We start from the raw sequence: 55,991 nt of genomic DNA, 5'->3' as shown, positions 1-55,991 counted from the left end.
CGAACTGTCCGAAACACCGCGCCGGGCACCACCGCCCGGGCGAAGCCTAATCGAGAGGTACAGCACGTGAACAAGAAAATGGCCGCCGTCGCCGCCGTGGGTCTCGCAGGTCTGGTCACCGGCACGCTCAGCGCCACGCAGGCCGCCGCCGACCCCGCCGGGACGCCCGCCTACCGTCAGCTCGCCGGCGTGGGTTCCGACACCACGCAGGACGTCATGAACGGGATGGCCCAGGCCATCACGATCAACGGCACCAAGGTCATCGGCTCCTACGACGCCACCGGCTCGGCCCAGGTCACCACCAAGGACCCGGCCACCACCCCCGGTTGCACCATCGCCCGTCCGAACGGCTCCGGCGCCGGCCGCACCGCCCTTCAGAACTCCCTCCAGGCGGGCAACGGCTGCCTGGACTTCTCGCGTTCCTCCAGCCTCAACCTGGCCGCCGCCAGCCCGGGTCTGACCTACGTCCCGTTCGCCGTGGACGCCGTCAGCTACTCGATCACGCCCACCAGCACGGTGCCGCGCAAGCTCACGATGGCCGACCTCAAGGCCATCTACCACTGCGACCCCAACTACGTGGGCGCCGGCCCCAACTACAGCCTGACGGTGTACCTGCCGCAGGCCGGCTCGGGAACCCGCAGCTTCTGGGAGTCCCAGATGGGCATCACCGACGCCGACGTGGTCGCCGGTGTCTACCCCTGCATCAAGGACAAGAAGAACGGCAACCCGGTCCAGGAGCACGACGGCCGTGTCCTCGACGACAAGTCGATCGTCCCGTTCTCCATCGCGCAGTACAACTCGCAGGCCTCGCTGACCATCGCCGACCTCCGTGGCCGCGCGATCCTCGGCACCGTCGACGGTCTCGCGCCGACGGTCCTGAACAGCAACTTCGGTGTGAAGCGCGACGTCTACAACGTGATCCCGACGAGCAAGATCGGCACCGCGCCGTGGAGCAACGTCTTCGTCGGCGGCAACTCCCTGATCTGCCAGCAGACCTCGGTGATCAACACCTACGGCTTCGCCACCAACCCGAACTGCGGCGACACCAGCAAGCAGACCTCCTGACGCCCTTCCCGGATCTCCGCAAGACATCCTCCAGAAGGAGAGCACGACAGTGCTGAAGAAGACTCTCCCGCGGGCCCTGGCCGGCGGCCTCGCGGGCCTGGTCGCCGTCCTCGCGGGCGGTATCGCCGCGGCTCCGGCCGCGCAGGCCGCCGAGATCGGCACGGCCGCGGTCACCCCGGCGACCGGCGCCGACACCTCGCCGATGTCACTGACCACCACGGGCCCCTGCCCGGACAACGCCACCAACATCATCGCCACGGTCACCGGCTCCGGCTTCCCCGCCGAAGGCCAGATCGTCGTGGGCAACTCGCCGATCACCAGCTACGGCAGCACGGCCGACGGCGGAATGATCGTCCCGCTGAGCGACACCATGCGGAGCTTCGCCCAGACGGCCGGCTTCACCACCCTGACCGGCAAGTACACCTTCACCATCACCTGCCGTACCCCGTTCAACGGCACCAGCCTCGGTGACTTCCCGTCGTCGATCTGGTTCACCTCCAACACGGAGTACCAGAACACCGACCCGGCCGTGAAGACGGACACCACCACGTCCCTCGCGGTGTCCCCGGCCTCCCCGGTCACCGCGGGCACCCCGGTGACGCTGACCGCGACCGTCGCCCCCGCGGGCGCGGCCGGTGAGGTCCAGTTCCGTGACAACGGCAACCCGCTCGGCGCCCCCGTGGCCGTCTCCGGCGGCCAGGCTCAGCTCGTCACCAGCGCGCTCGGCGCCGGCAACCACGCGCTGACCGCCGTGTTCACTCCGTCGAGCGCCGCCTACAACGGCTCGACGTCCAGCGCGGTCGCCTTCTCCGTCGAGGCCGCCCCGGCGACCCCGACCACCACCGCGCTGGCCGTCTCCCCGGCCGGTGGCGCCGACAAGTTCAGCCCCGTGAGCATGACGGCGTCGGTGTCGCCCGCCTCGGCGGCCGGTTCCGTGAAGTTCCAGGACACCGTCGGCGGCACCACCACCACGCTGGGCACCGTGCAGGTCGCGGGCGGCCAGGCGGCCTTCAGCACCAGCAGCCTGGCCGAGGGCGACCACTCCTTCACGGCCGTGTTCGTCCCGGCGGACCCGGGCACCTACACCGGCTCGACCTCCGGCAACGTCCCGTACGTGATCGGCGCCTTCAAGGGTGTGACGGCCTCGCAGGACATCACCACCACCGTCGAGTCCGGAGCCCTGGTCATCAGCGTGGACAACCCGCACGTCACGCTGCCCTCGCCGCAGCTGAACACCGACGGCGACCTGCTCACCACCTCGGGCGCGATCAACCCGGTCACGCTCACCGACACCCGCGCGGGCAACCCCGGCTGGTCCGTCAGCGGCCAGGTGACCGACTTCGCCGACGGCGGCTCGCACCAGATAAACGGCCAGAACCTGGGCTGGACCCCGAAGGTCACCGACAAGGGCCAGTCCCAGACGGTCACCGCCGGTGCGGTGGTCGCCGCGGCCCACGGTGTCGCCCCCGGCGACTCCGGCTCGGCCGGTCTGAAGTCCTCCCGCTCGCTGGCGGGCGGCACCGGACTGGGCACCGCCCACCTCGGCGCCGACCTGGCCCTGAACGTGCCGACCTCGACCGTGGCCGGCACCTACACCGCCACTCTCACCCTGACGGCCATCTGACCCGGGCGGATGGCTGACGGGGCGGACCTCCACATCCCCCTCGGAACCGCCCCGGGCCGGGACGGGCAGCCCTCCTGCCCGTCCCGGCCACACCCGCTCGATCAGCACCCCGCCCACCCGTGCACCGGTATCGCGCCCGAACGGACGACCCCGACATGATCACGACCTCGGCCCGCCGCATCGCCGCCGTCCTGGCCGCCTGCCTCCTCGCCGTCCTCCCGGCCACGCACGCGTCGGCCGGCGCACCCGGCGACGGGGGACAGGGCAGCCCCGGGCGCACGACGTTCGGCGTCCAGCCCTCGGCCGCGAAGAAGCCCGACGCCCGGCCGAACTTCTCCTACGGCGCCACCCCGGGCGCCCTCGTCAAGGACCACATCGCCGTCTTCAACTACGGCACGAAGCCGCTGACGTTGCGGGTGTACGCCCAGGACGCCTTCACCACCGCCGACGGCGGTTTCGACCTGTTCGCGGCCAAGCACAAGCCCACCGACGCCGGTTCCTGGATCGAGCTCCGCAAGGACCAGGTCAAGATCCCCGCCCGCTCCCGCGTCATCGTGCCCTTCACCCTGACCGTCCCCGCGAAGGCCACCCCCGGTGACCACACCGCCGGCATCGTCGCCTCGCTCTCGGCCGCCGGCGCCGACGACAAGGGCAGCAAGGTCGCCCTCGACCAGCGGGTCGGCGCCCGTGTCTACCTCCGGGTGGCCGGCGCCCTCACGCCCCGCCTCGCCGTGGAGGACCTGCGCACCGTCTACGACGGCACCGCCAACCCCTTCGGCACCGGCTCCGCGACGGTGACGTACACCGTCCGCAACACCGGCAACGTCCGGCTGGCGGCCCATCAGACGGTGACCGTCCGCGACGGACTGGGCGGCACCGCCGAGGTGTCCGGGCCGCGCGACCTCCCCGAACTGCTGCCGGGCGACTCCGTGGCCGTCACGGCGAAGGCCACCGGAGTGCTGCCCGCCTTCCGGGACACGACCAGCGTCACGATCGACCCCGAGCCGGTGCGCGGCGACATCCAGCACCGCATCCTGCCCCGCGTCACCGCCACCGAGGCGTTCACCGCCGTGCCCTGGGCGTTTCTGGCCCTGCTGCTGGTGCTCGCCACGGCCGTCACCCTCGTTCTGATACGCCGTCACAGGCGCCGTAGGTCCCGGAGCGCGCCCGCGCGTTCCGTGTCCCGCCCCAAGCAGGCCGTCGGACTGGCGGCGGCGACCGTGCTGGCCGCCGGAGCCTTCGTCGGGGGCACCCCGGTGGACGCACGCGCGGCGGACGCGGGCAGGCTCGCGGTCACCCCGGGGAAGGGCAGCGACACCCAGGCCATCACCCTCACCGCCGAAGCGCCCTGCCCCGCCAGGACCACCAACGTCATCGCCCGGGTGGCCGGGGCGGGCTTCCCGCGCGACGGACAGATCGTCGTCGGCAACGCGCCGCTCACCACCTACGGGACGGTGCCGGGAGCCGGGCTCAGCATCCCGCTGATGTACACCATGCGGGACTACGCCGGCACCGCCGGGTTCACCACCTTGCGCGGCACGTACACCTTCACCGTCAGCTGCCTCAAGGGCCCCTTCGACCCGACCAGTCTGCGGAACTTCACGGGCTCCCTGCGGTTCACGCAGAACAGCGCGTACCGGGACGGGACGAAGGTCGCGCTGCCCGAGAAGGCGCCGGTGCCGCCGAGTCCGGCCGCGCCGAACGCGTCGACCGCGCCGGAGGCGTCCGGGCAGTCGCAGGGGCTGCCCGTGCCGGCGGCGACCGGGCAGGGCGGCGCCGCCGTCCCGCCGGGCACCGCCCAGACCGTCCCCGTCGCCGCCGCCGAGGACTCCGACCCCGCCCTCACCGCCTGGTCCGTCACCGGATTCGGCGTCTGCCTCCTGGCCCTCGCGACGGCCGTCGCCCTCCGGGTGCGCGGCCGCCGCGCCCGGAGCGAGTGACCGCACCACACCACCAACCGACCGAACCGACTCCCAGGGAGACAAACCCCCGTGTCCATCACACCCCGCACACTCCGGATGTCCAGGGCGGCCGCCCTCCGCGTAGGCACGGTCGCAGCCGCCTGCGGCACGGCCGGACTGCTCGTCACCGCCGCCACCGTCGTACAGGCGTCCGCCGCCGAGGCCCCCGCCGCCATGTCCGTGACCCCCGTGTCCGGCACGGACACCGAAGGCATGACCCTGACCACCTCGGCGGGCTGCCCGGCCGAGGCGACGAACCTGATCGGCTATGTGAAGGGCTCGGGCTTCCCGGCCGAAGGCCAGAACGTCGTGGGCAACGCCCCGCTCGGCACCTACGGCACGACGCCGGACGGCGGCATCGTCGTACCGCTGTCCGACACCATGCGCAACTACGCCGGTGTCGCCGGGTTCACCACCCTCCAGGGCCGCTACGAGTTCACCCTCACCTGCCGTACCGCCTTCAACGGCACCAGCCTGCGCGACTTCACCGCGTCGATCTGGTTCACCTCCAACACCGCCTACCAGAACACCGACCCGGCCGGACCGGGCAACACCCCGACGCCGACGGACACCACCACGGCGACGCCGACCGACACGGGCACGCCGACGGACACGGGCACGCCGACCGACCCGCCCACCGACACCGAGTCGCCCACCGACACGGCCCTGCCCACCGACACCGCGCTGCCCACCGACACCGCCGCCCCGACGGACACCTCTGCGGCCGACGGCGGCACCACCGGCGGCGGCTCGCAGAACATCTCCACCGACGTCAACGGCGGCGCGTCCGGCGGTGGTTCGGGCGGCGGCTCGATGGCGGCCACCGGCGCCAACGCGGGCGCGCTCGGCGCCCTGTCCGCCGCGCTGGTGCTCGCGGGCATCGTCGTCGTCCGCCGCGCCCGCTCCCGTGAGGACTTTCCCGCCGGCGACACCCCGAACGCCTGAGCCGTGCCCGCACCCCACAGGAAGAGACCAAACACCATGCAGGTCAAGGCCGTACGCCGCCCGCTGGCGGCCACCCTCGTCACCGCGCTGGCCGCCGGGGCACTCGTACTCGGCACCGGCGGCGCCGAGGCCGACGTCCTCGGGGCGATGGAGGTCACCCCGGCCACCGGCACGGACACCAGCGGCATCTCGCTGACCACGTCCGCGCCCTGTCCGGACCCCGCGACCAACCTCATCGTCGAGGTCAGGGGCTCTGGCTTCCCCGCCGACGGCCAGATGGTGGTGGGCAACGCGCCGATCAGCACCTACGCCACCGCTCCGAACGGCGGCATCGTCGTACCGCTGTCCGACACCATGCGCAACTACGCAGGCGTCGCCGGGTTCACCACCCTTCAGGGCCGCTACGACTTCACGCTGACCTGCCGGCTCGCGTTCGGCCCGGCGAACTACGGCCAGTTCACCGCGCCGATCTGGTTCACCTCCGACACCACCTACCAGAACACCGCTCCGATCACCGCCACCACCACCAAGATCGCGGCGAGCCCGGCCGGCCCGGTCGTCCAGGGCACGTCGGTGAAGCTGACGGCGACCGTCGCCCCGGCCGCCGCGACCGGCACGGTGCGTTTCCTCGACGGCACGACCCAGCTCGGCGGCCCGGTCACCGTCACCGGCGGCGGCGTGGCCACCCTGACCACCAGCGCCCTGGCAGTCGGCACCCACGCGCTCAAGGCCCAGTTCACCCCGGCCGATCCGGCGACGTACGGCGGCTCGACCTCCACGGCGCTGTCCTACACGGTCAAGATCAAGCCCCCGGCGGTCGTCTCGGCGGCGAAGGTGACCGGCACCGTCCGGGTCGGCTCGACGGTGACCTGCGCGGTGTCGTTCAGCGGCGCGAGCTCGGTGACGTACTCCTGGCTGCGGGACGGCGTCGTGCTCAGCGGTGCCACCGGGCGGACCCGGGCCCTCGGTGCCGCCGACCGCGCGCACAAGATCGCCTGCCGCGCGAAGGGCACCAACAGCACCGGCAGCACGACCTCGACCAGCCCGTCCGTGACCGTGGCCCTCGGCCCCGCGCTGAAGAACGGCACGAAGCCGTCGTTCACCGGCACCCGCAAGGTCGGCTACCGGCAGACCGCCAAGCCGGGCACCTGGAGCCCGGCCGCCCAGTCGTACAGCTACGTCTGGAAGCGCGACGGCCGGGCGATCAGCGGCGCCACCCGCTCGACGTACACGCCCACCCGCGCCGACCGCGGCCACCTGCTCAGCCTGACCGTCACGGCCAAGCGGGCCGGGTTCGCCAACGGCACCGCCACCTCCGCCTCGGTGAGGATCGGATGACGGCACCGGTCATCGCCCCGGCCGGGCCCGCGGCAGCCGACCCCGCGTCGGCTCCCGGGCCCGGCCGGGCGCGGCCCGCACGCCCCGCCGCCGGTCCCGGACTGCGGGTCTTCAGCGCCGCGTTGAGCATCCTGGCCGCGGTGCTCCTCGGCTTCGTCGCCGACGCCGGCCTGGTCAGCGACCTGCGCCAGGCCCGGGACCGGCAGGTCGACTACGCGGCCTTCCGCGCCGCCCTCGCCAACGGGACCGCCCCGGTCGGGCAGTCCGCCGGGGGCGGCCGGGCGGCCGAGGCCGGTGAGCCCGTGGCCGTTCTGGCGATCCCCGAGCTCGGGCTGCGCGAGGTGGTCCGCGAGGGCACCACCGCCGCCGAGCTGTCCCACGGGCCCGGCCACCGCCGGGACACGCCGTTGCCGGGGCAGTCGGGAGTCAGCGTCATCATGGGCCGTCAGGCCACTTACGGCGGGCCCTTCCGGCGGCTGGGCGAGCTGAGCACGGGCGACACCTTCACGGTGACGACGGGTCAGGGCAAGCACACCTACCGGGTCATCGGCCCGCGCCGGTCGGGCGACCCCCAGCCGGACGTGCCCGCGGCGGACAAGGGACGGCTGACGCTGATCACCGCCGACGGCACCCCCTTCATGCCCCGGGGCATCCTGCGCGTGGACGCCGACCTGGTGTCGGCCGCCCAGCCGACGCCCGCGCCCGCCGTCGCCGCCGGAGCGCTGCCGGAGGAGGAGAAGCCGATGGCCACCCAGCAGTCGGCCTGGCTGCCGCTGGTGCTGTGGGGCCAGGCGCTCACCCTGGCCGCCGCCGCCCTCGCCTGGGCGCACGCCCGCTGGGGCCGACGGCACACCTGGGTCGTCGGCGTCCCGCTGCTCGGCGTGCTCGGCCTCACGGTCGCCGACCAGACGCTCCTGCTCCTGCCCAACCTGCTGTGATTCACCGATGTTCGCCCCCGCCGACGAAGGACGAGCCGTGACCGACCAGACCACCCAGACCGCGACCACGCTTCCGCTCCCGCCGGTGGAGGCGGCCGGGGTGACCGGCGCGACGCTCCAGGCCCGCCGGATCTCGGCCTGGTTCGGCGACCACAAGGTCCTCGACCGGGTCTCCCTGACCATGCCGGCCGGCCAGGTCACGGCCCTCATCGGCCCGTCCGGCTGCGGCAAGTCGACGTTCCTGCGCATCCTCAACCGCATGCACGAACTCATTCCGACCGCCTCCCTGGCCGGTGAGGTCCTCGTCGACGGCCAGGACGTCTACGCCGCCGGGCAGCGACTGACCGAGGCGCGCCGGACGATCGGCATGGTCTTCCAGAAGCCGAACCCCTTCCCCGCGATGTCGATCTACGACAACGTCACCTCCGGCCTGAAGCTCACCGGCACCCGGACGAACGGGGCGGCGAAGGACGACCTGGTGGAGGAGTGCCTGACCAAGGCGGGCCTGTGGAAGGAGGTCCGCGACCGGCTGCGCCAGCCCGGCGGCGCGCTCTCCGGCGGCCAGCAGCAACGCCTGTGCATCGCACGGTCGTTGGCGGTGCGCCCCAAGGTCCTGCTGATGGACGAGCCCTGCTCGGCTCTCGACCCGACCTCCACCCGCCGGATCGAGGAGACGATCCGCGAACTGGCCCACGAGGTCACCATCGTGATCGTCACGCACAACATGCAGCAGGCCGCCCGTGTCTCCGACCAGTGCGCCTTCTTCCTGGCCGAGCAGAACACCCCCGGCGCGATCGTCGAGCACGGCCCGACCCCGGCGATGTTCTCGGCCCCGTCGGACCCACGCACCGCCGACTACGTGGAGGGCCGCTTCGGATAGGCCGTGCCCTACGGCGACTGCGGCTCGCAGACGATCTCGTCGCGCGGCTTGTAGTGCGTGCGGAACGGCTCCCGTCGCACCACCTCGCCGTCGCGGACGAACACCCGCTGCACGGTGACGTCGAAGCCCTCCAGCGGGGTCTGCGGGACGCATCGCTGGTCGGCGCTGACCTTCCGCTCGGGCTGCTTCACGTGCGTGCGCGGGCCCTTGATCGCGCCGATGTCGTCGTACTTCCGGGTGCCCAGGAAGGTGATGGTGACCGACGAGGCGGTGGACTGGGCCTGGATGTACATGGCGTTGCCGGAGTCGTTCCTGAACCGCAGGTCCAGGCTGCCCCACGCGACCGTCGCCTCGCGGCCCTCCGGGTAACGCTCGATGTAGAAGGAGTGGGCGCCGTACTCCACGGGCTTGACGCCGGCGAAGAACATCGCGTTGAAGATGGTGGTGGCGACGGCGGAGACCCCGCCGCCGGGTGCCTTCGTGAACTCGTCGTTGAGGATCATGACGCCGTCGACGAAGCCGTTGGCCTCGGTGCGCTCGCCGACGGTCCGGTTGAAGCTCCAGGTCTTGTTCGGCATGACCAGGGAGCCGTTGATCAGTTCCACCGCGCGGCCGATGTTCCGCGTGCGGTAGGGAGCCGGTTCGAAGTTCACGGTGAAGGAGGACATCTGCTCCTTCAGCCCCAGTCGCTGGATGTTCTCGCGGGTCACCCGCGGCTCGGCCACGAGCGTGGCGACCTCGCCGCTGCGCCCGGCGCCCCGCTCGGTGAGCAGCGGCAGTACGGCCTTGCCGAGCGCCTTGTCGGTGACGACATGGCCGGCCCGGCCGTCCTGGGCCACCCCGACCCGGTTGCCGACGAGCCGCAGCTCGGCGTCGTGGGCCCGGGCGGGCAGGGCGGACAGGGACCGGGTGACAGCGGGGTCGGCGCGCAGGCCCTCGGCGTCCAGCCGGGGGGTGAGGCGGCCGGCGCCGTCGGGGCGCATCGTCAGGTGCTCGCCCAGGACGGACGGCTCGATTGTGAAGCGCAGATCCGCGGCGGTGAGCGTGACCGGCGCCGACATGGCCGGTTCCGCGAACTCGCGCACCGCCCGCCGCATCTCCCGCTCGGTGACCTCGGGCCTGGTCTCACGGGTGGGCAGGGCGGTGACGGAGTCCGCGTCGCCGCGCAGGAAGGCGGTGCGCAGGGGGTCGACCGCGGCCTCGGTGTCGAGGGCCCGGCCGTTCAGCGGGGCGGTCGGCCGCACCTGTCCGTCCTCGAAGGTGACGGCGCCCTCGCGGACCTTCTGGTCGACGGACTTCGCCACCTTCCGCAGGGCGGTGCGGGCCTTGTCCTCGTCGACGTCCACGACGGGCTCGACCGAGCCGCCCGAGCTGAAGAGACCGCCGATCACGGTGAAGGGGTCGGCCGAGTCGGTGCGGGACGCCCGGTCCACGGTCTGCTCGTAGTCGAAGGTGATGCCGACCTGACCCGGATCGATCCTGCCCTTGCGGTCACCGACCGTCACCGGCAGGTCACGCGCGGCGGCCGGGCCCAGCCGGTCCTCCAGCTTCCGGACGGCCTCCGTGCGGCTCAGACCGCCGATGTCCACGCCGCGCACGGTCGTACCGGCCTCTATGTCCCCGCCCGCGAGCAGCAGCCCGGCGAGATACAGGCCGCCGACGCCCACGGTGAGGGCGCCGCCGGCCAGGGCGAGCGGCGGAAGCGAGGCGATACGGCGTGCTGCGGCGTTGGTCGGGGCGGAGGGGGCGCGGAGGCGCATGGGTCTCCCGGGCGGACGATCGACGGGGACGACGCGTGGGTGACGCGACGCTGTGCGCGAGGCAAGCACACCAAGCTAGCCATAATCAGGCCAAAGCATCTATGTCGTGGACCACGTATGTCCCGGTTCACACGTCGTGTCCCGTTCCGCCTCTCACGCCCCTGACGTCACCTCCGCCTTCCTGTGCCGCTCGCGCGCCTCCAGCGCCCTGTTGCGGCGGACCGAGGCGAGGAAGGACGCGGTGATCAGGGCGACACCGATCAGGCCGGTGACGAGCTCGCTGATCTGGTGCCGGATGGTGATCAGCAGGATCGCGGCGAGGGCGCCGATGGCGTAGTGGGCGCCGTGCTCCAGGTAGACGTAGTCGTCGAGGGTGCCCTGGCGGACCAGGTGGACGGTGAGCGAGCGGACGTACAGCGCGCCGATGCCGAGGCCCAGCGCCATCCAGAAGATGTGGTTGGTCACGGCGAAGGCACCGATCACACCGTCGAAGGAGAAGGACGCGTCCAGCACCTCCAGGTACAGGAACAGGAAGAACGCGGCCTTCCCCGCCAGGGCCGCGACCGGCCGGCCCTCGGCCCTGGCCCTCTCCGCCTCCTCGTGCTCGTGTTCCTCCTCCGCCTCGATCCGGTCCTCGAAGTAGCCGGAGAGGCCGCCGACCACGAGATACGTGATCAGACCGGCCACGCCGGACAGCAGCACGGTGGTCGTAGTGTCGGCGTGGCCCGTGCTGACGTGGGCGTGGCCGGCGAAGGCCAGTGCCGTGGCCAGGAGGGCGACGAGCGCCAGGCAGACCGAGAGCATGTCGATCCTGCCGAGCCGCGCGAGCGGGCGCTCCAGCCAGGTCAGCCACTTGATGTCGCGGTCCTCCAGGATGAAGTCGAGGAAGATCATCAGCAGGAACATGCCGCCGAAGGCCGCGATGGCCGGATGGGCGTCGGTGACCAGGTTCTCGTAGCGCTCCGGCTCGTCCAGGGCGAGCCGCACCGCCTCGACGGGGCCGACCTCGGCGCTGATCGCGACGATCACCACCGGGAACACCAGCCGCATGCCGAAGACGGCGATCAGGATGCCGACGGTCAGGAAGACGCGCTGCCAGAAGGCGTTCATCCGCTTGAGGATCCCGGCGTTGACGACCGCGTTGTCGAAGGACAGGGATATCTCCAGGACCGTCAGGATCAGCACGATCCCGAACGCCTCCCAGCCCCACTGCCACGCGGCGAAGGCGAGGCCGAGCGCCGTGACTCCCAGCGATGGGCCGAAGGTCCTCAGCAGCATCGTCAGCCCTCCGCCTTCACGGCGAGGACCGGGCAGCCCACGCCCAGCAGGATCTGCTGGGCCGCCGAACCCATGATCAGCTTGCCGACCGCGCTGCGCCGCCGGAGACCGATCACCACCAGGGAGACGTTCTTGGTCTCCGCCAGGTCGATGATCTCCTCGGCGGCGTCGCGGGCGCCGAGGACCTGACGGACGTCGAAGTCGACGCCGAGTGCCGCGAGGTCCTCGCGGACATGCGTCAGGTCCGGTTCCTGAGCGAAGCGCGGGTCCGCCAGCGCGTCGCCCCGCGAGGCGTTCACCACGAGCAGTTTCTCCTCGCGCCGGCGGGCCTCGTCGATCGCCGCGCGCAGGGCCGCCTCCCCCTCCGGGGTGGGGACGTAGCCGACCAGGATGGTCATCTCGATCTCCCTTTCAGAACGTCTCAGGCGGCGCTTCGCGCGCGCAGCGGACTCACGACGAACCTGCGGATCAGCGGCCACACCAGGACCAGGGCGATCACCGTGTAGACCGTGTACGACACCGGCCCGCCCAGCAGCCCCGACAGCTCGCCGCCGGACAGCTGGAGGGAGCGCCGGCCCTGGAGCTCCGCGCGCGGGCCCAGGATCACGCCGACGATCAGCGGCAGCACCGGCAGCCCGAAGCGTCGCATCGCGAAGCCCAGCAGGCCCAGGGTGAGCAGGATGAACAGGTCCAGGGGCTGGGCGTTGACGGCGTAGGCGCCCATCGAGGCGAAGAACAGGATGCCCGCGTAGAGGTAGGGCCGCGGGATCCGGAGCAGCTTCGCCCACGCCGGCGCCAGCGGCAGGTTCAGCAGCAGGAGCAGCAGGTTCCCCACGAACAGGCTGGCGATCAGGACCCACACCAGGCTCGACTCCCGCTCGAACAGCAGCGGCCCCGGCTGGATGCCGTACGACTGGAAGGCCGCCAGCATCACCGCGGCCGTGGCGTTCGTCGGCAGGCCGATCGCCAGCATCGGGACCAGGGTGCCGGCCGCCGACGCGTTGTTCGCGGCCTCCGGACCCGCCACCCCCTCGATCGCGCCCTTGCCGAACTCCTCGGGGTGCTTGGTCAGCCGTTTCTCCGTGGCGTACGACAGGAAGGTCGGGATCTCCGCGCCCCCGGCCGGCAGCGCGCCGAACGGGAAGCCGTACGCCGTCCCGCGCAGCCAGGGCTTCCAGGACCGCTTCCAGTCCTGCCGGCCCATCCACGGGCGGCCCACCGGGACCACCTCGGCGGGCCGGCGGCGCAGATGCGCGGCCACCCACAGCGCCTCGCCGACCGCGAAGATGCCGACCGCGACCACGACGACGTCGATCCCGTCGGCCAACTGCGGGATGCCCAGGGTCAGTCGCTGCTGACCGGAGACCGTGTCGATGCCGACCAGGCCGATCGTCAGGCCGAGGAGCAGGGATATGAAGCCGCGGATGCGCGAGGAGCCCAGGACCGACGTCACGGCGATGAACGACAGCAGCATCAGCGCGAAGTAGTCGGGGGCGCCCAGGCTGACCGCGAAGTCCACCACGAACGGGGTGATCAGGACCAGCAGCAGGGTGCCGATGGTGCCCGCCACGAAGGAGCCGATCGCGGCCGTGGCCAGGGCCTGGGCGGCGCGGCCCGCCTTGGCCATCTTGTTGCCCTCGATGGCGGTGACCACGGACGAGGACTCGCCGGGGGTGTTGAGCAGGATCGACGTCGTCGAGCCGCCGTACATGCCGCCGTAGAAGATGCCGGCGAACATGATGAACGCCTGCACCGGCTCCATGCCGTAGGTGACCGGCAGCAGCAGGGCCACCGTCATCGCCGGGCCGATGCCCGGCAGGACGCCCACCGCGGTGCCGATGACCACGCCGACCAGGGCGAGCAGCAGGTTCAGCGGGTCCAGCACGTCCGCGAAGCCCTGCATGAGGTGGTTCAGGTTGTCCATGGCGCGGGCCTCACAGGATTCCTTGCAGGACACCGGCGGGGAGATTGACGCCGAGGCCGATCGCGAAGGCGTAGAAGGTGCTCAGGGAGAGCGTCGCCGCGATCAGCAGATTGCGGACGTAGTGGCGGTTGCCGAGCGCGAACGCCGTGCCCCAGAACAGCAGGCCGCCGCTGATCACCCAGCCGAGCCGCTCGATGAGCAGCGCGTTCGCCACGAACACCGCGGCCAGCAGGGCCACCGTGCGCCAGTCGGTGCCGTCCGACAGATCGACGTCCTCGCCGGCCTCCGGCACCCCGCGGCCGCCCCGGGCCACGTCGACGGCGTACAGCACCGCGAGCAGCACCAGCAGCGCGCCCAGGATCAGCGGGACCGCGCGGGGGCCGACCGGGTCGGTGCCGCTGGTGATGTGCTCGATGCCCAGCGCGTCCACGATCACGGCGGCGCCCAGCAGGGCGAGGAACGCGCACACGCCGTACTGCGCGCGGTCCCCGCCCTCCCGCGACTCCCGCTCGGTCAGGTCCTCCACCTGGGAGCTCATGCCAGCCCGAGCTCTGCCAGCAGGTCGGCGACCGCCTTGTCCTGCTCGGTGAGATAGCTGCCGAACTCGTCTCCGGCGGCGAAGGCGTCGACCCAGCCGTTCTTCTCCAGCTGCGCCTTCCACTCCTCGGAGTCGTGCATCGTGGTCAGCGAGTCGACCCAGGTCTGCTTCTGCTCGTCGGTGATGCCCGGAGGGGCCACGATGCCGCGCCAGTTGGTGAAGACCAGGTCGATACCGGAGTCCTTGAGGGTGGGGGCGTCCTTGAGCGCGTCGATCGGCTTCTCGCTGGTCACCGCCAGCACCCGCACCTGACCGGCCTCGATCTGGTCGAGGAACTCACCGAAACCGCTGGCCCCGAAGGCGAGTTTGTTGCCGAGGATGGCCGGGAGCAGCTCGCCGCCGCCGTCGTAGGAGACGTAGTTGACGTCCTTCGGCTTGATGCCGACGGCCTTCGCCAGCTGCATCGGCAGCAGATGGTCGGGGCCGCCCGGCGACGAACCGCCGCCCACCGCGAGCTTCTTGGGGTCCTTCTTCCACGCCGTGACGAGGTCGTCCATCGTCTTGTACGGGGAGTCCTTCGGCACCACGATCGCGCCGGCCTCCTCGATCAGCTTGGCGATCGGCGTGGTGTCGGTCAGCGTCGCCTTGGACTTGGAGGTGTACGACGCCCCGACCACACCCAGGCCCATCTGCATGGCCATCTTGCCGTTGCCCTTCTCGTTCACCAGGCGCTGGAGGCCCACGGTGCCGCTGGCGCCGGGCAGGTTGAACACCTGGACACCGGAGGCGACCTCGGTGTCCTGCATGACCTGGGAGACGGTGCGGGCGGTGAGGTCGTAACCGCTGCCCGGGGTGTTGGGGACCATCAGGCGCAGCCCGCTCACGGGCTTGCCGGAGCCTCCCGAGCCGTCCTCCTCCTGGTCGGCGGTGGCGCCACAGGCGCTGACCGCGACCATCGAAACGGCGGCAAGAGCTCCGACAAGTGCGGCTCGTCGACTTCTCATGGCTCATCTCTTTCGCTCGGCCCGATCCGGCGCCATGATTGTGCGGTTCCTGAGACACCCCGTCTCGGTTGTGTGACCATTGAAGGTTGAGTTCATAGTGGTCATAACGGCACGGTCGCCGTCCCGAAGACAGCGGCGTCAGACGCTCGCGGGCGAGCTGCTGGTATGGCAGCTCGCCATTGTCGTGATCGTGCTCGCCGCCGTGGCCGCGGTGTCGCTGGCGCAGTCACAGGCGACCTTCGACCGGGTCGAGGGGCGCCGGGTGACCGCGCTCGCCGAGGAGACGGCGGGCAACCCCCTGGTGCGCACCCAGTTGGTGCGGCCCGCCCCGGCCGAGATGCTCGCGCCCCTGCTCCAGTCCACCCTGACCCGGTCCGGCGTCACCTCCGCGATGGTCGCCGACACCGACGGCGAGATCGTCGCCGCCACCGACCCGACGCTGGTCGGAACACGGATGCCGGCCGACGGACCGCGGGCCGCCGGGGCCGTCGGCTGGTCCGGGGAACTGCCCGTGGGCGGCGTCACCCAACTCGTCGCGCAGGCGCCGGTGCTCGGGGCGGAGTTGGACAACGCGGGCGACCACCTGGGCACCGTGATGATCGGGCGGGCCTCCCCGTCGGTCTGGCAGCGGCTGGTCGGCGCCTCCTCGTACCTGCTGGTCTACCTGGGCGTCGCCAGCGTTCTCGGCGTGGCCGGCTCCTGGCTCCTCGCCCGGCGGATCAAACGGCAGACCTTCGGCATGGAGCCGCGCGAGATCGCCGGGCTCGCGGAGCACCGGGAGGCGATGCTCTTCGGGATCGCCGAGGGGGTCGTGGCCCTCGACCCGCACCAGCGCCTGACCTTGGTGAACGCCGTCGGCCGCAGACTCCTCGACCTCCCCGAGAACTGCGTCGGCACGAGCCTCACCGACCTCGGGATCGAGGGGCGGCTGTACGACGTGCTGGCCGGGAGCCCCGAGGAGGAGGCCGGCCGGCGCGACGAGGTCGTCGTACGCCGGGGGCGTGTCCTGGTGATGAACCGGATGGACGTCACCAAGGACGGGCGCCGGCTCGGCTCGGTCACGACCCTGCGCGACCGTACCGAACTCGCCCAGTTGGAGCGCGAGTTGGGATCCTTCCGCAGCACCGCCGAGCTGTTGCGCGCCCAGGCCCACGAGTTCTCCAACCAGCTGCACACCATCTCCGGGCTCATCCAGATCGGCGAACACGACGAGGTCGTACGGTACGTGCGCGCCCTGCGCAGACACCGCGAGTCGCTCGATCTGCACCTCACCAGCCGGGTCCGGGACCGGGCCGTCGCCGCGCTGCTCATGGCCAAGTCGGCGCTGGCCGCGGAACGCAAGGTACGGCTGAGGATCTCCGAGCGCACCGCCCTGGACCGCCTGGAGCCGACGGACTCCGCGGATGTGGCGACCGTGCTCGGCAACCTCGTGGACAACGCGGTCGACGCGGCCGCGAGCGGTTCCAGAGCCTCCGGGGACGAGGCGTGGGTGGAGGTGGAGCTGCGCCAGGACGCCTCCAGCGTGGAGATCGTCGTACGGGACTCCGGGCCGGGCGTGGCACCGGAGCTGGCGCAGGAGGTGTTCACGCACGGATTCACCACCAAGGCCGCGCAGGGCGGCGACCGGGGGATCGGCCTGGCGCTGACCCGGCTGGTGTGCAAGCGCCGCGGTGGTGAGGTGTCGGTGGCCAACACACCGGCGGGCGCCATGTTCACCGCCCGGATGTCCGTCGGCCGACCGGCCGACCGAGCTACGGAGGCGGTCCGATGATCGATGTGCTGATCGTGGAGGACGACTTCATGGTGGCGCGGATCCACCGTGGCTTCGTCAACGACGTCGACGGGTTCCGGGTGACCGGCACGGCGGACTGCGGGGAGCGGGCACTGACCGCGGTGGCCGAGCTGCAACCGGACCTGGTGCTGCTCGACCTCTATCTGCCCGACATGTTCGGCCTGGAGATCATCCCCCGGCTGCGCACCGCCGGGCACGACTGCGACGTCATGGTGATCAGCGCCGCACGCGAGTCCGAGGCGGTCCGGGGCGCCGTACGGCAGGGCGTCGTCGACTATCTGCTGAAGCCCTTCGACGCGGAGGATCTCAGGGCGCGCCTGGAGCAGTACGCGGCCCGGCGCGGCAACCTGTACGCCGCCGTGGTCAGCGGCCAGTCCGACGTCGACCGGGCGCTGGCCCGGGGCGCGGCGCCGGCCCAGGCGCCCGTGACGCTGCCCAAGGGCATGAGCGTGGAGACCGCCGAGCTGATCGAGCGGGAGCTGCGGGCGGCCGACGGCAGCCTCTCCGCGGCCGAGTGCGCGGCCCGGCTCGGGGTGTCCCGGGTGAGCGCCCGCCGCTACCTGGAGCACTTCAGCGTCACGGGCCGGGCGGAGGTGACCCTGCGGTACGGACAGGCGGGCCGGCCTGAGCGGCGGTACAGCTGGGCGGACGGCTAGGGCCGGTCGTTCGGATCAGGTCGCCGTCGCGGGGGCCCTGGGCCGGTCGGTCAGGGCCGCTCCCACGCCATGCTGCCTCCCGGGTCGACCGGGCCGGCCAGCTGCACGATGTCGTCGGACGCCATGTCGTGCAGCCTGACGGCCAGGTCCTCCAGGGCACGGCCGGCCGCGAGTTCGTCGCCGATCTCCGGTACGGGCCGGTCGACCGGGTTGCGGTGGGCCTCCCCGCGGCCGGTGACGGCGATCATGTCCTCGGCCGTGTCCTGGGTGGTCAGCACGGCCTCGGCCCGGGTGTCGTCGCCGTCCTCGGTGATGTGGATCCGGACGGTCCACTGCTTGTCGTCCATCGAGATCACTTCCGTCGAGATCACTTCCGTGGGGGGTCGGGTGCCCTACTGACGAGCGTGCGCCTGTTCCCCGGGCGGGTCCAGCGCGAGTCGACGGCGCCGGATCCGCGCCGGACGATGGAAGGAGGACCGGAAGGAGGCCGGACATGACCGAAGTCCTGACACGGCCGGCGGGCCGCAGGAAGTTCGAGCTGGGCAAGTCCCGCAAGGAGAACCACCCTTGGGAGATACGGGTCGTCAAGCACCCGGAGCGCTCGACCTCCTCGCACTTCCGCGCCGCGAAGAAGACCGCGAAGTCGATCCTCGCCGAGCTGGAGGCCGAGGAGGCCGATCCGCCGTACGGGCCCGGCCCCTGGGAGATGCACCACGGCGGCAGCCTGTGGGTGAAGGCGGCGGACGGCTGGCGGATGTACCGGGCCCGGGTCGGCATCGAGTGGAGCGCGCAGTTCTGCGCCGACCCCGCGAAGGTCGACCGGCTGCGGCGGGAGGCCGCCGAGCTGATCGAGGCCTTCCCGCTCACCCTGCCGGCGCTGGACGAGCTGGGCTACAAACGGGCCCGCGACCTCCTGGACACGCCGATCACGGACGCCGACGGCGTCGAGGCCTGGACCGACTCCCTTTTCAACTCCTGTGTCCCGCTCAGCAGCCCCGACCACTCGGGAGTGCTGCCCAAGGCGGCCGGCGAGCACCACTACCCCTGGCCGATCAAGGCAGCGGACTTCTTCCGGTACGACGACTTCGAGCTCTGGGTGACCCTCCCCGACGGCACCAACGCCGGCGTCACCCCCGTCGGCCGGCGCGGCTCCGGCGACGGCCACGTCCGCATCGTCCACGCCCGGCACGGCACGCCGGCCGGGGACGCCCTGGCGGAGGCGCAGCGGCGCCGCATGATGGCCGTCGTGCCGCCGGACAGCCCGATCGCGCTCGCGGCGTTCGAACAGCAGATCCCGCGCGGCGCGAAGAGCGCCTCCGGCCCGCGGCGCACCCGGGGGCGCGGATCGCCGAACGGCGCACGGCGCGGTACCCCGAGCTGACTCGGGGCCGCCCTCCTCCCGGGGAAGTACCCCCGCGCTCATCCGCTCCTGCCGCGGAGGCATGACAAGAGCCTCCGTGGGCACGATGTGCCGAAAGGTTGCGGAGAGAAGGCTGGTCGCAACGGACCGAGCCATCGAAGGAGGAGGGCGTCATGAACACCCAGAGCCACGTCCGTGTGCGTGTCACCCGCCGGCCCGCCGCTCCCCGCGACACCAGGGGCGAGATCGACCGGCGCACCCCGTCGGGGCGGATCCTGCCGTACTGACGACACCGGGCCCACCCGCCGGGCGGCCGGAAGCCCTCAGGTCGCCGGGTCCAGCTCCAGCGGCTCGATCTTGCCCTCCAGCATGGTGCCGAGGCCCTGGACCGCGCAGACGTCCGGCCGCTCGGCGATGTGCACCGGCATGCTGGTGGCCTGGCGCAGCATCTCGTCGAAGCCGGGGAGCAGGGCGCTGCCGCCGACCATCATGATGCCCCGGTCGGCGAGATCGGCGACCAGGTCGGGCGGGCAGTCGCGCAGCACCTTGCCGATGCTGTCGAGCACGGCGGTCAGCGGGGTCTGGATGGCGTCCCGGACGGCCGCGGTGTCGACCTGGACGCTGCGCGCGAGGCCGGTGCAGACGTCGCGGCCGTGGATCTCGGTGGAGGTCGGCCCGTGGGGGGTGAGCCCGTTGCCGGACAGGGCGAGCTGGAGCGGCCGTACGCTCTGACTGGGCAGCATCAGCTCGTGCTCGTGCCGCAGGTGCTGCACGATCGCGTGGTCCACGGCCTCGCCGCCGACGCGGACCCGTTCGGCGGTGACGATGTTGCCGAGGGACAGCACGGCGACCTCGGTCGCGGCGGCCCCGCACACCATGATCATGCTGGCCTCGGGCTGCTCCACGGGCAGTCCGCAGCCCACGGCGGCGGCGATGAGGGTGTCGACCAGTTCCACGCGCCGTGCGCCGAGGCCGACCAGGGTCTCGATCGCCGCGCGCTGAGCCAGCGGATCGGCGTCGTGCGGGGTGCAGGCCGCGGCGCGCAGGAACGGCTTGCGGCGCAGGGCGCGGCGCATCTTGTCCCCGAGCAGGTGCCGCAGCATGCGCTGCGCCATCTCGATGTCGACGACGGTGCCGCCGGAGACGGGCCGTACGACGCGGATGTAGTCCGGGGTGCGGCCGGTCATCTTCTCCGCGAACTCGCCGACCGCGATCAGGGCGCCCGTCCGGGTGTTGACGGCGGCGACGGAGGGCTGGTCGACGACGAGTCCGGCGCCCTTCACGTAGACGCGGGTCCTGGCCGCCCCCAGGTCGACGGCGAAGTGGCAGCGGCGCAGCTGCTCCAGAGTGGCGGTCATGGGGGTCCTCCCGGAAACGCAGACCATGGGTCCGCCGGGTGGGTGGCGGGCCTCGCTTGGAGTTGTGGATCGTGTGCGGGGCCGGCGCGTGTGTGCGGCCTCCCTCGCATCGTGCGGGCGGCCGGGAGGGGGGCGCCTGCTGGAGGGGGCCGGGTGGGGTGCGGCTGAATGGGGGTTTCTGTTTCTGATGGAGTGTCAGGCGGCGTGTCGTGGTCGGGGGGAGTGGGCGGTGTCGGGTAGGGGTGCGGGCGGTATCGACTTGGGGGGGGGGGGGCGACGCGGCCCCTCAGCCGGTCCTGGGCCGGACGGTGAGGTGCCTTGCCCTGGATTCCGGGCCGCGGCCACCCCCTACCCCTCCACGACTCCCCGGACCAACCCCAGCTCCACCAGGTCCTGCGGCCTGATCCGGAGCTGGTCCGCCGTCGCCTCCACCTCCTCCGGCCCCCGCTTCAGGATCGCCGCCGCCAGCTCCGGCGCGATCACCGAGAAGTAACTGTCGGGCGTGGCCCAGGTGTTGCCCGGCGCCGCCAGCGCCAGCGCGCCGCCGGAGCCGCCCTCGCCGATCAGCAGAGTCGTGATCGGGACGCGCGCCGCGGCCACCGCGCCGAACAGGTCCGCGACGGCGGCGCCCACCCCCTGCCGCTCCGCCTCCGCGTCATTGGCCGCGCCCGGCGTGTCCACCAGCGTCAGCACCGGGATCCCCAGCCGGTCCGCGAGGCGGATCAGGCGGGCGGCGGTGCGGTAGCCGGCGGGGCGGGTCGCGGTCCCGGTCTGCGCGGCGTAGGCGACCGTACGGCCCTCGTGCTCGCCGAAGCCGCACAGCATGCCCTCGGGGTCGGCGCCGCCGCAGCGGTCACCGCTGATCGTGGCGCGGTGGGAGAAGTAGGCCGACAGATACGCCTGCGCGCGGGGGCGGTCCGTCGAGCGGGCACGCCGGACCGCTTCCCAGCCGGTGCCGGGAAGGTCCGGGTCGCCCAGGGCGGGCGGTGGTGGGGGTGCCGGATGGGCCGGGAGCGCTGGGCTCGGCACTGTCCGTGGATCGGGGCTGGTCTCACCGGCCCCCTCCGTCCCCGGCGCCGGGCCCGCTCCGGCCCTCGGCCTCGCCGGCAGCCGTGGTGTCACGGCCGAGGTCCAGGCCCTCGGGCCGCCCCCGCCCGTCGCCCCCGCCAGCAGCCGCAGCCACAGCCCCAGGGTCCGCCGTACCTCCCCCGGCCGCACCACGGCGTCCACCGCACCCGCCGCCAGCTGCGCCTCGGCCGTGTACGCCGCCGGGTCCGCTTCGGGTGGGCGGACCCGGGAGCCGGCGAAACCCACCTGGGCGCCCGGGAGGGCGAGGATCACATCGGCGCCCGCGCCGAGGGTGGCCCAGCCGCCGCCGGTGGTGGGGTCGCGCAGCACCGCGATCTGCGGCAGCCCGGCCGCCCTGGTCAGGGTCGACTGCCGGGCCACCCGCTGGAGCTGGGTGAGGGCGAGCATGCCCTCCTGCATCCGGCTGCCGCCCGTCGCCACCAGCGGGACCACCGGGAGGCGGCGCGCGCGGGCGTAGGTGTACGCCGCCTCCAGCCGGTCGCCGGTGCGTTCGCCCAGCGAGCCGCCGAGGAAGCCGAACTCGAAGGCGATCAGCACCGCGCGGGTGCCCTCGATCGTGCCGGTGCCGCAGACCACCGACTCCTCCTCGCCGGTGCGCCGCACGGCGCGGGCGCGCAGGGCGTCGTAGCCCTGCCAGGCGAGGGGGCCGTCGGGCCCGTACTCCCGCTCCGGGCGGGGGAGTTCGGTGAAGCTGCCGGGGTCGGTCAGCAGGGCGACGACCTGCCGTGCCGCGAGTCGCTCCGTCATGCGGTCAGGGCCCGCTTCATGATCTTCCCCATGTCGTTGCGGGGGAGGCCGCCCAGGTAGTGGACCTTGCGGGGCCGCTTGTGCGGCGCGAGCCGGGCGGCGACATGGTCCGCCAACTCCTCGGTGGTGGGCGGTGCCTGGGGGTCCGACGGGACGATCCACGCCACGATCCGCTCACCCAGGTCGGCGTCCGGCTCCCCGGTCACCGCCGCCTCCCGTACCCCCGGGTGTTCGAGGAGCGCGTTCTCGATCTCGCCCGCTCCGATCTTGTAACCCCCGCTCTTGATCAGGTCGGTGGCCTTGCGGCCGACGATACGGACGTACCCGTCGGGCTCGCGCACCGCCATGTCGCCGGTGCGGAACCAGCCGTCGCCGGTGAAGGCCTCGGTCGTCGCGTCGGGGCGGTTCAGATACTCGGTGAACAGGTTCCGGCCGCGCACCTGGATCTCGCCCACCGTCTCCCCGTCGTACGACGCGATCGGCGTGCCGTCCTCCTCCACCAGCCGCAGTTCCACCCCCGGCAGCGGCACGCCGACGGTGCCGGCCCTGGCCTCACCGTCGGCCCGGACGCTGGTGTTCATCAGCGTCTCCGTCATGCCGTACCGCTCGATCACCCGCTGACCGGTCGCGGCTCCGATCCGCTCGTGGTCGTGCACGGGAAGCGCCGCCGAGCCCGAGACGAGCAGCCGGGCCTTGCCGAGCGCCTGCGCCAGCCCCGGCTCCTCGGGGAGGGCCTGGGCGATGCGGTGGTACATCGTCGGCACGCCGAACATCATGGTCGCCCCGTCGTCCAGCTCCCGGGCGACGCCCTGCGTGCTGAACCGGCCGAGATGCCGTACCGATCCGCCGCGGCGCAGCGGGCCCAGGATGCCGAGGACCAGCCCGTGCACATGGAACAGGGGCAGACCGTGGACCAGGACGTCCTCGCCGGTCCACTGCCAGGCGTCGGCGAGCGCGTCCAGCGTGTGGGCGACCGCCCGGCGGGGGATCACGGCACCCTTGGGCGGGCCGGTGGTGCCCGAGGTGTAGACGACCAGGGCGGGGTCCTCCTCGGTGGCCCGCTCCTGGGGACGGGGGCCGGTCGCCCGCACGTCGACGTCCACCCGCTCCAAGTCGTGGAGCGGGAGCGGGAGTTCATCGCCGGGCGCGGCCAGTACGAGACTCGGCGCGCTGTCCGACAGGATGTGCCCCAGCTCCTTCTCGCCCGACTTCGGGTTGAGCGGGACGGCGGCGATCCCGGCCTCCAGCGCCGCCACCACCGCGACCGCCGTCTCCAGCGTCGGCGTCGCCCACACGGCCACCCGGCCCCGGTCCGCGATCCGGGCCGCGAGGGCACCGGTCGCGGCGGCGAGTTCCGGGTAGGTCAGGGCGCGGTCACCGAAGCGCAGGGCGACCCGCCCCGCCGGACCGGCCGTCAGGGCCGGGAAGAGAGAGGACACGGGCCGTACTCCTTAGCTGTTCGACGGAAGCGACGGTGGGAACGGAGGCAACGGTTACAACGGAAACTACGGATACAACGGATACCGAGCGCGGTCGTCCGCCGGCCTACCCCCAGCCCGGCACCACCATCACCAGCCACACCACCGCGGGCACCACGGCCACCACGATCCCTCCGTACACCATCAGCTGCCGGAAGAAACGCTCACGGTCCACGTCCGGTGCCGCGGCCAGCACCAGCGCGCCGTTCGTCGAGAAGGGACTCACGTCCACGACCGTCGCCGACACCGCGAGCGCCGCCACCATGCCGACCGCCCCGATCTCGCCCTGTGCCAGGAACGGCACCGCGAGCGGGATGAGCGCGCCCATGATGCCGACGGACGAGGCGAACGCGGAGACGATCGCGCCGATGTAGCAGAGCAGTACGGCGGCCAGCAGCGGTACGCCGATGCCGCTGACGCCCTCGCCGGCCCAGGTGATGGTGCCCATCTCGTCCAGGACGCCGACGTAGGTCAGCACCCCGCAGATCAGCAGCACCGTCGGCCAGGCGATCTCGCCGACCGCCTTGCGGCTGTCGTCCGGCCAGACGGCGCTGAGGACGACGGCGAGGGTGATCGCGGTCAGGCCCGCGTCCAGGTCGAGGACGAGGACGGCGACGACGAGCGCGACCAGGGAGAGGAGGGTCGCGACGCGGGGTGGGGTGAGGGGGAGGGGCGTAGTGGGGGCGGGAGCCGTTTCGCGGGTGGCGGTCGCGGTGGTCGTGGGGGAGGGGGACGGGCCGGCGCCGAGGTCTGCCGTAGTCCCCGTGCCGCTTCGTTGCGGCTGGTCGCGCAGGTCCCCGCCACCCTTCAGGGCGCTCTCCGCGCCCTGCCTCCACAGCCCGAGCCCCCCGCACACGACGAAGACCACCGCCGCGATGACCAGGTTGGCGAACAGCGAGGCGAGGAAGAGCGTGACCTCGTTGCCCGGGAGCTTCTCGCGCTCGACGATGCCGTTGACGATCGACCCGTAGATGCTGATCGGCGAGAACCCGCCGGCCTGGGCGCCGTGCACGACCATCGCGCCCATCAGCAACGGGCTGATCCCGTAGCGGGCGGCGAAGCTCAGCGCGACCGGCGCCACGATCGCCACGGCGGCGGGGCTCACGGCGCCGATCGCGGTGAGTGCGCCGGTCAGGGCGAACATCACCCAGGGGATGAGCGCCACCCGGCCCCGTACGAGGCGGATGGCGGCGTGCACCAGCCAGTCGGTGGTGCCGTTGGAACGGGCGATGGCGAAGAGGTAGGTGACGCCGACGAGGACGACGAACAGATCACCGGGGAATCCGGCGAAGATGCCGTCCGCGTCGAGGTCGGCGACGAGCGTGCCGACCCCGAAGGCGGCGGCGAAGGCCAGCGCGCCCATGTTGATCGAGCGGGTCGTCGCGATGACGAACACCACGGCGAGGACGAGGATCGAGATGAGTTCGGGGGACATACGGGCTCCCGTCTTTGGGCCCCGGAGCGGTTGCGGGTACACCGGCTTCGCCGGGATTGGCCAAGTGGCTGAGCCAATTCGGCCGATGGCTGGACAGCGTGGGCGCGCGGCGCGTGGACGTCAAGGGGTTGCGCACGAATTGGCTCAGCCACTTGGCCACCGAATTGGCTCAGCCACTTACCCACTCGACTCCCCCGACCGTCCGTCCGTCCGGTGTTACGCTCCCGACGAGAAGGGGGACCCCGTGACCGACGCCCTGCGCCCCATGACCAAGCGGCGCCTTTACGAGCAGGTGCTCGACCGGCTGCGCAGCTATGTCGCCGAGGGCGGCCTGGGCGCCGGGGACCGCCTGCCGACCGAGCGCGATCTGGCCCAGCGGCTGGGCGTGAGCCGGGCCTCGGTGAAGCAGGCGATCGTGGTCCTGGAGGTGCAGGGCCTGGTGGAGGTGCGGCACGGCGGCGGCATGTATCTCGTCCGGGACAGCCTCGACGTGGAGCCGGTGGAGCGGATGGTGGACCGCCGCCGACGGCTTCCGGACGTGCTGGAGGCCCGCGAGGCCCTGGAGACCAAGCTCGCCGAACTCGCCGCCGAGCGCCGCACGGAGGACGACCTCGCGGCGATGCGCTCGGCCCTCGCGCACATGGCACGGGAGATCCAGGACGACGGCCACGGGGTGGAGGGCGACCGTCTCTTCCACGCCGCCGTCACCGCCGCCGCGCACAGCAGCATCCTTGCCGAGTTCATGCGCTCCATCGCCGACCAGATCGCCGAGAGCCGCACCGAGTCCCTGCGCCAGCCCCGCCGCCCCGCCCGCTCCCTCGCCCAGCACCAGGCCATCCTCGACGCCATCGCCGCCGCTCGCCCCGCCCAGGCCGCGGCCGCCATGCGCCGGCATGTCCGTACGGTGGCGAAGGTGCGGTTGCTGGACTGGGAGCCGGAGGACGAGGAGCGGTAGGGCGCCCCGGCCGCACCCCCGACCCGTCAGCCTGCCGACCGCACACCGCCCCACACCGGAGGAACTAGCCGTGCCCCGCATAGCCCTCGTCACCTGCCGCCCCGGCCCCGGGATCGGTGAGGACCGCGATCTGCCCGTGCTGGTGCGGGAGCTGCGGGCGGCCGGGGCCGACGCCGACGCCGTGTACTGGGACGACGAAACGGTCGACTGGGGTGGCCACGACCTCGCCGTGATCCGGTCCACCTGGGACTACAGCTGGCGCGCCGCCGAGTTCCTGGCGTGGGTGGAGCGCTGCGGCAAGGCCACCCGGCTCGCCAACCCGGCGGGGGTGGTGCGCTGGAACGCCGACAAGCGTTACCTGGGCGAGCTCGCCGAGGCCGGGGTGCCCGTCGTGCCCACCCGGTACCTGGCCCCCGGTGACGACACCGACCTCCCCCAGGACCACGAGTACGTCGTCAAGCCCACCTCCGGCGCGGGCGCGCGCTTCGCCGCCCGGTACTCGCCCGACGAGCACGACACGGCCGTACGGCAGCTCGCGCGGATGCACGCGGAGGGGCTCACGGCGATGGTGCAGCCCTACCTCCGGAACATCGACGCGAGCGGCGAACGGGCGCTCCAGTTCTACGGCGGCCGTCTGCTGCACGCCAGCCGCAAGGGCGCCGTCCTCACCGCCGGCACCCCCTACGACCAGCGCAAGGTCGCCCACCCCGGCCTGGAGCCCTGGACCCCGACCCCGGCCGAACTGGCCGTCGCCGAACGCGCCCTGGCCGCCGTACCCGAAGCCGGGGAGCTGCTGTACGCGCGCGTGGACCTGGCCGACGGGGACGACGGGCAGCCGCGCGTCATGGAACTGGAGCTGGTCGAGCCGAACCTGTTCCTGTCCCTGCACCCCGGATCGGTGCCGGACGTCGTGGCGGCGATCCTGACGGCGGCCGGGGCCTAGGCGTATTCACCTGAAGCGTTGTTCATGAATTCACACGGTCGATGCGGCGCGGAGATACGATTTCCGGTGGTGGAAATTCCTCGTTCCCTGACCGCTTCCGGCGAATGGCTCTCACCGTGACACAATTCGAGGCCGTTGAGCGCGCTGTGCGTGCGGGCGCTCCTCATGAAATCCTCGGCACGCTGCGTGACGCGCTGATGGAGCATTTCGGAGCCACCGAGGTCGAACTGCTCCTGGCGGACTACAGTTCCACGGTCCTCCAGCCGGTGACCGCCCTTCCCTATACCGCCCAGCCCTTGGACGTACGCACCAGTCCGGAGGGCCGTGCCTTCGTCAGCCAGGAGCCCTACGGCAAGTACATCGCTCATGAGGCGACGGTGAACCTGCATCTGCCGGTGACCGTTCGCGGCGACAGGCTGGGAATCCTGACCGTGCGCCTTCCCGAGCACAGATGCACTCCAGAGGCTGTCGACGGGATGACGGGACTCGCCGAGCTGCTGGGGCACGAAATCCTGGTGGCCGAGCGTGACACCGATCTCTACCTCCAGGCGCGCCGCCGCCGGCGGCTCACCCTGGCGGCGGAGATGCAGTGGCAACTGCTGCCCGCCCGGTCCTGTGCGCGCCGGGAATACGCTGTCGGGGGGCAGTTGGAGCCCGCCTACGACATCCACGGCGACAACTTCGACTGGTCCACCACCGCCGACAGCCTCACCCTCACCATCACGAACGGAATGGGCGAGGGAATCCACGCCTCGCTGCTCACGAACCTGACGGTCAACGCCCTCCGGAATGCCCGCAGAGCCGGAATCGGCATCGCCGATCAGGCCGCGCTCGCCGATCAGGCCATCTACGCCCAGTACCAGGGCGCCCAATACGTTTCGACCCTGCTGCTGTTCTTCGAACTCGCCACAGGACGCGTACAGGTGGTGGACGCCGGATCACCTCAGCTCTGGCGTCAGCGCAACAAAGTGGTGGAGCGCGTCGATTTCGAGGCGCAGCAGCCGCTGGGGATGTTCGACGAGAGCCTCTACGAGGCGCAGGAATTCCAAGTTCTGCCCGGCGACCGGCTGATCTTCGTCAGCGACGGCGTCTATGGTGCCCTCTCCGGAGCGGGGGAAGCCTACGGGGAGCGGGCCCTCGCCCGAGCCATCCAAGCCGTGAGTTTCTTGCCGGCCGCCGCGGTCCCCCGGGCGATGCTGGAGGAGTTGAGGGCGTACCGCGAAGCGGACCCCGACGACGACGCCCTGGTTGTCTGCCTCGACTGGTTCGGCCGCGGCCCGGCGCCGTCGCACTCCTCAGTTCCTCTCAGCCGGCCTGATCCAAACGACAGGCCCTAGGAGCGGTTCAGGCCACCGAGTGGGCCCCGGGTCTGCTGTCTTCCTCGTCGGTGGCGTTGAGCTGGGCGGCAAGCGTTGCGAGTCCCTTGGCCAAGGCGCGGCGCTCGGCGGAGGGCATGGCGCTGATGGCCTGGTGCAGCATGCTGTCGCGCCGTTCTCGGATGCGTTGCAGATGCCGCTTCCCCGCCGTGGTCAACCGCAGGGCGATCTCGCGACCGCTGTCGGGGGACGGCATGCGTTCGAGGAAGCCGATGGCTTGCAGGCGGTCGCACATGCGGGTGACGGTCGGCGGTGCGGAGGAGAGCTGGTGGCACACCGTCCGCATGCGGATGCCGTCCTGCCGGTCGACGACGTACATCAGGCGCAGTTGGGACGCGGACGTCGGCGCGGTGGCATCGACGGTGGAGTTTCTGGCGTGCTCCCACATCACGTCCAGGAGCTCGGTGAGGGAGCCGGCTGACTGGGTCGCCTCGTGAACTGTCCCGCTGAGTGCGGCGTCTGGTGCGGTCATCATGGCCCGTCGGTGTGTGCTTCTGCCCGGTGAACGCCAGGCAGTGCCTCAGGTGCCGGCGTCCGGCCGCGTGGGGCGGAGCGCCGGGGCCTCTTTACGGTGCGGACCAGGGCGTCGCTGTTGCGGGTGGCCAGGGTGTATTCCACCTCCTTGTGATCGGACCGGCACGGAAGGCGAGGAGGTGGCGTGCGGGGACCTGTCTCGCGAGGAGGTTTTGATATGGAAAACGACTCTTCAGGTGCATATGTCTAGACGTCAGACGCCGCCTCGCCGACGACCGCCACCCGCTGCAACAGCCCCCAGGTGAACTCGGCGGCCACCTCCCACCGCACCCCCTCCTCGTCGGGTGCCGTGAACGCCAGGCCCCACCGCGTCGGCGCCGTGCCCTCCAGCGGCCGGACGGGGGCGAAGGCGCGGGCCGCCTCGTCGACCGCGCAGGACCAGGGGGTGAGGTCGGCGAGGGTGCGCAGGGCCGGGCCCGGGACACCCGGGGCGCGCACCAGCCACTCGTTCCACACCGTGCCGTTCGGGGCGAGCAGCGCCTCGAAGCGCAGGTCGGGCCAGAGCGGTACGGGCCACAGCCAGGCCTCGCACTCCAGGTCGCCGACCTTGCGGGTGACGACCGACTCGGGCGCGCCCAGCACCGATCGGTACCGGGAGGCGGCCGCGCGCGCCCTAGGGGAGCGCACCATCGCCTGCCACCGCTTGTTCGCCTCGCGCATCTCGGCGAGCGAGACGCCCAGTTCACGACGGGCGTTGTCCACCAGGTCCGGGTTGTGGTCGGCCATACGGCGCAGCAGCACCAGCTGGAAGTCGAGCGGCGTGAAGGGGCTAGCGGGGCGCTTCGCGGAGGGCATGCGCTCCATCGTCGCCGATCGGGCGGCGTCCGTCGGGCAGGAAGAGGACCGAATTGACGTACCGGGGGCCGCGGAACGGCAGCACCCGCCGCAGCAGACCCCGGGTGACGACATGGCAGGCCTCGGCCTGGTGGGCCGCCAGCGGGAAACGGGACAGCGGGATCCACTCGCGGCCCGGCAGCACCCAGCCGTCGTAGCCGAGCATCGACAGATACGTCACCACCGGCCCGATCGGCTGGATACGGGACTCCAGCTCGATGAACAGGGCCGGCCGGTCGCGCGCCAGGATGCCGGTCGCGCCGCGCAGCACCGCGAGCTCGCTGCCGTCCACGTCGACCTTGACGAACCCGACATCCCGCAGGCCGAGTTCGTCGAGGGTGACACAGCTGACCGGCAGTGCCGTGGCGTGGATGTCCCGGCGGACCAGGGAGGACACACCCCGGTCGCCCGCGTCGCGCGGCGGCAGCCAGAGCCGGGAGGTGCCGGGGCGCTCGGCCGCGGCGGCCTGCACCACCCGGACGTTGGGCGGGGCCGTCGCCGCCAGCAGCCGCGCCAGATGCGGGACCGGTTCCACGGTCACCACCCGGCGTGCCCGCCGCGACAGCCGCCGGGTCCACGGGCCGTACCAGCCGCCGACGTCCACGGCCGTGCCGCACCCGGCCGGACACAGCTCCGCCAGCCGGGCCAGCTCCGGCTCGAAACGCGGGTACACGGCCCGGGCGACCGCGGCCACCAGACGGGTGGGCAACAGCGGGGCGATGCGCGCGGCCAGGGTCATGGCGCCATCCGCTTGAGGAGTTCCTCGTGCTCGTCGTCGGAGACCTGCTCCCCGGAGGCCGGCAGCAACTGCGGGATGCCGTCGACGATCGGGTACCGGCGGCGCAGCCGCGGGTTGTACAGCGCCTCGGCCGCGTCCTCGGGGACGAGATGCAGCGGCCCCTTGTCGAGCGGACAGGCCAGGATCCGCAGCAGCGGGTCGTCGGGTTTCATGGTGGGGTCAACTCCTTGGCACCGATGGGGGGTTGCGGAGCGGGTACGGGACGGTCGTGCCGGGGCATCGACAGCAGTACGACGAGCGCGAGCGCCGTACCCGCGATCCGCAGCGCCAGCCGCAGCGGGTCCTCGGGCAGCGACTCGCCGAACGACAGCGTGCCGAGCACCGCCGTGTACAGACAGGTCACCGTCGTGCACACCGGCACGATCAGCGAGGCCCGGCAGCGTTGCAGCGCCGCCTGCGACATGACCAGCCCGAACGCGCCGGTGAACAGCAGCAGATACGGGTACGGGGAGCGCAGCAGGTCCAGCAGCGCGCCGAGCGGCCCACTCGTCGTCAGATAGCTCGACACCCCCTTGATGGCCAGCGAGCTGACCCCGTACAGCAGCCCCACCGCCACGCCGTACTCGACCCCGGTCGTCGGCAGCCGGTGCCGGTGCCGGGTCCTGCGCTCGGCGGAGTTGTACAGCCACACGCCCGCCGCCAGCGACGGCACGCACACCAGCAGGATCAGCGGATACGGGGCGTGCCGGCTCACCGTCTCCCCGCCCCCCGGGCCCTCCCGCAGCGAGAGCACCACCATCAGCAGGGCGGCGAGGATGGCGCCGAGCGCGTACCGCTCCCGCCCGCTGGTCTCCTCGCCCAGCAGCCGCGCGGACAGCAGCACGAGCAGGACCAGCCCGGAGACGAAGATGCCTTGCGCCGCGGCGATCGGCAGCGTGCGGTAGACGACGAGCTGCGCCGCGAAACCGGCCGCGAGGGCGAGCGAGCCGCCGATCCACAGCGGACTGCCGAGCACCAGCCGCAGCAGCCGCAGGGGTTTGCGGACCGTCACCTCCGGGAGGGCGGTGAGCGCCCGTTTCTCCAGGACGAAACCGAGGCTGTACAGGGTGTTCGCCAGCAGGGCCGCGGCCACTCCCCACCACATGGTCCCGCCTTCCCTACGTCCGTCGGGCGTGCAGCAGCACGATCGACGCGAGCGACGGCCGGGCGCAGGCCAGCCGGTCCAGCGGACGCAGGGGGCCCGGTACTCCGTGGAAGGGCGCCCCTGCGAGCCGTACCACCTCGAAGCCGGACGCGGCGACGAACTCCCGCAGCGCACGCGCGGTGTAGAGCCGCAGATGCCCCACGACCTCCCGCCCCGGCCGCCCGTGGATCGCCCGCAGGCTGACCTCCGAGAACACCGGCTGCACCCCGGCCAGCAGCAGGGCGCGGTTGTACCAGGCGGCCAGGTTCGGGGTGGAGAGCATCAGATGGCCGCCGGGGCGCAGCACCCGGCGGATCTCGTCGAGGGCGGCGTCCGGGTCGACGAGATGCTCGATGACCTCGCTGAACAGCACGGCGTCGGCGGACCCGGCCCGCAACGGCAGCCCGCCGCCGGTGAGTTCACCGCGCACGGCGTACGGGATCCGGGTCCGGGCCCGGCGCAGCGCGTCCTGGGACCAGTCGAGGCCGACGACGCGATGGCCGGTGAGGTAGGGCGCGGCGGTCGCGGCGGCGGTGCCGTCGCCGCAGCCGATGTCGAGGATCGTGCGGGGTTCGCCGGCCGCCGGCCCCAGGGCTTCGGCGAGCATGCGGGCCTGGCGCCGGCTGCGGGGGGTACCGGAGGCGACGGGGACGGCGGGGTTCTCGTAGAAGTCGCGGAGGTCCTTGGGGGGTGGGGCGGTCGTCGTCACGGGGTCACCTCGGTGGTGTGCAGATAGTGCTCGAAGAGGTCCCTGAGGTGGGCGCCGTCGCCGTGGCCGAGCAGGGACCGCGACCAGCGCAGGGCGAGGTGCAGCCGGCCCGCGGTGGAGGCGGTGGTGACGGTCAGGCCGCGCGGCATCCGGGCGGGCGCCGAGAACCACACGGCGTGCGCGCGACCGGCCTCCGCGCCGAAGTCCAGGGCGTACGGGATACGCCCGATGTTGCTGAGGAGGGTCGTGGACGTCCAGGGCGCGGCGGCTCTGCGCAGCCCCCGGGTGAGGGCGGCGCGCCAGGCGACCGGGGCGACCGGGGCGGTGAGCAGGGCGGCTCCGTGGCCGAGTTGGGGACGCGGGAGGGACTTCAGGGCGCGGGTCCGGGTGGCCGTGCGGTGCAGCAGGGCCGGCATGTCGGCGGGGGTGTGCGCGGCCAACTCCTCCGGCGAGAAGGGGACTTCCACCAGCCGGGTGCCGTTGCCGATGGGCATGCTGGCGTCCCGGGGGCGGTCGTCCACGGGCATGGTGATACGCAGGGGGCGGGGCTCGGCGCCGTGTTCCCGGTTCCAGTGGGCGAGGGTCAGGGCCGTGCTGACCATGAGCTGGTCGTTGACCGTGTAGGGCGAGCCCTTGGGCCGGTGGGGGAGACGGAGGTCCGTGACGAGCAGGCCGTTGCCGGGGGACGGTTCGGGAGTGCCGGGTGCCACCCGGGCGGGGCGGGACCAGTTGGAGGGCGTGTCCTCATAGGGCGGGGGTGCCTCGGGGGTGGTGCGTACGGGCGGTGCGGCGGGGGAGTTGTCCGTGCCGCCGTAGATCTGTGCGGCGGTGGCGAGGACACGCAGACAGGCGGGGCCGTCGAGGGCGGTGTGGTTGATGGTGAGGAAGAGAACGGTCCCCTGTGCCCCGCCCGGCCGGTGGGCGGCCGCCCCGCTGCCGCGCCCCGCCCCCGTGTCCCCGACGGCGTCCGTGGCCTCGCTGCCCTCGACCGGCCCCGCGCCCTGCACCACCTCCACCCTGATCGGCGGCGACAACGACAACGGCGGCGCCTGGGTCAGCGCCCGCGTCCGCGCGTCCCGTAACGCGTCCCGCCCCGGCACCGGGAAGCTCACCACCTCCACGTCCGGCCCGGCCGTCAGCTCCCACTCGTACCGGCGCCGGTACCAACGCCCCGGCGCCTCCCGCACCAGAATCCGGGGGTGCCGGCGCAACGCCTCCGCGAAGGCGGCCCGCAGACGCCCCTGCTCCAGCCGCCCGGGAAGATGCACCTCGACATGAACCGTCTCCGGCTCCTCGTCCTGGAGGCAGTGCCGGGCGACCTCGTCCACCACGGGGAAGGGGATCCGCGCCGGCGGCCGAAGCGGCTCCCCGGCACGCGCGGGCTGGTGCAGTGCGGTCATGTGACCTCGCCCTTCCCCTTGTCCTCGGGCGCCGGCCGGTCCTCGGCGCCGGTCGCCCGCAGTCGCGGCCTGCGCGGCGCGATGCGCGCGGTGGGCGGATCGGGATCGGGCCCGCCGGGGCCGCGTGCGGAGACGGTCGGCCCGGAGGCGGGCCGGGTGTCGCCCGCCCCGCGGGGTTCCGTGCCCAGCGGACTGCGTCCGCGTTCCCGATGCGGCAGGGGCCGTGTCGGCGCGCCCGGCGCGGCGGTCCCGGCGCCCGGGACACCGCCTCCGGCGACCGGGGGCAGGACGGCCGTGGAGCCGGGCCCGCCCGAGCCACCGCCGACCGCCGCGGACTCCCGAACCGCCACCACCCCGGCGAACAGCCCGATCAACGCCAGCAGTTGAGCCGCCGGGCCGAACGCGCCCGCTTCCGCCCCCACCGGCTCCCCGGCGCCGATCGCCGCGGCGATCCCCGCGCCCGCGAGTGCCGTGAACGCGATCGGCACCAGCAGGGCGTGCCTGCGCCAGGCCACCACGGCCAGCGCCGGCACCAGCAGGGCGAACCAGCCGGCGATGAACACGCCGACCACCGTCACGGCCACCGTGCCCAGCCACAGCCCCGGCAGCGGCGGGTCCTGCTGCGGCTCGTCGGGGTTCGGGGCCCGCCGGCGCCACAGAGCCAGCCCGGCCAGCAGGGCGACGGCGACCGCGCTGCCGATCAGGCCGGCCTCATAGGTCACCGCCGGTTCGTACGACAGCTCGACCGTGCCGCCGGCGCCCGCCGGGATCCGCCAGCCCTGCTGCCAGCCGTCCAGCCGGACCGGCGTCAGCTCCTTGCCGTCGAGCGTGGCGTGCCAGCCGTCGTTGAAGTTCTCGTACGTGGTGAGGTAGCTCGCCGCGCCCGTGCCCACGGTCACCGCGCGCCGGTCGCCGAGCCAGTCCCGTATGCCCAGCTCACGCCCGGCGGCCGCCGGGTCCGCGACGGTGCCGCGGGTCAGTGTCACATCGGTGAGGGTGAGGGGGCCGGCGTCCCCGGTCTCCAATCGGTGGTCACCGGCGGAAAGGCGCAACTCCGCGTCCGTACGGCCCTGTTGGCACAGGGTCACCTCCAGCCGCCGGCGCTCCACCAGGTCCCGTACCGTCCCGCGCACACCGGTCTGGTACAGCTCACCGTCCACCGACACCACCGGCCCCTTCCCGCACGGCAGCGAGAACGTCCGGGAGGCCTTCGGCTGGGGGGTGCGGTACTGGTCGAGGGCCGGGACGTAGGCCTCGGTCAGGCCCACCGGCAGTTGCAGGTCCTCGTCCACCATCGGGTTGTGGAGGGTCAGCGGTGCCGTGCCGGTGATGGTGATGTCCAGCCGGTCGGTGGTGATCGGCGGGAAACGGACGTTGCCGTTCTCGTCGACGCCCGCGATCGCCGCGCCGTCCGGTGAGCTGATGTGCACCTCGGTCGGACGGGTGGCCAGGCCGCCGGCCGGGGCCAGCACGATCTCCCCGACCGCCTGCTTGCCGGGCCAGCGCAGATGGATCGTGGGCCGGTCGCCGGCGATCCACGCCGTGGTGAGGTCGCCGTCGGTGAGGTTGCGCGGCGACAGCCCCGCCCCCAGCCGGGCCGTGGAGTCGGCGGTCGCGACGATCCGGTCCCGCTGGTCCGGTGCCACCTCGTACAGCAGCTCGTCCAGTGCCTCGCCGGCCACCGGCACCGCGCTCGCCCGCACCTCGTACGTCCCGGCGGTGGACGTCGAGAACCGGCGGTGCAGCCCGGCCTCCGTGCCCGTCGGGGACAGTCCGGTCGGGTCGGCCGCCCGGGACAGGGAGACGATCTCGGAGCCGGCCGTCGAGTCCCCGGCGTCGGTGGGCAGCCGCAGCAGCCGGGTCACCTGGACGTCCGGCAGCCCGATCTCGGAGAAGCCCGCCCCGGTCAGACCGGGCCGCCGGGACACCGAGTCGGTGATCGTCAGCTTCATCCAACTCGTGGCGCCCGCAGGCGCCTTGACGCTCTGCGTCATCCCGTCCGGCCGGAGGGAACTGCTCACCGACCCCTTCTCCGTCTCCACCCGCACCCGCGTCGCGGCCTCCCGCACACCCTCCTGCGGCAGCGGTGTGACCTTGAACGTCGACGGCATGTCGTAGGACCCGCCCGCGAAGGCGATCCGCAGCCACTCCCCGTCCGGCGACCCCTCCGAACCCTCGGCCCACGCCGTGTCCGGATTGCCGTCGAAGGCGTTCACCGGGTCGAACTGCGGCAGATGGAAGAGCCAGCTGCCGTACGAGGACGCCGTCACCGAGCGCGCACCGCGCAGCTCGGCCACCGTCTGGTGGCCGAGGCCGGTGGTGGGCAGGATCTGGTGCGGGTTCTCGCCGGCGTCCTGGGCGGCGGCCGGCGCGTTGCGCTCGTCGCGGGTGTACGTGTACGACGTGTTGGCGTTGACCAGGCCGAACCGGGTGTCCGCCCGGCGCAGCCCGTCGCCGACCACCTGGACCTGCGGCGAGCCGAGCCCGGGATGGTTGTCACCCGTCAACACGCTCGCCCGGCCGCGCAGTTCGGAGGCCAGGGGCAACAGCGCCTCCGGACCGCCGGAGACCACGGCTGTGTCGGCGACCGGCTGGAGTCCGGCCTGGTGCGGGCGCGGCACGCCCTCGCCGGCCGGCTGGTAGATCTCCACCGCCCGCTGCCGCGGATACAGCCCCTCCACCTGGAGCGGGGTGCCGTCCGCGATCGTGCCGCCCGTCATGACCGGCCCGAGTCCCGTCACCCGCTCGTACCCGGACTGTTCGAGGGTCCGCTTCACCGTCGTGGTCGGCACCGAGCCGATCTGGTCGGGGTCGAGGTCGTTGCGGACGACGACGTAGTACACCCCGGCCCGGCTCAGGTAGTCGGCCAGCCCCGGCACCTCACCCCCGCTGGTCAGCGCCTGCTCGAAGGCGTCCATCGCGCGCCGGTTGCCGGGGGTGCCGAAGGGCACGTAGTCCCGCTGCGCCCAGCGCGAGTCGGCGACGGCGTCCAAAGGCTGGTCGATGGTCGAGCCCCAGGTGTAGAGGCCGTGCGCGGTGGCCGGTACGACCAGGACGCGGGCGTCGGGGGAGTACTTCTCCATCCAGTCGGCCGTGGACTGCCAGTACTTCGGGATCTCCTTGAAGGAACCCGGGCTGAGGATCGAGCCGTTGAGGTACGGCCACATCAGTCCCGGCAGCACCAGCACGGCCGCGACCAGCGGCGCGAACCGCCGCCCCCGCACCGGCCGCGCCCCGCGCGCCTCGGCCGCCACGCCCGCGAGATGGGCGAGGCCGAGCACCAGCGCCAGGGCGAGCCCGGTCTGGAACTTGTAGATGTTGCGGAAGGGGACCAGCCAGCCGTCCAGCCAGTCCTGCACCACCCCGTGGAAGGGGGCCCCGAAGGCCCCGCCATACCCGGCGAGCAGGATCAGCGCGACCGTCACCACGGTCAGCACCAGCCAGCGCCGCTCCGGCATGTCCCGCCGGGCCAGCCCCGCGAGCCCCAGCCCGGCGGCGAGCGCCGAGCAGACGATCACGACGGCGGACGAGGCGACGGTCCAGCCGGCCGGCAGCCAGGCGTCGCCGAAGTGCAGATAGGCGACCCAGTTCCCGGCGCCGCGCAGCGCCTCGGTGGCCGCCATGGTCTCGGTCGTGGTCTGCGAACTCTCCACATAGGGAAGGAAGTTCTCCCCGTACGCGCCGAGCAGCAGCAGCGGGATCACCCACCAGGCGGTCGCCAGGATCACCCCCGGCACCCACCACCCGATCAGCTTCCGCTGCCGTGGCCCGGGCGGCCGGGAGAGCAGATAGAGCCCGACGGGCAGCAGCGAGGCCAGGGTCGAGGCGGCGTTGACCCCGCCCATGAAGGGGATGACCAGCGCCGACCGCAGCGCGGCGACCCGCGCGGTGTACCGCTCGTCGGTCAACGGCAGCAGCACCCACGGCAGAAACGCTCCCGGCAGCGCGGCAGCGGAGGTGGACCCGACGACGATCGTGAAGACGGGCCACAGCGCATAGGCGACCGCCGCGACCAGCCGCGACCCGCCACTGCCCACCCGCAGCCGCTCGGCCAGCCGCAGCGCGCCCCAGAAGGCGACGGACACGATCAGCGACAGCCACAGCCGCTCCGCCAGCCACACCGGAAGCCGTACGAGATCGGTCAGCCAGTAGAACGGCAGCATCGGCCAGAGATAGCCCGCGTACTGGTCCTGGATGCCGCCGAAGCCGCCCTCGTCGTGCCACAGCTGACCGAGATCGGCTATGAACTGCCCCGGATCGACCGTCACACCGAGCTTGGTGTCGAACGTCTGCCGCCCCGGCTGCACCGCCAGCAGCAGTACGAACACCACGGCCCAGAACCCCAGCAGCCAGCGCCGTGACCGCGGGCCCTCCGGAGGGCCCGCGGCGGGCACGGAGGTGGGCACGGCTGCCGGGGGAGGAGCCTGGACCGTGGTCGTCATGGTGGACACCGCCGGAGGATGAGGAGGAGGTTCCAGGTGGCGAACTCGCGTAGGCCGGGGACCTTGACGACGGTCTCCGCGAGGAACGGCCAGTAGCGGGAACGGGCCGAGACGACCTCCACGTCGTCACGGGCGCGGACCTGCCGCAGGGTGGCGCCGATGTGCACGGCGAAGAGGTTCTCGCCGAGGGTGTGCTTCGCGGCCCGTCCGGTACGGCGCCGGTAGCGCGCGCGGGCCCGCTCGGCACCGAAGTAGTGCCAGGGGGCCCACTCGTGGCCGCCCCAGGGGGACAGCCAGTTGGTGAACGACACATAGATCAGCCCGCCGGGCCGGGTCACCCGGGCCAGCTCGCTGAGGAAGGTGCCCGGATCGGCCACGTGCTCCAGCACGTTGGAGGAGAAGGTGACGTCGGCGACGCCGTCCCGCAAGGGCAGCAGATACCCGTCCGCGACGACGGCCGCTTCGGGCGGCTTCTGCCCGAGCTCCCGCAGATCCGGTTCGAACAGGTAGGCGTAGGCGCCGCGCTGCCGGAATTCCTCGGTGAAGTACCCACTGCCACCGCCGACATCGACGACGACCCGCCCGTCGACGGATCCGTCGTAGGCCTCGACCTGATCGACGGCGTCTCGGGCGAGAAGCGAGTAGCAGGCTTCGGGGTCGTCCTGTTCCCGCATGAACGCACGAAAGAGAGCCAGAGAGCGCCGAAAGGAGGGGTCCTTGATGGCTCGGGGCTCTGTGGTCTGCCTGTAGGGGCGCGGGGAACTGCGCGACAGGCCAGGAACGACCGTCACTCGCGAGACGGCCTCACTCACCCGGCGTTCAGGCGCCACGACGCACCGCTTCCGCCGCAACCGCCCGGAACTGCCGAACCGTCCGGTCCCACCGATACCGCGCCGCCCGATCCCGCGCCGCCTTGCCCATCAACTCCCGGCGATGTCCCGACAAGGCGAGCGTGCACCAGGCGGCGGCGAACGAGGACTCGCCCTGCGCCAGCACCCCCGTCTCCCCGTCCACGACGGAGTCCCGCAGTCCCGGCACGTCGAAGCCGATGGTCGGCGTCTCCCGCGTCGCGGCCTCGGTGACGACGAGCCCCCACCCCTCCACGGCGGACGGATGCAGCAGCAGCCACGCCGCACACAGCAGCCGGTGCTTCTCCGCCTCCGGCACATGGCCGACGAACTCGACGCCGGGCCCGGCGAGTTGCTCCAGCCGGCCGCGTTCGGGCCCGTCACCTACGATGATCAGCCGCCCGCCGGTGACCGGCCGCACCCGCTCCCAGAGCCGCAGCAGCAGATCGATCCGCTTGTACTCGACGAGCCGCCCGACGGCCACGAACAGCGGCTCCGGCGAGCGGTCGCCCAGGGGCCCGGGTTCCTCGACCCCGTTGTGCACGACCCGGATCCGGTCCCGCTCGACCCCGATCGCCCGCAGCGCGTGCGCGGTCGACGGAGAGACGGCGACCATCAGACTCCGTCGCTGCGCACCGGTCAGCGCCCAGTGCTCCAGTCTTCGTCCCATCCGCGCGGCCGGCGCCAGAGGCCCGCCGAACCGCATCTTCCACAGATCGGTGTGCACATGGTTGACCAGGCACAGCGTGGGTCCGCGATGCCACAGGGGGGCGAAGTACGGCATCCCGTTGCAGACCTCGACCAGCAGATCGCAGTCACCGACCTGACGGGCGAAGGCGGACCGGGCGCGCAGGTAGTGGCCGTACGAGCCGCCCGCCGAGACGACCCGGTAGTCGCGGTAGGCCGCCGGGCCACCGCAGAGCAGGGTGACCTGGTGGCCGAGCCGGGTGAGGCCGTCGGCGAGGCGGTCGACCAGCAGCTCGGAGCCGCCGGCGGCACGGTTGCCCAGGTCACGATGGGCGAGAAAAACGATTCGGCGCGGATGTGGGGGGAGCGCCGGAGGGTGGTGCTGCGCCGCCCAGGGGAGGGTGGCGGGCAGCTGGGAAGGCACGTGCTGGGGCATGGGTGCTCCAACTCGTCTCAGGGTGCGGAACTCAGCGTGGGGGAGGGAGGGTTTGGGTTCCTGTGGGGGGATTCGGTGGTTCTCGGGCGCCTTACGGTCGTTGTGCGTGGGGTGTGGACAGGCTGTGTCCGGGTGGGGTTGGACAGTTTTCGCCCAGCAGTTCCCCACGGCTACTCACCGGCGTGACAATTTCCGGCTTTGTTGTAGCTGACGTCACGTCACATTGTGAGTGAGGGCTGGGGCATCTCGACCGTACCGGGAGATTCCGGCTGCTTACGCCCACGTACCACCAGAACGCCCCCGACCACCGCAAGCACGAATCCCGCCCCGGCCGCCCCGATCGGCAACGTCACACCCACCAGCCGCAGTTGATCGGTGTCCTGCCGCGCCTGGCGCACGGCCTCCTTCTGGGTCGCCGTGGTGAACGCGATCTTCTCGCTGTCCAGCAGCACGGCCGCGTCCTTGTCGGCGCCGGGCGCCCGCAGGGTGCGCCGGGGGCCGGTCTGGGCGTAGATCACCCGGCCGGTGCGCTGGTCCACGACCAGCTTGAACCCGTGGTTCGAGTACCACTCCTCGGCCAGCACCTGCGGCCGGTTCGGCTGGTCGACGATGCTGCCGGGCACCAGCCGGGTGCCGGCCTTGCGGGGCGCGACCTCGGCGGTGAACCGGTATCCCTCGTAGCCCTGGATCTTCTCGGTGCCGTCGAACCGCATGGTGACGGTCGTGCCACCGGTGTTGTCCCACCACTGGTAGGAGCGTTTGCGCACGTCGAACGGGAACTTCAGATAGGCCTCGCCCTCGATGTACGGCTTCTCGCCACAGCAGTGCACGGGCTTCGTCGTCCTGCGGTCCATCACCCAGCGGTGCGGGGCGTAGTCCAGCGCGTCGTGCGGGTCCGCGGCCGGCAGGGACTTGTCGGTGTCGACGGTGGTGATCACGTCCCAGACGGCGTCGCCGCTGCGTTCGCTCTCCGCCACGTCGCCGCGCACCCGCTGGGTGACGGTGATCGTCTGGTCCGGCACGGTCTCGATCTTTTCGGTGTCGAAGACACTGCCGGTGCCTTTGTAAACGGCGGTGGTGTCGATGTCGATCGGGTTCACGGCGGCGCGCGGCGTCACGTACCAGGCCAGCAGTGGCGCCAGTACCAGCAGAAACGTGCCGAGACCCAGCAGGATCAAGGAGACAGGTGAGGCTGTACGGCGCATCCGGCACTCCTGGGGGGATTTGACGCAAAGTCGATGCAGGGTCGATGCACCGTCGGTGCACGGGCGTTGCCTGGCCGTTCTTGGGCCGGGAACCGTAGGCGCGTCTTGACGGAGTGTCAATGTCTTGACGGGCTGACCGGGCTTGTCGAGACTGGGCCCGACAGGCAGGGGTCGGGACCGGGCCGATGGCACCGGGTGGGGACGACTCCCGGGGCCTTCGGGCCTTGGGGAACCTCCGGACAGAGAGGCTGACCCTGCGATGTCCAGACTGCTCGCCGCCGCGCTGACCGTAGCGCTCGCCGCCGTGCTCGCGGTGGGTGCCGCGCTCGGCGTCGTCGCGTTGCTGGAGGCGACGCCCGACCAGCCGAACACCCCGTTGATCACCTACGAGCAAGCGGGCCAGGGGAGTTGACGGTGGCCGCCACCCGCTCCACGGCCGCCCCCGCCGCCGTGACCCGCTCGGCCTGGCGAGACGTACCCCGCTACCAGGTCCGCCGTTTCGCGGAACTGGCCATGGCGGACGCCCCGGCCCTCGCCCAGGAGATCCTCCACGAGATCCAGCGCGAGTACCCCCAACTGCCCGTCGTGCTCGACGAGTCGGGCGAGCCGATGGCCCTGGTCGGCATCCGGCGCGCGATCGAGGTCTTCGTCGAGCACCTGGAGAAGTCCGAGGGCCGCCCCAGCGTCCCGCCCGGCGTCTTCCAGGACTTCGGCCGCGGTGAGGGCTACAACGGCCGCTCCCTGGACTCGCTCCAGGCGATCTACCGGTTGGGCGTACGGCTGGCCTGGCGCCGTTTCGCCGAGATCGGCCAGCGCGTCGACATCCCGCCACCCGCGATGTACGAGCTGGTCGACGCCGGCTACGAGTACCTCGACGGCCTGGTCGACCAGTCGGTACGCGGCTATGCGGAGGCGGCGGCCCGGCAGGCCGGCGAGCGGCTGCGCCTCCAACGCCGGCTGATGGAGCTGCTGCTGGCCGAACACCACCGGGGCGACCCGGCCGACGCCCTGTCGGAGCGGGCGGCCCGGATCGGCTGGCCGCTGCCCGAGAAGGTCGCGGTGGGGGTGCTGCTGCGCCCGGCGCGGGAGGCGCTCGCCCCGGCCGTGGGGCAGGGGGTGCTGCTCGACCTGGAGTTCGAGCAGCCGCGCATGGTCGTGCCCGAGCCGGACGCCGCCGGGCGGCCCGAGATGCTGCACCGGGCGCTGTGCGGCTGGTCGGGGGCGATCGGCCCGCCGGTCCCGCTGGCCGACGCGGCGAAGTCACTGCGCTGGGCCGAGGCCGCCGTACGGCTGATGGAACGGCGGCTGCTGCCGTCCGGTGAGGTCCTGTACTGCACCGAGCACACGCAGGCGCTGGTGCTCCTTCAGCCCGAGGAGCTCATCGACGATCTCGCGGTCCGGTGCCTGGCGCCGCTGGAGAACTGCGGGCCGACGCACGGACGACGGCTGGCGGAGACCTTACTGGCCTGGCTGGAGACCAGGGGCGGGGCGCCGGAGGTGGCGGCCCGGTTGGGCGTGCATCCCCAGACGGTCCGCTACCGACTGCGGCAGATCCGGGAGCTGTGGGGCGACGAGATGGACGACCCGGACCGGCGGTTCGAACTGGAACTGGTGCTGCGGGCCCAGCGGTTGCGAGGCGAGCTGGGCGCGACGCGCGGATAGCGGCCGCCGGATGCCGGCGGTCAGGGCTCGGTGGCGGCGTGACGGTCCGGGAGAAGGGTGAAGATCTGGTCGAGGCCGACGATGCTCATGACCCGCAGGGTGTGGGCAGGGACGGCGGCGAGCGCGATGTCCGCCCCGGCGGCGTGGGCGAGGTTGCGCGCGGCGATCAGGACGGTGAGACCGCTGGAGTCGCAGAAGTCCATGTCGGCCAGGTCCAGGACGAGGCGCTGGCCCGGCTGGAGGGTGAGCGCGGTGAGCCGGTCCCGCAGCTCGGCGGCGGTGGCGTGGTCGAGGTCGCCGGTGATCTCCAGAACGGGACCGGTCGTGGCATCTCGGGTGGTGATCTTCAGCGGGCTCATTGCGTGTTCTTCGTCGTGGAGCGGGTGGTGGGGACGCCGAGGGCGAGAAGCGCCGTGTCGTCGTCGAGGCCGTCGCCGAAGGCGTCCAGCAGGCCGGACAGGGCCTGGACGACGGCATGGGCGGGCTTGCCGGCCTGGCCGACGGCGAAGGCGCGCAGGGCCTCGTCGCCGTACAGGGCGGCGCGGTCGTCACCGGTGCGGGCCTCGGTGAGGCCGTCGGTGTAGAGCAGAAGGGTGTCGCCGGGGTCGAGGATCGTGGTGGCGGAGCTGAACGGCGCGGAGGGCAGGATGCCGACCAGGAGGCCGCCGGGGGTGGGGAGGAAGTCGGCCGTGCCGTCGGCACGCAGGACGAGGGCTGAGGGGTGGCCGCCCGAGGCGAGCCGGACGCCGGCCCGGCCGGTCGTCGGGTCGGGTTCGACGATGCCGCATATGACGGTGCAGTAGCGCGGATCGCCGCCGCTGTAGCGCTCGTGGAGCACCTTGTTGAGGGTGGACAGGGCGGCGACGGGGTCGGGGTCGTGCAAGGCGGCGGCGCGCAGCGTGTAGCGGGTGAGCGAGGTGACCGCGGCGGCCTGCGGGCCCTTTCCGCATACGTCGCCGAGGAAGAAGCCGAAGCGCTTGCCGTCCACCGGGAAGAGGTCGTAGAAGTCGCCGCCGAGCCGGTCGGGAGAGGCGGTGCGGTAATGGGCGGCCGCCTCCACGCCGGGCACCGACGGAAGGGAGTCGGGCAGCAGTGACTGCTGGAGCACGGCGAGGGCGTCCTGGAGACGGGCGCGGTCGGCCTCCGCCTGTGCGCGGGCTGCTTCGGCCTCCTTGCGGGCGCGCAGGAGTTCGGCTTCGTAGGCGCGGCGGTCCCGGGCGTCGAAGACAGTGGTGCGGATCAGCAGCGGCTCGCCGCCACCGCCGTATTTGATGGCCGAGGAGACCAGCACCGGCATCCGGTCGCCGCCGGCCTGTCTGATCTCCAGGGCGATGCCGCCGATCTCGCCCTGCATCCGCAGCAGTGGCGCGAAGTGCGTCTCGTGGTACAGCTTGCCGCCCACGGTCAGCAGGTCGGTGAACCGCATCCGGCCCACCACCGCCTCACGTTCCTGGCCGAGCCAGCGCAGCAGCGTGGTGTTGATCTTCGCGATGGTGCCGTCCATCAAGGTCGACAGATACCCGCACGGCGCGCTCTCGTACAGCTCCTCGACGCTGTCCTCCAGCAACGCGGCGAACGCCGCCTTGGATGTCTCCTCGTCGCCCGCTCCCTGCGGGTCGGGCTGTTGTCCGGTTCGGCACATCACCGCAAGTCCGCCAGGAAGGCGGTGATCGCCTCATTGGTGGCTTCCGGCGCGGACAGGTGCGGGCAGTGGCCGGTCGCGTCGAGAGTGACCAGCGTCGAGCCCTCGATGGCCTGGTGGACGAAGGCTCCGACCTCGCGGGGGGCGATCACGTCCTGGGTGCATTCCAGCACCAGCGTCGGCACCTGAACGGTCTTCAGGTCGTCCCGCGAATCCGACAGGAACGTGGTCCGGGCGAAGACACGCGCCATGTCCGGATCGGTGGCGCAGAAGCTGTTCGCGAGTTCCTCACCCAGCTCGGGCCGCTCCGCGTTGCCCATGATCACCGGTGCCATCGCCGCCGACCAGCCCAGATAGTTCGACTCCAGGGACGCCAGCAGCTCGTCGATGTCCTGAGCGCCGAACCCGCCCCGGTAGCCGTCGTCGTCGATGTAGCGCGGCGACGGCGCCACCATCACCAGCGCCCCGATCCGTTCCGGCGCCATGTCCGCGGCGAGTACGCCGATCATGGCGCTGACCGAGTGCCCCACGAACACCGCGTCGCGCAGGTCGAGCGCCTCACACACCTCGACCACGTCCCGGGCGTAACCGTCCAGGGAGGCGTAGCGGTCCTCCGAGAACGCGGACCGATCCGAGCGTCCCGAACCCACGTAGTCGAACAGCACCACCCGGTGGTCCTCGACCAGGGCCGGCACCGTGAGACGCCACATGTTCTGATCGCAGCCGAACCCGTGAGCCAGCACCACCGTCGGCCCCTGTGGGTTGCCGGTGACGGTGACGTTGTTCCTGCGCTGGATGTCCATGTCCTCACCCTCCCAGACCCCGACCGCCGTTCTCACGGCCGGGGCGCACCTTCTCCACCGCACCCGCCTTCCTCACGCATCGCACACATAAACAGGGCTGTCGCAGCCGGCGGGAACGACCGTAGGGACCGGCCGTCATGACGGCCGGTCCCTACGAACTGCGCGAAGTACGAACTGCGCGAAGTACGAACTGCGCGAAGTCAGATCACCATCGATACCAGCGGCCGCGGCCACCGCCGGTGCCGGCGGACCGCATGACGAAGCCGAGCAGCCACACCACCAGGACGGCTAGCGCCACCCACCACAGGATCTTGACGGCGAAACCTGCGCCGAAAAGGATTACCGCGAGAAGCAGAACAAGAAGCAAGGGAACCATAGTCAACCACCTCCTGCACCTCCGATTGCCCCGACATTCAGCGTGCATTCCTGTCCGACGCGTTGTTTATCGAGAAGAGGTCGCGGCACCGGGGAGGCCCTTCTCCCCTCATGAACCGGGCGACAGCGGGTACACGAAATTGAGCGATAGCCGCAACGTCGACGAAAACGAGAAGGAACGACTCACGGGGAGAGTTCTATGGTCACCCCACTGGACAATCGAGCATCGGACCGACGAGACCCTACGGCGCCCCTGCGCTACAGCACCGCCTGGCACACGGACACCTCGCCCGCCGCGGCCCGCGCGGCCGTACGCGCGCTGGTGGCCAGGGCCGGCTACGACCCCGATCACCAGCCTGTCCAGGACGCACAGCTCGTCGTCAGTGAACTGGTCACCAACGCGCTGCGCCACGCCCCCGGACCGGGGCGCCTGGAGCTGGAAGTGACGCCCGACGCCGCCTTGTTGCGCATCACCGTGAAGGACACTTCCCCCAGCCCGCCCGAACTGCGGACCCACGACGCCCGCCGCGTCGGCGGGCACGGCCTGCGTCTGGTCGCCCGGCTGTGCGACCGGCTGCACACCGTTGTCCTGGACACCGGCAAGCAGGTCGCCGCTCATCTCTACCTGCGCGAGCCGGCCGAGGAACTGCCGGGTCAGGCCGCCGTCTGACCGGCGGCGAACGCGTCAGGAATGGTGCGGCCCGCGCGTCAGAGGTAGCGGCGAAGGGGCCTCACGGCGGCTTCACGGGCCCATTGGAGAACGGAGCGCTTCTTCCATCGCCCGGCCCGCATGAGTTCACTGGCGGCGATATCCCTGTCGAAATGCTCGTCGAGGGTCGCGGTGAACTCGTCGTCCAGGACGGCGAGCATGACTTCTTCGTCGTGGTCGAGGGAACGCCGGTTGAAATTGGTCGACCCGACGAGGGCCACCGTGCGGTCCGCGGTGACGACCTTGGCGTGCATCATGGTCGGCTGGTACTGGTAGATCTTGACCCCGCAGGCCAGCAGGTCCTCATAGAAGCGTTGCCCCGCCAATTGGCAGACCCGTTTGTCGGTGTGCGGTCCGGGCAGCAGGATTTCGACCTCCACCCCGCGGCGGGCGGCGGCGCACAGCAGCTCGATGAAGTAGGCGTCCGGAGAGAAGTAGGCGGTGGCCAGCCGGAGTCGCTCCTCGGCCGACTCGATGATCACCCGGATGAGGGTCTGCATGTCCTGCCAGCCGAAGCTGGCCGAACCGCGTACCACCTGCACGGTCGCGTTGCCCTGCGGGTGGTGGCTGGTGAACCGGTCGCGATTGTCGAAGAGCTCGTCGTGGCATTCGGCCCAGTTCTGCGCGAACGCGGCCGCGATGCCGTCCACGGCCGGGCCGCGCACCTCGATGTGGGTGTCCCGCCATTCCTGTGGATTGCGGGCGTCACCGCACCACTCCTCGGCGATGCCGACACCGCCGGTGAACGCCACCTGTTCGTCCACGACCAGCACCTTGCGGTGGCAGCGGTGATTCTGCTTGAGCGGCGACAGATACAGCGGTTTGCGGAACCAGGCCACCTGCACGCCCGCCCGGCGCATCTCCGCCAGCAGGTCCTTGTCGATGAGCCGGCTGCCGAAGCCGTCCAGCAACAGCCGTACCCGAAGCCCGGCTCGGGCCCGCTGCGCCAGCGCGTGGGCGAAGTCGCGAGCGATGGCGCCCTTCCAGTACACGAACGTCATCATGTCCACCGTGTGCTCGGCGGAGTTGATGGCGTCGAGCATCGCCGGGAAGATCTCGTCACCGTTGCGAAGGGCCGTCAGCGCGTTGCCCTCGGTGGCCGCGATGCCGATGAGGCGTTCCAGTCGGCGCCGGATGCGGACCGCTCGCTCATCGGGGGTTCTGCCGCGGTTCACGCGATCCGCGGGCTCCGCTATGTCTTGCGTGCTGGTCATCCTCGCCCTCTCAGCTGTCGCCGGCTCGTCGTCCGCTCAGGTCGGACGCGGTCAGATGCCGGTGAGCATGCCTTCGCGCAGGCGGGCCAGCAGGCGGGAGACCAGGCGCGAGACGTGCATCTGCGAGCAGCCGAGGCGTTCTCCGATCTCCTTCTGGGTGAGTTCCTCCACGAAACGCCAGTGCAGGATCTGCCGGTCGCGTTCGTCGAGCTCGGCGATCATCGGGGCCAGGGCGTGGAAGTCCTCGACGAGTTCGAGGGCGGGGTCGTCGGCGCCGATGAAGTCCGCCAGCACCGTTTCGCCGTCCTCGCCGCTGTTGATGGCCGCGTCCAGGGAGGCGGAGTTGTAGCCGTTGGACGCCAGACGGGCCTCGCGGATCTCCTCCTCCGGCAGACACATCAGCTCGGACAACTCCTTGGTCGTCGGCGTGCGGCCCAGCCGGCTGCCGAGCTCTTCGGTGGCGCGGGTCAGCTGGGCCCGCGCCTCCTGGAGCCGCCGGGGCACGTGCACGGCCCAGGAGGTGTCGCGGAAGAACCGCTTGATCTCGCCGACGATGTACGGCACCGCGAACGAGGTGAACTCGACCTCACGGGTCAGCTCGAACCGGTCGATGGCCTTGATCAGACCGATCATGCCGACCTGGACGATGTCCTCCATCTCTTCCGGGCCGCGGCTGCGGAACCGGCCGGCCGCGTAGCGGACGAGGGACATGTTCATCTCGATCAGGGTGTTGCGCGCGTCCTGGTACTCGGGTGTTCCCTCTTCCAGGACCGTGAGTTGGTCGAAGAACAGCTTCGACAACTCGCGCGCGTCCTTGGGCGCGACCTTCGACGGGTCCGCTATCTCCGGCAACCCCGTGGTCTGCTCGGTGACAGCGTGCACGGTTGTCGTCATGATCCGTTCTCCCAGTCGGCTGACCTCTGCGATCGTCGGCCCGGGCCGACGACCAGCGTTTACCCCGTTCTTCGCGGTACACGCACCCGGGTTTCGAGAGGCCGCCACGCGGGGCTACGGACCCCGACGCTCACGGGGAGCCGCGCCGGTCAGAACGGCATACGGCCACGGGCCCGTCGACCGGCGGAACCGCTGCGACCGACGGCCTTGGAGCTGCTGCGGAACGGCTTGCTGAACACGCGCCCCAGGAAGCCGGGGGCCTTCCCGCCGGCCCGTGCTCCGGCGCCGAGTGAGCGCTGGGTGCCGCGTTGCGGATGGTGGGAGAGGCGCGGCAGCAGGAAAGCGAGAAGCGCGAGTACGACGCAGACTGCGACGATTCCGAGGATCATCATTTTGCGACTCCTGAACGTGAGACGTGTCTGTCGGGACGAGCGGATGTCCGGGCCGGGTACCCGGGTACTTCACGGCCGGAACCACCGAACCGGCGTTGCGTTCATGCCTGTTCGTCGCGTGCGGAGCGTCGGCGGAGCCAGACCGGCAGTCCGTACCAGCACAGGGCGAACCACACCATGACCGCGGCGACCAGCAATTCGGCGAGAAGGCTCGGCACGACGACGTGGAGGAGAAGCAGAAGCGTGCCGCCGATCGTCAGTGCGAGAAGCACCATTCCGAGCACCATCAGCCTGCTCGCGACGCCGACGATGTCGTCCTTCATGCGCTGCCCGGACAGCAGTCGGTGGATGGACACCGGCGCGATCAGCGCCCCGGTGGCGGAGGCGCCGAGTATCACGGTGATCACGTAGACGACGTGATCGAACGTTCCCAACTGGCGGAAGTGCGTAGTGAACGCCACGCTCAGCAGAAAACCGAAGAGAATCTGTACGCCGGTCTGCGCGACCCTCGTCTCTTGCAGGATCTCGTTCCATCTGCGATTCAGACGTTCCCGTTCCGATTCCTGCGGTTCGGGGGTTCTGTGCTCTCCGGTCTCCGGACCCTGGTCGGTCATGCTCACGGCATCCTCCTAGTTCGGGAAGTATCCGGATGCCCGCCCTCGTCGATTTCACGTCCCCGGGAGTCGCGGGCGCAGCGGCCGACTTTCCTGGAGGATGCGGAAGGCGTGGAAGTCCCCGAGAACCTGAGGAGACCCCGATGCGGCAACCGACCCCCCACCCCGCCCTGCGCCGGCTGGACGTCTTCGTCGGCGAGTGGGAGCTGTGGGCCGCCGACCGGACCGTCGGCCCCATCCGGACCGAGTTCGCCTGGCTGGAGAACGGCGCCTTCCTCGTCCAGCGCGCCGACGTCAGCCCAGAGACCTCCCTCCCCGGCGAGTGGGGCCCGCACGCCCCCTTCCCCACCGTCGCCCTGATCGGCTACGACGACACGGCCGACGAGTTCACCGTCCTGTACGCCGACGGCCGCTCCGTCGCCCGCGCCTACCGGGGCACCATGACCGACCGCACCTGGCACCAGTGGCGCGAGTCCCCAGGCTTCCACCAACGCCTCACGGTCACCGCAGCCCCGGACGGCACCACCATCGAGGGCCGCTGGGAGCAGTCCCCCGACGGGGAGCGGTGGACCACGGACTTCGATGTGACGTATGTGCGGATGGGGGAGGGGAGCGGCTGAGGCGTTTCCCGTGCGGTCCGCGCACGGCCATTGCCGGGTCAAACGCAATTTGAGTAGCCTGTGTTCGTTATCCCGATCGGCTGTTGAAATATCGAACGCAGCCTGACCGACACCCAAGGGAGGGGACCGGACGTGGGACGCCTCGTGCCAGCCGTGACCAGGGCTCTCGACATTCTTGAGCTCTTCCTCGACGGGGACGGGACGCTCTCCGCCCCCGACATAGTGCGCAAGCTCCAGCTGCCGCGCACCACCGTGCACGAGCTGGTCACCACTCTGGCCGCCCGGTCGTACATCGTCCAGGTGCCCGGCCAGCCCGGACGGTACCGGTTGGGTGTGCGGCCGTACCAGCTCGGCAGCCGGTACGCCGAGCAGCTCGACCTCGCGGCCGAGGGACAGCAGGTCGCGCGGTCCGTCGCCGAGACCTGCGACGAGACCGTGCACGTGGCGATCCTGGAGGGCACCGACGTCATCTACATCGCCAAGGTCGACTCGACGCACGCGGTGCGGATGGTGTCCGCCGCCGGCCGCCGGCTCCCCGCGCACTGCACGTCCGTCGGCAAGATGCTGCTGGCCTCCCTCCCCGAGCCGGAGCTCGGCTCCCGGGTTCCGGACGGGGCCGAGCTGGTGGCCATGACGCCGAACAGCATCACCGACCCGGGCGCCCTGCGCGAGGCCCTCGCCGGGATCCGGCAGCGGGGGATCGCCGTCGAGAGCCGGGAGTCCAACCCGGACGTGTCGTGCGTCGCCGCGCCCGTCCGGGACCGTACGGGGCAGGTGGTCGCCGCCCTCTCCATCTCCGTTCCCATGATCCGCTGGAGCGACGAGCGCCGCGCCGAGCTGGAGCAGCTCGCCGCCAAGGGTGCCGCCGAACTGTCGGAGCGCCTCGGGCACCGGAGCGTGGGGTGAGGGCCCGGTACGAGGTCGCGGTCGCCGCGCAGGCGGCGCTCGGCGAGGGGCCGACCTGGGACGCGGACGGCGGGCGACTGCTGTGGATCGACATCCTGGGGGGACGGGTCCACGGCTACGACCCGGTCTCCGGGCGGCGCTCCGTCCGTACGACCGACCAGCACATCGGCGCCGTGAAGCCCCGCGTCGGCGGCGGCCTCGTCCTCAACCTCCGGGACGGGGTGGCGCTGCTCGACCCGGACGACACCTTCCGCTGGCTGCACCGCGAGCCCGTCCCCGGCCGCCGCGCCAACGACGCCGCGGTCGCCCCCGACGGCTCCCTGTGGGCGGGCACCATGCGCTACGACGAGGCCCCGGGCGGCGGCACCCTCACCCGGTACACCGGTGACGGATCGGCCGAGGTCGTGCTCGACGACGTCGCGGTCAGCAACGGCACCGGCTGGAGCCCCGACGGAACCCTCATGTACTACATCGACTCGCCCACCCGGCGGGTCGACGTCTTCGACCACGCCGCCGGCCGCGTCACCGGCCGGCGCACGTTCGCCGAGATCGAGGACGGCGCCGGGTTCCCCGACGGGCTCACGGTGGACGCCGAGGGCTGTGTCTGGGTGGCGCTGTGGGACGGCGCGGCGGTACGGCGCTACACCCCGGGCGGGGAGCTGGACCGGGTGATCGAACTCCCGGTGCCCCGGGTGACGGCGTGCGCCTTCGGCGGGCCCGACCTGACCGACCTCTACATCACGACGGCCCGTACGGGACTGGCGTCACCCCCCGTGCTGTCGGGCTCCCTGCTCGTCGTACCCGGCGCGGGGAAGGGGCTCGCGCAGCCGGCGTTCCACGGCTGAGCGGCGTCAGCGCAGCCCCGCCGCCTTCAGCTCCTCCGCCGTCAACGGCGGTCCGCTCAGCGCCGGTTTGAGCGGGCCGGCCAGGGCCGCGAGCAGGACCGACGGGGCCAACAGCACCTCGGCCCGGCGCTCCAGGGACGTCACGTCGGTGACCCGGCGCGCGATCCGGCCGTTCCCGGTGGCGGTGTGCATCAGCCGGGCGACGTAGGCGGCGACCAGCCGCTCCCGCAGCGCGGGGCCGTTCTCGGTCGCGCCCGGGTAGAACACGTCCTGCCCGATGGCCAGGTCCCAGGCGGCGCCGACCGGGCGGGCCACCGCCCGCTGGACCCGGCGGGCCAGCCCCGGTGTCCCGAAGCCCTGGCGCCGGGTCACGTTCCGCAGCAGCAGGGCGCTCTGGGCGGCGACCGCGAGACCGTGCCCGTAGACCGGGTTGAACGCGGCGAGCGCGTCGCCGAGCACGACGAGGTTCTCCGGCGGGTTCGGCATCCGCTCGTAGAAGTGGCGGCGGTTGACGGTGCTCCGGGTGACCGACACCTCCGACAGCGGCTCGGCGTTGTCGAGCAGCTCGCCGATCACCGGGTGCCGCAGCCGCTCGCGCGCGAAGGGGACGAAGTCGTCCGCCGCGCCGGTGGGTTCGCCGCCGCGGGTGCCGGACAGTGTCACGATCCACCGGCCGTCCTCGATCGGCAGCAGGAAGCCCGCCCGGCCCGGACCGCCGTCCCGCGGGTCGGGCTGCACATTGACGACCGGGAAGCCGTCCCTGGCGTCCTCCGGGGCGAGATAGAGCCGACTCGCGTACACCAGGCCGGAATCGACCTCGCGCAGCCGGGGCGCGGGCAACCCGAGCGCGGAGAGCCACCGGGGCGCCCCGGAGCCACGGCCGGTGGCGTCGACGACCAGGCCGGCCTCCAGGGTACGTTCGCCGCCCTCGCGCGGCCGGATCCGTACGCCCGTCACCGCGGCCGCCGTACCGGTCAGCCCGACCACCTCGGCCTGTTCGACCAGCTCGATCCGCTCGTCGGCGAGGACCTGAGCGCGGATCGTCGCGTCCAGCAGGTCCCGGCCGGCCAGGATCACATGGTGCGACTCGGGCCAGCGCCGGAACCAGCCCCAGGCCGACAGCGCCACCATGTCCGTGGTGACCGGCAGCCGGCGTGCCCCGGCGCCCCGGAGCACGTCGGTGACCCCCGGCAGCAGCTCCTCCATGGCCCGCACTCCGCCCGACCACAGCATGTGCGCGTGCCGGGCCTGCGGCAGACCCTTGCGGGGCGCCGCGCCGTCGGGCAGCTCGTCCCGGTCGACGACGACCACACGGTCGGCGATCCCGGCGAGCGCGCGGGCCGCGAGCATGCCGGTATGGGATCCCCCGAGGACGACTGCGCATCTGGCGTCGGGGGTGGGGCGTTCGTTCATGCGGGGGCACTCTCTGCCGAGGCGGCCGCTCGGGCGCGTACCGCTTCGATGGTGTCGGGCCGGCGGAGGACTTGGGACACGGCCTGGATCTCCCGCAGCAGGCGCGCGGTGTCCGGGCCGCCCGAGGAGGCGTCGGACTCCGGGGACCGCTGCCGGGTGTCGACGGCGTCCAGGATGGTGACGGCGGCGGCCAGGGCGTCCGCGCGGGCGGGCTCGAAGCCGAGGGCGACGGCCGCGTCGTAGGACCGGGTGCGCAGGTCCTCGTCGAGGTACCGGGACACCTGAAGGAGCGCGTCCCGGATGAACGTCTCCCGGCGGATCAGCCGCAGTTCGGGCGTGCCGCGCAGGGTGAACGGCTCGCGTCCGCCGGCGACGGGCCGCAGCAGCACCGCCAGCGGCCGCAGTTGCCGGTGGCGCACCCGGATGCGCCAGCGCTGGTGCAGGTACTGGCCGGCGTGCGGAATGATGAAGCCCACCGCGACCAGCGACGCGGAGACACAGGCCGCCGAGGGCGCGAGGTCGGTGCTCAGCCAGTCCAGGTCGTGGCCCGTCCACCGGGCGACGACGGCGGTGAGCTTGGAGGCGTCGAAGAGCAGGTTCGTCGCGTAGCCGACGCCCAGGAAGCGAAGCCCCCAGCGCAGCCAGGCGTCCAGGCCGTCGGTGCGGATCCAGTTCCAGATGAGCCGGGCCGTGATGGTGCAGGCCACGGTGTGCGCGACCAGGTAGAGCAGGATCTGCTCGCGCATGAAGGGCGTGGTGGCGTAGTACGTGTCCAGGTCGCGCAGCCGCTCCACGGGTGCGTCGGCGAGCGCGAACAGTACCCACAGGGTGATGACCACGCCCGCGTAGACGGAGACGACCCAGCGGGTCGCCCGGCGGGTGGCGGCGGAGCGGTTGGACAGACCGTTGCGCCAGGCGATGATCATCAGCAGCCAGGACGCGCACAGCGCGGTGATCAGCGAATACACCCAGGGCGCCGAGATGTTCGGCACGCCGGTGACGCGGTTGGTCCAGGCGATGGTGTCCGGGGCGGCGAAGACGAACACGGCGCATGCGAACAGCAGCAGACCGCCGACGGCACGCAGCAGCGGGTCCCGCCACATCCGCAGGATGCTGGGCAGCTTGATGGCCAGGGCGACGGTGAGGGCGAAGGTCGGGATCCAGAAGGAGATGTGGAGGTCGCCGAACAGCCTCGACGAGGACGCCGCCAGCCCGGTCACCGCGCTCACCTCGCCGTTCTCCCGCGATAGCCGAGCGAACGCTGCACGGGCCCGAGCGGTGCCACCGCTTCGTGCTCCGACAGCAGGGGGCGGAACGCAGCGGCCAGCCGGTGCCCGAAGTCGTCGGCCTCCGACTCGTGCCGCTCTCGCGAGCCGTTGCGGGCGGCCACGGTGAGGGCGATGTCCCGCCAGCCGGGCGTGCCCGCCAGCGCGTGCGCGGCCGCGGTGCCGTCGGTGTGGTCGTGGCGGTGCCCGGCGTGCATGTGCCACAGCTCGTGGCCGAGGACGACCAGTCGCTGCATCGCCTCGGCCCGTTCCTCCACGATGACCAGGTCGAAGTCCTGGAACTCCACCCACAGCCCGGTCACTTCGATCTCGTCCGGGAACCGCTCGAACCGCAGCTCCACGGGCCGCCCGCCGCGCCGCGCGCTCATCTCGGCGCACAGCGCGTGGCACAACTCGCCCACGTCCCGCGGGGGGTGGGGTCTGGCACGCACGGCCGCGCCGAGATCGGAGGCCAGGTCGCGCATCGCGGCAGCGGCGTGCGAGCGCCGCAGCCCCAGCACCGAAGCGACCCGGGCCGCCCTCTTGCGCGCGCCCGCGATGTCCATCGCACCCCCTGTTCCGCCGCCGCTCGGCGGGCCGTTCGAGACTACGCGGCCCGAAGTGTCCCCGTCATGTGATCCGACGACCGTTGTTCAACCGGGAACGACCGCACCACCACCGGGAATCGACCGTGCCACCACCGGGAACGACCGCACCGCCACCGCCGACGACCGCCACCGCCACGGCCGACGACCGCCACCGCCCGGAATTCGTGCACAAGGCATTGACTGGAAAGCGCTTCCACCCTACGGTCCGTTCGAAGTTACGGGCACAATTCGATATGTCGAACAGTAAGGGCAGGCAATGGGACGACCTGACCTGAATCGCAGGCAACTTCTGGCCACCGCGGGCGGATTGGCGGTGGCCGGCAGCTTCGGCTTCGCGGCCCTGGGCACCGGCGCCGACGCGCTCGCCTCCAGCGCCGACACCCGGGTGCGCTACTGGAACCTGTTCAGCGGCGGCGACGGCTCCAACATGATCGCGATGCTGGACGCCTTCCGGCGCGCCAACCCCGGCATCGACGTCAAGGACTCCACCCTCCAGTGGGGCAACCCCTTCTACACCAAGCTCGCCATGGCCGCCGCCGGCAACCGCGCCCCCGACCTCGGCGTGATG

Annotated in this window: 53 protein-coding genes (1 of these 53 running past the window's edge); 20 read left to right on the top strand and 33 right to left on the bottom strand. The window is 72.1% G+C overall.

Annotation, left to right across the window (positions count from 1 at the left end; all coding sequences use genetic code 11):
• Positions 1 to 66: 66 nt before the first annotated feature.
• The 7 genes from ACIQWG_RS10120 (at position 67) to ACIQWG_RS10090 (ending at position 8,751) form a co-directional block, all read left to right on the top strand.
• Entirely contained in the window at positions 67 to 1,065 is a 999-nt protein-coding gene (locus tag ACIQWG_RS10120) for a substrate-binding domain-containing protein (RefSeq protein ID WP_404092748.1), read from the top strand.
• Positions 1,066 to 1,114: 49 nt separating this feature from the next.
• Entirely contained in the window at positions 1,115 to 2,689 is a 1,575-nt protein-coding gene (locus ACIQWG_RS10115) for an Ig-like domain-containing protein (protein WP_404092745.1), read from the top strand.
• A 155-nt stretch (positions 2,690 to 2,844) separates the two neighbouring features.
• Entirely contained in the window at positions 2,845 to 4,629 is a 1,785-nt protein-coding gene (locus tag ACIQWG_RS10110) for a WxL protein peptidoglycan domain-containing protein (protein WP_404092742.1), read from the top strand.
• A gap of 51 nt (positions 4,630 to 4,680) precedes the next feature.
• Positions 4,681 to 5,595: a hypothetical protein gene (locus ACIQWG_RS10105; protein ID WP_404092739.1), complete on the top strand. Its 915-nt coding sequence runs from the start codon at positions 4,681 to 4,683 to the stop codon at positions 5,593 to 5,595.
• 36 nt (positions 5,596 to 5,631) lie between these two features.
• A complete protein-coding gene (locus tag ACIQWG_RS10100; protein ID WP_404092736.1) occupies positions 5,632 to 6,933 on the top strand; it encodes an Ig-like domain-containing protein in 1,302 nt (433 codons plus the stop codon).
• On the top strand, positions 6,930 to 7,871 hold the full coding sequence (locus tag ACIQWG_RS10095) for a sortase (RefSeq protein ID WP_404092734.1): 942 nt from the start codon (positions 6,930 to 6,932) through the stop codon (positions 7,869 to 7,871). Before ACIQWG_RS10100 ends, ACIQWG_RS10095 begins: the two co-directional genes overlap by 4 nt.
• Positions 7,872 to 7,971: 100 nt before the next feature.
• The gene (locus ACIQWG_RS10090) at positions 7,972 to 8,751 is read left to right on the top strand and encodes a phosphate ABC transporter ATP-binding protein (RefSeq protein ID WP_404093545.1); all 780 of its coding nucleotides are present in this window, start codon (positions 7,972 to 7,974) and stop codon (positions 8,749 to 8,751) included.
• 8 nt (positions 8,752 to 8,759) lie between these two features.
• Here ACIQWG_RS10090 and ACIQWG_RS10085 read toward each other — a convergent pair whose 3' ends face one another.
• The 6 genes from ACIQWG_RS10085 to ACIQWG_RS10060 form a co-directional block, all read right to left on the bottom strand.
• On the bottom strand, positions 8,760 to 10,511 hold the full coding sequence (locus ACIQWG_RS10085) for a VanW family protein (RefSeq protein WP_404092731.1): 1,752 nt from the start codon (positions 10,509 to 10,511) through the stop codon (positions 8,760 to 8,762).
• Positions 10,512 to 10,664: 153 nt separating this feature from the next.
• Positions 10,665 to 11,789, bottom strand: coding sequence for a DUF475 domain-containing protein (locus ACIQWG_RS10080; RefSeq protein ID WP_404092729.1), 1,125 nt, complete (start codon positions 11,787 to 11,789; stop codon positions 10,665 to 10,667).
• A 2-nt stretch (positions 11,790 to 11,791) separates the two neighbouring features.
• Positions 11,792 to 12,187 (bottom strand): universal stress protein, encoded by a 396-nt coding sequence (locus ACIQWG_RS10075; RefSeq protein WP_404092726.1) that lies wholly within the window; start codon positions 12,185 to 12,187, stop codon positions 11,792 to 11,794.
• Between the two features lie 23 nt (positions 12,188 to 12,210).
• Entirely contained in the window at positions 12,211 to 13,713 is a 1,503-nt protein-coding gene (locus ACIQWG_RS10070) for a tripartite tricarboxylate transporter permease (protein ID WP_404092724.1), read from the bottom strand.
• Positions 13,714 to 13,723: 10 nt separating this feature from the next.
• Positions 13,724 to 14,251, bottom strand: coding sequence for a tripartite tricarboxylate transporter TctB family protein (locus ACIQWG_RS10065; protein ID WP_404092721.1), 528 nt, complete (start codon positions 14,249 to 14,251; stop codon positions 13,724 to 13,726).
• Positions 14,248 to 15,255 (bottom strand): Bug family tripartite tricarboxylate transporter substrate binding protein, encoded by a 1,008-nt coding sequence (locus ACIQWG_RS10060; RefSeq protein WP_404092719.1) that lies wholly within the window; start codon positions 15,253 to 15,255, stop codon positions 14,248 to 14,250. The genes ACIQWG_RS10065 and ACIQWG_RS10060 overlap by 4 nt, the downstream gene beginning before the upstream one ends.
• A 97-nt stretch (positions 15,256 to 15,352) precedes the next feature.
• On the opposite strand from ACIQWG_RS10060, the gene ACIQWG_RS10055 reads away from it, so the two are divergent.
• Positions 15,353 to 17,026, top strand: coding sequence for an ATP-binding protein (locus tag ACIQWG_RS10055; RefSeq protein WP_404092716.1), 1,674 nt, complete (start codon positions 15,353 to 15,355; stop codon positions 17,024 to 17,026).
• Complete coding sequence (locus ACIQWG_RS10050; RefSeq protein ID WP_404092713.1) at positions 17,023 to 17,703, top strand: response regulator; 681 nt, start codon at positions 17,023 to 17,025, stop codon at positions 17,701 to 17,703. The genes ACIQWG_RS10055 and ACIQWG_RS10050 overlap by 4 nt, the downstream gene beginning before the upstream one ends.
• Before the next feature lie 50 nt (positions 17,704 to 17,753).
• Here the strand turns inward: ACIQWG_RS10050 and ACIQWG_RS10045 are convergent, their stop codons facing one another.
• Entirely contained in the window at positions 17,754 to 18,050 is a 297-nt protein-coding gene (locus ACIQWG_RS10045) for a DUF1876 domain-containing protein (protein ID WP_404092710.1), read from the bottom strand.
• Between the two features lie 146 nt (positions 18,051 to 18,196).
• Between ACIQWG_RS10045 and ACIQWG_RS10040 the strand changes: the two genes are divergently transcribed.
• Entirely contained in the window at positions 18,197 to 19,084 is an 888-nt protein-coding gene (locus ACIQWG_RS10040) for a DUF6424 family protein (protein WP_404092707.1), read from the top strand.
• Positions 19,085 to 19,386: 302 nt separating this feature from the next.
• Here ACIQWG_RS10040 and ACIQWG_RS10035 read toward each other — a convergent pair whose 3' ends face one another.
• The 4 genes from ACIQWG_RS10035 to ACIQWG_RS10020 all read right to left on the bottom strand — a co-directional run bounded on the left by ACIQWG_RS10035 (position 19,387) and on the right by ACIQWG_RS10020 (position 25,170).
• Positions 19,387 to 20,421: a rod shape-determining protein gene (locus ACIQWG_RS10035; protein WP_404092705.1), complete on the bottom strand. Its 1,035-nt coding sequence runs from the start codon at positions 20,419 to 20,421 to the stop codon at positions 19,387 to 19,389.
• A gap of 348 nt (positions 20,422 to 20,769) precedes the next feature.
• Positions 20,770 to 22,257, bottom strand: coding sequence for a carboxyl transferase domain-containing protein (locus ACIQWG_RS10030; RefSeq protein ID WP_404092703.1), 1,488 nt, complete (start codon positions 22,255 to 22,257; stop codon positions 20,770 to 20,772).
• Complete coding sequence (locus ACIQWG_RS10025; RefSeq protein ID WP_404092701.1) at positions 22,254 to 23,696, bottom strand: acyl-CoA synthetase; 1,443 nt, start codon at positions 23,694 to 23,696, stop codon at positions 22,254 to 22,256. Before ACIQWG_RS10025 ends, ACIQWG_RS10030 begins: the two co-directional genes overlap by 4 nt.
• Before the next feature lie 106 nt (positions 23,697 to 23,802).
• Positions 23,803 to 25,170 (bottom strand): SLC13 family permease, encoded by a 1,368-nt coding sequence (locus ACIQWG_RS10020; RefSeq protein ID WP_404092698.1) that lies wholly within the window; start codon positions 25,168 to 25,170, stop codon positions 23,803 to 23,805.
• 244 nt (positions 25,171 to 25,414) lie between these two features.
• Between ACIQWG_RS10020 and ACIQWG_RS10015 the strand changes: the two genes are divergently transcribed.
• The 3 genes from ACIQWG_RS10015 to ACIQWG_RS10005 all read left to right on the top strand — a co-directional run bounded on the left by ACIQWG_RS10015 (position 25,415) and on the right by ACIQWG_RS10005 (position 28,405).
• The gene (locus ACIQWG_RS10015) at positions 25,415 to 26,125 is read left to right on the top strand and encodes a FadR/GntR family transcriptional regulator (RefSeq protein WP_404092696.1); all 711 of its coding nucleotides are present in this window, start codon (positions 25,415 to 25,417) and stop codon (positions 26,123 to 26,125) included.
• 70 nt (positions 26,126 to 26,195) lie between these two features.
• The gene (locus ACIQWG_RS10010; RefSeq protein ID WP_404092694.1) at positions 26,196 to 27,068 is read left to right on the top strand and encodes a RimK family alpha-L-glutamate ligase; all 873 of its coding nucleotides are present in this window, start codon (positions 26,196 to 26,198) and stop codon (positions 27,066 to 27,068) included.
• A 104-nt stretch (positions 27,069 to 27,172) separates the two neighbouring features.
• Positions 27,173 to 28,405: a PP2C family protein-serine/threonine phosphatase gene (locus ACIQWG_RS10005; protein ID WP_404092692.1), complete on the top strand. Its 1,233-nt coding sequence runs from the start codon at positions 27,173 to 27,175 to the stop codon at positions 28,403 to 28,405.
• 7 nt (positions 28,406 to 28,412) lie between these two features.
• On the opposite strand, the gene ACIQWG_RS10000 is transcribed toward ACIQWG_RS10005, so the two are convergent.
• The 11 genes from ACIQWG_RS10000 to ACIQWG_RS09950 form a co-directional block, all read right to left on the bottom strand.
• Complete coding sequence (locus ACIQWG_RS10000) at positions 28,413 to 28,916, bottom strand: MarR family winged helix-turn-helix transcriptional regulator (protein ID WP_404093543.1); 504 nt, start codon at positions 28,914 to 28,916, stop codon at positions 28,413 to 28,415.
• Positions 28,917 to 29,164: 248 nt separating this feature from the next.
• On the bottom strand, positions 29,165 to 29,782 hold the full coding sequence (locus ACIQWG_RS09995; RefSeq protein ID WP_404092690.1) for a hypothetical protein: 618 nt from the start codon (positions 29,780 to 29,782) through the stop codon (positions 29,165 to 29,167).
• Positions 29,748 to 30,551 (bottom strand): FkbM family methyltransferase, encoded by an 804-nt coding sequence (locus ACIQWG_RS09990; protein WP_404092687.1) that lies wholly within the window; start codon positions 30,549 to 30,551, stop codon positions 29,748 to 29,750. The genes ACIQWG_RS09995 and ACIQWG_RS09990 overlap by 35 nt, the downstream gene beginning before the upstream one ends.
• Positions 30,548 to 30,763, bottom strand: a complete 216-nt coding sequence (locus ACIQWG_RS09985; RefSeq protein WP_404092685.1) for a Trm112 family protein — start codon at positions 30,761 to 30,763, stop codon at positions 30,548 to 30,550. The genes ACIQWG_RS09990 and ACIQWG_RS09985 overlap by 4 nt, the downstream gene beginning before the upstream one ends.
• Positions 30,760 to 31,683, bottom strand: coding sequence for a hypothetical protein (locus ACIQWG_RS09980; protein WP_404093541.1), 924 nt, complete (start codon positions 31,681 to 31,683; stop codon positions 30,760 to 30,762). Before ACIQWG_RS09980 ends, ACIQWG_RS09985 begins: the two co-directional genes overlap by 4 nt.
• 25 nt (positions 31,684 to 31,708) lie before the next feature.
• Complete coding sequence (locus ACIQWG_RS09975; RefSeq protein ID WP_404092682.1) at positions 31,709 to 32,443, bottom strand: methyltransferase domain-containing protein; 735 nt, start codon at positions 32,441 to 32,443, stop codon at positions 31,709 to 31,711.
• Positions 32,440 to 33,843, bottom strand: a complete 1,404-nt coding sequence (locus ACIQWG_RS09970) for a condensation protein (RefSeq protein ID WP_404092681.1) — start codon at positions 33,841 to 33,843, stop codon at positions 32,440 to 32,442. The genes ACIQWG_RS09975 and ACIQWG_RS09970 overlap by 4 nt, the downstream gene beginning before the upstream one ends.
• Positions 33,840 to 38,285, bottom strand: coding sequence for an alpha-(1->3)-arabinofuranosyltransferase family protein (locus ACIQWG_RS09965; RefSeq protein WP_404093539.1), 4,446 nt, complete (start codon positions 38,283 to 38,285; stop codon positions 33,840 to 33,842). Before ACIQWG_RS09965 ends, ACIQWG_RS09970 begins: the two co-directional genes overlap by 4 nt.
• Complete coding sequence (locus tag ACIQWG_RS09960) at positions 38,282 to 38,959, bottom strand: class I SAM-dependent methyltransferase (RefSeq protein WP_404092678.1); 678 nt, start codon at positions 38,957 to 38,959, stop codon at positions 38,282 to 38,284. The genes ACIQWG_RS09965 and ACIQWG_RS09960 overlap by 4 nt, the downstream gene beginning before the upstream one ends.
• 145 nt (positions 38,960 to 39,104) lie before the next feature.
• Complete coding sequence (locus ACIQWG_RS09955) at positions 39,105 to 40,256, bottom strand: glycosyltransferase family 4 protein (protein WP_404092675.1); 1,152 nt, start codon at positions 40,254 to 40,256, stop codon at positions 39,105 to 39,107.
• 218 nt (positions 40,257 to 40,474) lie between these two features.
• Positions 40,475 to 41,461 (bottom strand): DUF3068 domain-containing protein, encoded by a 987-nt coding sequence (locus ACIQWG_RS09950; protein ID WP_404092672.1) that lies wholly within the window; start codon positions 41,459 to 41,461, stop codon positions 40,475 to 40,477.
• Between the two features lie 259 nt (positions 41,462 to 41,720).
• Between ACIQWG_RS09950 and ACIQWG_RS09945 the strand changes: the two genes are divergently transcribed.
• Positions 41,721 to 41,873 (top strand): hypothetical protein, encoded by a 153-nt coding sequence (locus ACIQWG_RS09945; protein WP_167348315.1) that lies wholly within the window; start codon positions 41,721 to 41,723, stop codon positions 41,871 to 41,873.
• 2 nt (positions 41,874 to 41,875) lie between these two features.
• Entirely contained in the window at positions 41,876 to 43,123 is a 1,248-nt protein-coding gene (locus tag ACIQWG_RS09940) for a PucR family transcriptional regulator (RefSeq protein ID WP_404092670.1), read from the top strand.
• Positions 43,124 to 43,143: 20 nt separating this feature from the next.
• Here ACIQWG_RS09940 and ACIQWG_RS09935 read toward each other — a convergent pair whose 3' ends face one another.
• From ACIQWG_RS09935 to ACIQWG_RS09920, 4 genes are all read right to left on the bottom strand, one after another.
• A complete protein-coding gene (locus tag ACIQWG_RS09935) occupies positions 43,144 to 43,482 on the bottom strand; it encodes an STAS domain-containing protein (protein WP_404092667.1) in 339 nt (112 codons plus the stop codon).
• Complete coding sequence (locus ACIQWG_RS09930; protein WP_404092664.1) at positions 43,479 to 44,765, bottom strand: PP2C family protein-serine/threonine phosphatase; 1,287 nt, start codon at positions 44,763 to 44,765, stop codon at positions 43,479 to 43,481. The genes ACIQWG_RS09935 and ACIQWG_RS09930 overlap by 4 nt, the downstream gene beginning before the upstream one ends.
• The gene (locus ACIQWG_RS09925; protein WP_404093538.1) at positions 44,765 to 45,568 is read right to left on the bottom strand and encodes an alpha/beta fold hydrolase; all 804 of its coding nucleotides are present in this window, start codon (positions 45,566 to 45,568) and stop codon (positions 44,765 to 44,767) included. Before ACIQWG_RS09925 ends, ACIQWG_RS09930 begins: the two co-directional genes overlap by 1 nt.
• A 205-nt stretch (positions 45,569 to 45,773) precedes the next feature.
• The gene (locus ACIQWG_RS09920; RefSeq protein ID WP_404092662.1) at positions 45,774 to 45,944 is read right to left on the bottom strand and encodes a hydrophobic protein; all 171 of its coding nucleotides are present in this window, start codon (positions 45,942 to 45,944) and stop codon (positions 45,774 to 45,776) included.
• A 198-nt stretch (positions 45,945 to 46,142) separates the two neighbouring features.
• Here ACIQWG_RS09920 and ACIQWG_RS09915 point away from each other — a divergent pair, with 198 nt between their 5' ends.
• The gene (locus ACIQWG_RS09915) at positions 46,143 to 46,613 is read left to right on the top strand and encodes an ATP-binding protein (protein WP_404092660.1); all 471 of its coding nucleotides are present in this window, start codon (positions 46,143 to 46,145) and stop codon (positions 46,611 to 46,613) included.
• Between the two features lie 38 nt (positions 46,614 to 46,651).
• Here ACIQWG_RS09915 and ACIQWG_RS09910 read toward each other — a convergent pair whose 3' ends face one another.
• From ACIQWG_RS09910 to ACIQWG_RS09895, 4 genes are all read right to left on the bottom strand, one after another.
• Positions 46,652 to 47,866 (bottom strand): phosphatidylserine/phosphatidylglycerophosphate/cardiolipin synthase family protein, encoded by a 1,215-nt coding sequence (locus ACIQWG_RS09910; RefSeq protein WP_404092659.1) that lies wholly within the window; start codon positions 47,864 to 47,866, stop codon positions 46,652 to 46,654.
• Positions 47,867 to 47,917: 51 nt separating this feature from the next.
• Positions 47,918 to 48,760, bottom strand: a complete 843-nt coding sequence (locus tag ACIQWG_RS09905; protein WP_404092656.1) for an RNA polymerase sigma factor SigF — start codon at positions 48,758 to 48,760, stop codon at positions 47,918 to 47,920.
• Between the two features lie 149 nt (positions 48,761 to 48,909).
• Positions 48,910 to 49,152: a DUF6411 family protein gene (locus ACIQWG_RS09900; RefSeq protein ID WP_404092654.1), complete on the bottom strand. Its 243-nt coding sequence runs from the start codon at positions 49,150 to 49,152 to the stop codon at positions 48,910 to 48,912.
• 101 nt (positions 49,153 to 49,253) lie between these two features.
• On the bottom strand, positions 49,254 to 49,766 hold the full coding sequence (locus tag ACIQWG_RS09895; RefSeq protein WP_404093536.1) for a DUF6328 family protein: 513 nt from the start codon (positions 49,764 to 49,766) through the stop codon (positions 49,254 to 49,256).
• Positions 49,767 to 49,909: 143 nt separating this feature from the next.
• Here ACIQWG_RS09895 and ACIQWG_RS09890 point away from each other — a divergent pair, with 143 nt between their 5' ends.
• From ACIQWG_RS09890 to ACIQWG_RS09880, 3 genes are all read left to right on the top strand, one after another.
• Positions 49,910 to 50,386: a hypothetical protein gene (locus tag ACIQWG_RS09890; RefSeq protein WP_404092651.1), complete on the top strand. Its 477-nt coding sequence runs from the start codon at positions 49,910 to 49,912 to the stop codon at positions 50,384 to 50,386.
• 132 nt (positions 50,387 to 50,518) lie between these two features.
• Positions 50,519 to 51,292, top strand: coding sequence for an IclR family transcriptional regulator (locus ACIQWG_RS09885; RefSeq protein ID WP_404092649.1), 774 nt, complete (start codon positions 50,519 to 50,521; stop codon positions 51,290 to 51,292).
• Positions 51,289 to 52,137 carry an SMP-30/gluconolactonase/LRE family protein gene (locus ACIQWG_RS09880; protein WP_404092647.1) on the top strand — a complete coding sequence of 283 codons (849 nt, stop codon included), beginning with the start codon at positions 51,289 to 51,291 and terminating at the stop codon, positions 52,135 to 52,137. The genes ACIQWG_RS09885 and ACIQWG_RS09880 overlap by 4 nt, the downstream gene beginning before the upstream one ends.
• A gap of 6 nt (positions 52,138 to 52,143) precedes the next feature.
• Here ACIQWG_RS09880 and ACIQWG_RS09875 read toward each other — a convergent pair whose 3' ends face one another.
• Genes ACIQWG_RS09875 through ACIQWG_RS09865 form a run of 3 tightly spaced genes read right to left on the bottom strand, consistent with a single transcriptional unit; the run spans position 52,144 to position 55,381 of the window.
• Entirely contained in the window at positions 52,144 to 53,550 is a 1,407-nt protein-coding gene (locus ACIQWG_RS09875) for an NAD(P)/FAD-dependent oxidoreductase (protein ID WP_404092645.1), read from the bottom strand.
• Positions 53,547 to 54,779: an MAB_1171c family putative transporter gene (locus ACIQWG_RS09870; protein WP_404092643.1), complete on the bottom strand. Its 1,233-nt coding sequence runs from the start codon at positions 54,777 to 54,779 to the stop codon at positions 53,547 to 53,549. Before ACIQWG_RS09870 ends, ACIQWG_RS09875 begins: the two co-directional genes overlap by 4 nt.
• A complete protein-coding gene (locus ACIQWG_RS09865; RefSeq protein ID WP_404092641.1) occupies positions 54,776 to 55,381 on the bottom strand; it encodes a toxin-antitoxin system, toxin component family protein in 606 nt (201 codons plus the stop codon). Before ACIQWG_RS09865 ends, ACIQWG_RS09870 begins: the two co-directional genes overlap by 4 nt.
• A gap of 298 nt (positions 55,382 to 55,679) precedes the next feature.
• On the opposite strand from ACIQWG_RS09865, the gene ACIQWG_RS09860 reads away from it, so the two are divergent.
• Positions 55,680 to 55,991: the 5' end (the start) of an extracellular solute-binding protein gene (locus ACIQWG_RS09860; protein ID WP_404092639.1), read on the top strand. Its footprint extends 1,044 nt past the window's final position; the window shows 312 of its 1,356 coding nt (coding positions 1-312); the start codon lies at positions 55,680 to 55,682; the stop codon falls past the right edge of the window.

This window comes from Streptomyces sp. NPDC098781, assembly GCF_044759995.1.
Classification (GTDB): domain Bacteria; phylum Actinomycetota; class Actinomycetes; order Streptomycetales; family Streptomycetaceae; genus Streptomyces.
Note: the sequence above shows the minus strand (reverse complement) of the source record. Positions and strands in the feature narration are given on the sequence as shown.

Coding starts and splice junctions, on each gene's coding strand:
- ACIQWG_RS09990 (WP_404092687.1), bottom strand. CDS start 30,551: ATGACCCTGGCCGCGCGCATCGCCCCGCTGTTGCCCACCCGTCTGGTG.
- ACIQWG_RS10065 (WP_404092721.1), bottom strand. CDS start 14,251: ATGAGCTCCCAGGTGGAGGACCTGACCGAGCGGGAGTCGCGGGAGGGC.
- ACIQWG_RS09895 (WP_404093536.1), bottom strand. CDS start 49,766: ATGACCGACCAGGGTCCGGAGACCGGAGAGCACAGAACCCCCGAACCG.
- ACIQWG_RS10085 (WP_404092731.1), bottom strand. CDS start 10,511: ATGCGCCTCCGCGCCCCCTCCGCCCCGACCAACGCCGCAGCACGCCGT.
- ACIQWG_RS10035 (WP_404092705.1), bottom strand. CDS start 20,421: ATGACCGCCACTCTGGAGCAGCTGCGCCGCTGCCACTTCGCCGTCGAC.
- ACIQWG_RS10000 (WP_404093543.1), bottom strand. CDS start 28,916: ATGACCGCACCAGACGCCGCACTCAGCGGGACAGTTCACGAGGCGACC.
- ACIQWG_RS10110 (WP_404092742.1), top strand. CDS start 2,845: ATGATCACGACCTCGGCCCGCCGCATCGCCGCCGTCCTGGCCGCCTGC.
- ACIQWG_RS09875 (WP_404092645.1), bottom strand. CDS start 53,550: ATGAACGAACGCCCCACCCCCGACGCCAGATGCGCAGTCGTCCTCGGG.
- ACIQWG_RS10020 (WP_404092698.1), bottom strand. CDS start 25,170: ATGTCCCCCGAACTCATCTCGATCCTCGTCCTCGCCGTGGTGTTCGTC.
- ACIQWG_RS09915 (WP_404092660.1), top strand. CDS start 46,143: ATGGTCACCCCACTGGACAATCGAGCATCGGACCGACGAGACCCTACG.
- ACIQWG_RS10095 (WP_404092734.1), top strand. CDS start 6,930: ATGACGGCACCGGTCATCGCCCCGGCCGGGCCCGCGGCAGCCGACCCC.
- ACIQWG_RS10075 (WP_404092726.1), bottom strand. CDS start 12,187: ATGACCATCCTGGTCGGCTACGTCCCCACCCCGGAGGGGGAGGCGGCC.
- ACIQWG_RS09890 (WP_404092651.1), top strand. CDS start 49,910: ATGCGGCAACCGACCCCCCACCCCGCCCTGCGCCGGCTGGACGTCTTC.
- ACIQWG_RS10060 (WP_404092719.1), bottom strand. CDS start 15,255: ATGAGAAGTCGACGAGCCGCACTTGTCGGAGCTCTTGCCGCCGTTTCG.
- ACIQWG_RS09930 (WP_404092664.1), bottom strand. CDS start 44,765: ATGTGCCGAACCGGACAACAGCCCGACCCGCAGGGAGCGGGCGACGAG.
- ACIQWG_RS09920 (WP_404092662.1), bottom strand. CDS start 45,944: ATGGTTCCCTTGCTTCTTGTTCTGCTTCTCGCGGTAATCCTTTTCGGC.
- ACIQWG_RS10050 (WP_404092713.1), top strand. CDS start 17,023: ATGATCGATGTGCTGATCGTGGAGGACGACTTCATGGTGGCGCGGATC.
- ACIQWG_RS09960 (WP_404092678.1), bottom strand. CDS start 38,959: ATGCGGGAACAGGACGACCCCGAAGCCTGCTACTCGCTTCTCGCCCGA.
- ACIQWG_RS10070 (WP_404092724.1), bottom strand. CDS start 13,713: ATGGACAACCTGAACCACCTCATGCAGGGCTTCGCGGACGTGCTGGAC.
- ACIQWG_RS09935 (WP_404092667.1), bottom strand. CDS start 43,482: ATGAGCCCGCTGAAGATCACCACCCGAGATGCCACGACCGGTCCCGTT.
- ACIQWG_RS09945 (WP_167348315.1), top strand. CDS start 41,721: ATGTCCAGACTGCTCGCCGCCGCGCTGACCGTAGCGCTCGCCGCCGTG.
- ACIQWG_RS10045 (WP_404092710.1), bottom strand. CDS start 18,050: ATGGACGACAAGCAGTGGACCGTCCGGATCCACATCACCGAGGACGGC.
- ACIQWG_RS10080 (WP_404092729.1), bottom strand. CDS start 11,789: ATGCTGCTGAGGACCTTCGGCCCATCGCTGGGAGTCACGGCGCTCGGC.
- ACIQWG_RS09865 (WP_404092641.1), bottom strand. CDS start 55,381: ATGGACATCGCGGGCGCGCGCAAGAGGGCGGCCCGGGTCGCTTCGGTG.
- ACIQWG_RS10100 (WP_404092736.1), top strand. CDS start 5,632: ATGCAGGTCAAGGCCGTACGCCGCCCGCTGGCGGCCACCCTCGTCACC.
- ACIQWG_RS09905 (WP_404092656.1), bottom strand. CDS start 48,760: ATGACGACAACCGTGCACGCTGTCACCGAGCAGACCACGGGGTTGCCG.
- ACIQWG_RS09970 (WP_404092681.1), bottom strand. CDS start 33,843: ATGACCGCACTGCACCAGCCCGCGCGTGCCGGGGAGCCGCTTCGGCCG.
- ACIQWG_RS10005 (WP_404092692.1), top strand. CDS start 27,173: ATGGCTCTCACCGTGACACAATTCGAGGCCGTTGAGCGCGCTGTGCGT.
- ACIQWG_RS09950 (WP_404092672.1), bottom strand. CDS start 41,461: ATGCGCCGTACAGCCTCACCTGTCTCCTTGATCCTGCTGGGTCTCGGC.
- ACIQWG_RS09925 (WP_404093538.1), bottom strand. CDS start 45,568: ATGGACATCCAGCGCAGGAACAACGTCACCGTCACCGGCAACCCACAG.
- ACIQWG_RS09985 (WP_404092685.1), bottom strand. CDS start 30,763: ATGAAACCCGACGACCCGCTGCTGCGGATCCTGGCCTGTCCGCTCGAC.
- ACIQWG_RS09965 (WP_404093539.1), bottom strand. CDS start 38,285: ATGACGACCACGGTCCAGGCTCCTCCCCCGGCAGCCGTGCCCACCTCC.
- ACIQWG_RS10040 (WP_404092707.1), top strand. CDS start 18,197: ATGACCGAAGTCCTGACACGGCCGGCGGGCCGCAGGAAGTTCGAGCTG.
- ACIQWG_RS09995 (WP_404092690.1), bottom strand. CDS start 29,782: ATGGAGCGCATGCCCTCCGCGAAGCGCCCCGCTAGCCCCTTCACGCCG.
- ACIQWG_RS09910 (WP_404092659.1), bottom strand. CDS start 47,866: ATGACCAGCACGCAAGACATAGCGGAGCCCGCGGATCGCGTGAACCGC.
- ACIQWG_RS10030 (WP_404092703.1), bottom strand. CDS start 22,257: ATGACGGAGCGACTCGCGGCACGGCAGGTCGTCGCCCTGCTGACCGAC.
- ACIQWG_RS09900 (WP_404092654.1), bottom strand. CDS start 49,152: ATGATGATCCTCGGAATCGTCGCAGTCTGCGTCGTACTCGCGCTTCTC.
- ACIQWG_RS09955 (WP_404092675.1), bottom strand. CDS start 40,256: ATGCCCCAGCACGTGCCTTCCCAGCTGCCCGCCACCCTCCCCTGGGCG.